General features: G+C 66.0%; 54 protein-coding genes and 3 pseudogenes. 25 read left to right on the top strand and 32 right to left on the bottom strand.

Annotated elements, in window-relative coordinates:
- Nucleotides 1–359 precede the first annotated feature (359 nt).
- The 11 genes from ACFXKA_RS38400 to ACFXKA_RS38350 all read right to left on the bottom strand — a co-directional run bounded on the left by ACFXKA_RS38400 (nucleotide 360) and on the right by ACFXKA_RS38350 (nucleotide 8,706).
- Nucleotides 360–500 carry a hypothetical protein gene (locus ACFXKA_RS38400; RefSeq protein WP_379431180.1) on the bottom strand — a complete coding sequence of 47 codons (141 nt, stop codon included), beginning with the start codon at nucleotides 498–500 and terminating at the stop codon, nucleotides 360–362.
- A gap of 257 nt (nucleotides 501–757) precedes the next feature.
- Nucleotides 758–1,078, bottom strand: a complete 321-nt coding sequence (locus ACFXKA_RS38395; protein WP_379431182.1) for a YbjQ family protein — start codon at nucleotides 1,076–1,078, stop codon at nucleotides 758–760.
- A 641-nt stretch (nucleotides 1,079–1,719) separates the two neighbouring features.
- The gene (locus tag ACFXKA_RS38390; protein ID WP_379431179.1) at nucleotides 1,720–1,983 is read right to left on the bottom strand and encodes a hypothetical protein; all 264 of its coding nucleotides are present in this window, start codon (nucleotides 1,981–1,983) and stop codon (nucleotides 1,720–1,722) included.
- A 121-nt stretch (nucleotides 1,984–2,104) separates the two neighbouring features.
- The gene (locus ACFXKA_RS38385) at nucleotides 2,105–2,452 is read right to left on the bottom strand and encodes a hypothetical protein (RefSeq protein WP_379431178.1); all 348 of its coding nucleotides are present in this window, start codon (nucleotides 2,450–2,452) and stop codon (nucleotides 2,105–2,107) included.
- Nucleotides 2,418–3,209: a hypothetical protein gene (locus tag ACFXKA_RS38380; protein ID WP_379431177.1), complete on the bottom strand. Its 792-nt coding sequence runs from the start codon at nucleotides 3,207–3,209 to the stop codon at nucleotides 2,418–2,420. Before ACFXKA_RS38380 ends, ACFXKA_RS38385 begins: the two co-directional genes overlap by 35 nt.
- 190 nt (nucleotides 3,210–3,399) lie before the next feature.
- On the bottom strand, nucleotides 3,400–3,822 hold the full coding sequence (locus ACFXKA_RS38375) for a hypothetical protein (RefSeq protein WP_379431176.1): 423 nt from the start codon (nucleotides 3,820–3,822) through the stop codon (nucleotides 3,400–3,402).
- Nucleotides 3,819–4,985: an LLM class flavin-dependent oxidoreductase gene (locus ACFXKA_RS38370; RefSeq protein ID WP_379431175.1), complete on the bottom strand. Its 1,167-nt coding sequence runs from the start codon at nucleotides 4,983–4,985 to the stop codon at nucleotides 3,819–3,821. The genes ACFXKA_RS38375 and ACFXKA_RS38370 overlap by 4 nt, the downstream gene beginning before the upstream one ends.
- A 5-nt stretch (nucleotides 4,986–4,990) precedes the next feature.
- A complete protein-coding gene (locus tag ACFXKA_RS38365; protein WP_379431174.1) occupies nucleotides 4,991–5,560 on the bottom strand; it encodes a DsbA family protein in 570 nt (189 codons plus the stop codon).
- The gene (locus tag ACFXKA_RS38360; protein WP_379431173.1) at nucleotides 5,518–6,285 is read right to left on the bottom strand and encodes a maleylpyruvate isomerase N-terminal domain-containing protein; all 768 of its coding nucleotides are present in this window, start codon (nucleotides 6,283–6,285) and stop codon (nucleotides 5,518–5,520) included. The genes ACFXKA_RS38365 and ACFXKA_RS38360 overlap by 43 nt, the downstream gene beginning before the upstream one ends.
- Nucleotides 6,282–7,628 carry an NAD(P)/FAD-dependent oxidoreductase gene (locus ACFXKA_RS38355; protein ID WP_379431172.1) on the bottom strand — a complete coding sequence of 449 codons (1,347 nt, stop codon included), beginning with the start codon at nucleotides 7,626–7,628 and terminating at the stop codon, nucleotides 6,282–6,284. The genes ACFXKA_RS38360 and ACFXKA_RS38355 overlap by 4 nt, the downstream gene beginning before the upstream one ends.
- A 28-nt stretch (nucleotides 7,629–7,656) precedes the next feature.
- Entirely contained in the window at nucleotides 7,657–8,706 is a 1,050-nt protein-coding gene (locus tag ACFXKA_RS38350) for a polyprenyl synthetase family protein (RefSeq protein ID WP_379431171.1), read from the bottom strand.
- Between the two features lie 133 nt (nucleotides 8,707–8,839).
- Here ACFXKA_RS38350 and ACFXKA_RS38345 point away from each other — a divergent pair, with 133 nt between their 5' ends.
- The 4 genes from ACFXKA_RS38345 to ACFXKA_RS38330 all read left to right on the top strand — a co-directional run bounded on the left by ACFXKA_RS38345 (nucleotide 8,840) and on the right by ACFXKA_RS38330 (nucleotide 14,643).
- On the top strand, nucleotides 8,840–10,063 hold the full coding sequence (locus ACFXKA_RS38345; protein ID WP_379431170.1) for a geranylgeranyl reductase family protein: 1,224 nt from the start codon (nucleotides 8,840–8,842) through the stop codon (nucleotides 10,061–10,063).
- 47 nt (nucleotides 10,064–10,110) lie between these two features.
- On the top strand, nucleotides 10,111–10,812 hold the full coding sequence (locus ACFXKA_RS38340; protein WP_379431169.1) for an ABC transporter ATP-binding protein: 702 nt from the start codon (nucleotides 10,111–10,113) through the stop codon (nucleotides 10,810–10,812).
- Nucleotides 10,809–13,310: an ABC transporter permease gene (locus tag ACFXKA_RS38335; RefSeq protein ID WP_379431168.1), complete on the top strand. Its 2,502-nt coding sequence runs from the start codon at nucleotides 10,809–10,811 to the stop codon at nucleotides 13,308–13,310. Before ACFXKA_RS38340 ends, ACFXKA_RS38335 begins: the two co-directional genes overlap by 4 nt.
- Before the next feature lie 172 nt (nucleotides 13,311–13,482).
- Nucleotides 13,483–14,643 (top strand): ABC1 kinase family protein, encoded by a 1,161-nt coding sequence (locus tag ACFXKA_RS38330; RefSeq protein ID WP_379431167.1) that lies wholly within the window; start codon nucleotides 13,483–13,485, stop codon nucleotides 14,641–14,643.
- On the opposite strand, the gene ACFXKA_RS38325 is transcribed toward ACFXKA_RS38330, so the two are convergent.
- Nucleotides 14,624–15,481: an SAM-dependent methyltransferase gene (locus tag ACFXKA_RS38325; RefSeq protein ID WP_379431166.1), complete on the bottom strand. Its 858-nt coding sequence runs from the start codon at nucleotides 15,479–15,481 to the stop codon at nucleotides 14,624–14,626. The two genes, ACFXKA_RS38330 and ACFXKA_RS38325, sit on opposite strands and share 20 nt — an antisense overlap.
- A gap of 206 nt (nucleotides 15,482–15,687) precedes the next feature.
- On the opposite strand from ACFXKA_RS38325, the gene ACFXKA_RS38320 reads away from it, so the two are divergent.
- Nucleotides 15,688–15,963, top strand: coding sequence for a transposase (locus ACFXKA_RS38320; protein ID WP_379431165.1), 276 nt, complete (start codon nucleotides 15,688–15,690; stop codon nucleotides 15,961–15,963).
- A 565-nt stretch (nucleotides 15,964–16,528) separates the two neighbouring features.
- Here ACFXKA_RS38320 and ACFXKA_RS38315 read toward each other — a convergent pair.
- The 6 genes and pseudogenes from ACFXKA_RS38315 to ACFXKA_RS38290 all read right to left on the bottom strand — a co-directional run bounded on the left by ACFXKA_RS38315 (nucleotide 16,529) and on the right by ACFXKA_RS38290 (nucleotide 18,209).
- Nucleotides 16,529–16,732: a hypothetical protein gene (locus ACFXKA_RS38315; protein WP_379431164.1), complete on the bottom strand. Its 204-nt coding sequence runs from the start codon at nucleotides 16,730–16,732 to the stop codon at nucleotides 16,529–16,531.
- Nucleotides 16,733–16,755: 23 nt separating this feature from the next.
- Entirely contained in the window at nucleotides 16,756–16,974 is a 219-nt protein-coding gene (locus ACFXKA_RS38310; RefSeq protein WP_379431163.1) for a hypothetical protein, read from the bottom strand.
- Nucleotides 16,975–17,307: 333 nt separating this feature from the next.
- Nucleotides 17,308–17,565: a hypothetical protein gene (locus ACFXKA_RS38305; RefSeq protein WP_379431183.1), complete on the bottom strand. Its 258-nt coding sequence runs from the start codon at nucleotides 17,563–17,565 to the stop codon at nucleotides 17,308–17,310.
- 42 nt (nucleotides 17,566–17,607) lie between these two features.
- A pseudogene (locus ACFXKA_RS38300) lies at nucleotides 17,608–17,763 on the bottom strand (transposase family protein); the annotation flags it as partial.
- An 8-nt stretch (nucleotides 17,764–17,771) separates the two neighbouring features.
- Nucleotides 17,772–18,017, bottom strand: coding sequence for a hypothetical protein (locus ACFXKA_RS38295; protein ID WP_379431162.1), 246 nt, complete (start codon nucleotides 18,015–18,017; stop codon nucleotides 17,772–17,774).
- Nucleotides 18,018–18,032: 15 nt separating this feature from the next.
- Nucleotides 18,033–18,209, bottom strand: coding sequence for a hypothetical protein (locus ACFXKA_RS38290; RefSeq protein ID WP_379431161.1), 177 nt, complete (start codon nucleotides 18,207–18,209; stop codon nucleotides 18,033–18,035).
- 549 nt (nucleotides 18,210–18,758) lie between these two features.
- Between ACFXKA_RS38290 and ACFXKA_RS38285 the strand changes: the two genes are divergently transcribed.
- Nucleotides 18,759–19,382 carry a PAS and ANTAR domain-containing protein gene (locus ACFXKA_RS38285; protein ID WP_379431160.1) on the top strand — a complete coding sequence of 208 codons (624 nt, stop codon included), beginning with the start codon at nucleotides 18,759–18,761 and terminating at the stop codon, nucleotides 19,380–19,382.
- Between the two features lie 765 nt (nucleotides 19,383–20,147).
- Here ACFXKA_RS38285 and ACFXKA_RS38280 read toward each other — a convergent pair.
- On the bottom strand, nucleotides 20,148–20,369 hold the full coding sequence (locus ACFXKA_RS38280; protein WP_379431159.1) for a hypothetical protein: 222 nt from the start codon (nucleotides 20,367–20,369) through the stop codon (nucleotides 20,148–20,150).
- A 269-nt stretch (nucleotides 20,370–20,638) separates the two neighbouring features.
- On the opposite strand from ACFXKA_RS38280, the gene ACFXKA_RS38275 reads away from it, so the two are divergent.
- Complete coding sequence (locus ACFXKA_RS38275) at nucleotides 20,639–21,094, top strand: hypothetical protein (RefSeq protein WP_379431158.1); 456 nt, start codon at nucleotides 20,639–20,641, stop codon at nucleotides 21,092–21,094.
- Nucleotides 21,095–21,134: 40 nt separating this feature from the next.
- Here the strand turns inward: ACFXKA_RS38275 and ACFXKA_RS38270 are convergent, their stop codons facing one another.
- Nucleotides 21,135–21,572, bottom strand: a complete 438-nt coding sequence (locus tag ACFXKA_RS38270) for an EF-hand domain-containing protein (RefSeq protein ID WP_379431157.1) — start codon at nucleotides 21,570–21,572, stop codon at nucleotides 21,135–21,137.
- A gap of 327 nt (nucleotides 21,573–21,899) precedes the next feature.
- The gene (locus tag ACFXKA_RS38265; protein ID WP_379431156.1) at nucleotides 21,900–22,091 is read right to left on the bottom strand and encodes a hypothetical protein; all 192 of its coding nucleotides are present in this window, start codon (nucleotides 22,089–22,091) and stop codon (nucleotides 21,900–21,902) included.
- 125 nt (nucleotides 22,092–22,216) lie between these two features.
- Between ACFXKA_RS38265 and ACFXKA_RS38260 the strand changes: the two genes are divergently transcribed.
- The 3 genes from ACFXKA_RS38260 to ACFXKA_RS38250 are packed head-to-tail and all read left to right on the top strand — an operon-like array spanning nucleotide 22,217 to nucleotide 24,015.
- A complete protein-coding gene (locus tag ACFXKA_RS38260) occupies nucleotides 22,217–22,813 on the top strand; it encodes a PadR family transcriptional regulator (RefSeq protein ID WP_379431155.1) in 597 nt (198 codons plus the stop codon).
- A gap of 15 nt (nucleotides 22,814–22,828) precedes the next feature.
- Nucleotides 22,829–23,548 (top strand): DUF998 domain-containing protein, encoded by a 720-nt coding sequence (locus ACFXKA_RS38255; RefSeq protein WP_379431154.1) that lies wholly within the window; start codon nucleotides 22,829–22,831, stop codon nucleotides 23,546–23,548.
- A complete protein-coding gene (locus tag ACFXKA_RS38250) occupies nucleotides 23,545–24,015 on the top strand; it encodes a hypothetical protein (RefSeq protein ID WP_379431153.1) in 471 nt (156 codons plus the stop codon). Before ACFXKA_RS38255 ends, ACFXKA_RS38250 begins: the two co-directional genes overlap by 4 nt.
- Nucleotides 24,016–24,049: 34 nt before the next feature.
- Here the strand turns inward: ACFXKA_RS38250 and ACFXKA_RS38245 are convergent, their stop codons facing one another.
- Nucleotides 24,050–24,508 (bottom strand): MarR family winged helix-turn-helix transcriptional regulator, encoded by a 459-nt coding sequence (locus ACFXKA_RS38245; RefSeq protein WP_379431152.1) that lies wholly within the window; start codon nucleotides 24,506–24,508, stop codon nucleotides 24,050–24,052.
- A 91-nt stretch (nucleotides 24,509–24,599) separates the two neighbouring features.
- Here ACFXKA_RS38245 and ACFXKA_RS38240 point away from each other — a divergent pair, with 91 nt between their 5' ends.
- Nucleotides 24,600–25,391 (top strand): hypothetical protein, encoded by a 792-nt coding sequence (locus ACFXKA_RS38240; protein WP_379431151.1) that lies wholly within the window; start codon nucleotides 24,600–24,602, stop codon nucleotides 25,389–25,391.
- Nucleotides 25,392–25,428: 37 nt separating this feature from the next.
- Here ACFXKA_RS38240 and ACFXKA_RS38235 read toward each other — a convergent pair whose 3' ends face one another.
- Complete coding sequence (locus ACFXKA_RS38235; RefSeq protein ID WP_379431150.1) at nucleotides 25,429–25,776, bottom strand: MerR family transcriptional regulator; 348 nt, start codon at nucleotides 25,774–25,776, stop codon at nucleotides 25,429–25,431.
- A gap of 131 nt (nucleotides 25,777–25,907) precedes the next feature.
- Here ACFXKA_RS38235 and ACFXKA_RS38230 point away from each other — a divergent pair, with 131 nt between their 5' ends.
- From ACFXKA_RS38230 to ACFXKA_RS38220, 3 genes are all read left to right on the top strand, one after another.
- On the top strand, nucleotides 25,908–26,357 hold the full coding sequence (locus ACFXKA_RS38230; RefSeq protein WP_379431181.1) for an Hsp20/alpha crystallin family protein: 450 nt from the start codon (nucleotides 25,908–25,910) through the stop codon (nucleotides 26,355–26,357).
- Nucleotides 26,358–26,393: 36 nt separating this feature from the next.
- Nucleotides 26,394–26,723, top strand: a complete 330-nt coding sequence (locus ACFXKA_RS38225) for a hypothetical protein (RefSeq protein WP_379431149.1) — start codon at nucleotides 26,394–26,396, stop codon at nucleotides 26,721–26,723.
- A 318-nt stretch (nucleotides 26,724–27,041) separates the two neighbouring features.
- The gene (locus tag ACFXKA_RS38220; protein ID WP_379431148.1) at nucleotides 27,042–27,347 is read left to right on the top strand and encodes a hypothetical protein; all 306 of its coding nucleotides are present in this window, start codon (nucleotides 27,042–27,044) and stop codon (nucleotides 27,345–27,347) included.
- Nucleotides 27,348–27,504: 157 nt separating this feature from the next.
- Here ACFXKA_RS38220 and ACFXKA_RS38215 read toward each other — a convergent pair whose 3' ends face one another.
- The 3 genes from ACFXKA_RS38215 to ACFXKA_RS38205 form a co-directional block, all read right to left on the bottom strand.
- Nucleotides 27,505–27,960, bottom strand: a complete 456-nt coding sequence (locus ACFXKA_RS38215) for a hypothetical protein (protein WP_379431147.1) — start codon at nucleotides 27,958–27,960, stop codon at nucleotides 27,505–27,507.
- A gap of 68 nt (nucleotides 27,961–28,028) precedes the next feature.
- Nucleotides 28,029–28,220: a hypothetical protein gene (locus ACFXKA_RS38210; protein ID WP_379431146.1), complete on the bottom strand. Its 192-nt coding sequence runs from the start codon at nucleotides 28,218–28,220 to the stop codon at nucleotides 28,029–28,031.
- A 746-nt stretch (nucleotides 28,221–28,966) separates the two neighbouring features.
- The gene (locus ACFXKA_RS38205; protein WP_379431145.1) at nucleotides 28,967–29,296 is read right to left on the bottom strand and encodes a hypothetical protein; all 330 of its coding nucleotides are present in this window, start codon (nucleotides 29,294–29,296) and stop codon (nucleotides 28,967–28,969) included.
- A 132-nt stretch (nucleotides 29,297–29,428) separates the two neighbouring features.
- On the opposite strand from ACFXKA_RS38205, the gene ACFXKA_RS38200 reads away from it, so the two are divergent.
- A complete protein-coding gene (locus ACFXKA_RS38200) occupies nucleotides 29,429–29,734 on the top strand; it encodes an NAD(P)H-binding protein (protein ID WP_379431144.1) in 306 nt (101 codons plus the stop codon).
- Between the two features lie 254 nt (nucleotides 29,735–29,988).
- On the opposite strand, the gene ACFXKA_RS38195 is transcribed toward ACFXKA_RS38200, so the two are convergent.
- Both ACFXKA_RS38195 and ACFXKA_RS38190 read right to left on the bottom strand, forming a co-directional pair.
- On the bottom strand, nucleotides 29,989–30,210 hold the full coding sequence (locus tag ACFXKA_RS38195) for a hypothetical protein (RefSeq protein WP_379431143.1): 222 nt from the start codon (nucleotides 30,208–30,210) through the stop codon (nucleotides 29,989–29,991).
- 473 nt (nucleotides 30,211–30,683) lie between these two features.
- The gene (locus ACFXKA_RS38190; RefSeq protein WP_379431142.1) at nucleotides 30,684–30,923 is read right to left on the bottom strand and encodes a hypothetical protein; all 240 of its coding nucleotides are present in this window, start codon (nucleotides 30,921–30,923) and stop codon (nucleotides 30,684–30,686) included.
- Between the two features lie 476 nt (nucleotides 30,924–31,399).
- On the opposite strand from ACFXKA_RS38190, the gene ACFXKA_RS38185 reads away from it, so the two are divergent.
- Complete coding sequence (locus tag ACFXKA_RS38185) at nucleotides 31,400–31,993, top strand: hypothetical protein (protein ID WP_379431141.1); 594 nt, start codon at nucleotides 31,400–31,402, stop codon at nucleotides 31,991–31,993.
- 84 nt (nucleotides 31,994–32,077) lie between these two features.
- Here the strand turns inward: ACFXKA_RS38185 and ACFXKA_RS38180 are convergent, their stop codons facing one another.
- The 3 genes from ACFXKA_RS38180 to ACFXKA_RS38170 form a co-directional block, all read right to left on the bottom strand.
- Nucleotides 32,078–32,461: a cold-shock protein gene (locus ACFXKA_RS38180; RefSeq protein WP_379431140.1), complete on the bottom strand. Its 384-nt coding sequence runs from the start codon at nucleotides 32,459–32,461 to the stop codon at nucleotides 32,078–32,080.
- On the bottom strand, nucleotides 32,451–32,687 hold the full coding sequence (locus ACFXKA_RS38175) for a hypothetical protein (protein ID WP_379431139.1): 237 nt from the start codon (nucleotides 32,685–32,687) through the stop codon (nucleotides 32,451–32,453). Before ACFXKA_RS38175 ends, ACFXKA_RS38180 begins: the two co-directional genes overlap by 11 nt.
- Before the next feature lie 691 nt (nucleotides 32,688–33,378).
- Nucleotides 33,379–33,801 carry an Hsp20/alpha crystallin family protein gene (locus tag ACFXKA_RS38170; protein WP_379431138.1) on the bottom strand — a complete coding sequence of 141 codons (423 nt, stop codon included), beginning with the start codon at nucleotides 33,799–33,801 and terminating at the stop codon, nucleotides 33,379–33,381.
- A 145-nt stretch (nucleotides 33,802–33,946) separates the two neighbouring features.
- Between ACFXKA_RS38170 and ACFXKA_RS38165 the strand changes: the two genes are divergently transcribed.
- The 4 genes and pseudogenes from ACFXKA_RS38165 to ACFXKA_RS38150 all read left to right on the top strand — a co-directional run bounded on the left by ACFXKA_RS38165 (nucleotide 33,947) and on the right by ACFXKA_RS38150 (nucleotide 36,928).
- The gene (locus ACFXKA_RS38165; protein WP_379431137.1) at nucleotides 33,947–34,297 is read left to right on the top strand and encodes a MerR family transcriptional regulator; all 351 of its coding nucleotides are present in this window, start codon (nucleotides 33,947–33,949) and stop codon (nucleotides 34,295–34,297) included.
- The gene (locus tag ACFXKA_RS38160) at nucleotides 34,294–34,695 is read left to right on the top strand and encodes a hypothetical protein (RefSeq protein WP_379431136.1); all 402 of its coding nucleotides are present in this window, start codon (nucleotides 34,294–34,296) and stop codon (nucleotides 34,693–34,695) included. The genes ACFXKA_RS38165 and ACFXKA_RS38160 overlap by 4 nt, the downstream gene beginning before the upstream one ends.
- A 360-nt stretch (nucleotides 34,696–35,055) precedes the next feature.
- Complete coding sequence (locus ACFXKA_RS38155) at nucleotides 35,056–35,451, top strand: VOC family protein (RefSeq protein WP_379431135.1); 396 nt, start codon at nucleotides 35,056–35,058, stop codon at nucleotides 35,449–35,451.
- Nucleotides 35,452–35,666: 215 nt separating this feature from the next.
- Nucleotides 35,667–36,928, top strand: a pseudogene (locus tag ACFXKA_RS38150) (lipase family protein).
- Between the two features lie 43 nt (nucleotides 36,929–36,971).
- Here ACFXKA_RS38150 and ACFXKA_RS38145 read toward each other — a convergent pair.
- The gene (locus tag ACFXKA_RS38145; RefSeq protein WP_379431134.1) at nucleotides 36,972–37,472 is read right to left on the bottom strand and encodes a hypothetical protein; all 501 of its coding nucleotides are present in this window, start codon (nucleotides 37,470–37,472) and stop codon (nucleotides 36,972–36,974) included.
- A 583-nt stretch (nucleotides 37,473–38,055) separates the two neighbouring features.
- On the opposite strand from ACFXKA_RS38145, the gene ACFXKA_RS38140 reads away from it, so the two are divergent.
- From ACFXKA_RS38140 to ACFXKA_RS38120, 5 genes and pseudogenes are all read left to right on the top strand, one after another.
- The gene (locus ACFXKA_RS38140; RefSeq protein WP_379431133.1) at nucleotides 38,056–39,105 is read left to right on the top strand and encodes a hypothetical protein; all 1,050 of its coding nucleotides are present in this window, start codon (nucleotides 38,056–38,058) and stop codon (nucleotides 39,103–39,105) included.
- 831 nt (nucleotides 39,106–39,936) lie between these two features.
- Nucleotides 39,937–40,155, top strand: coding sequence for a ferredoxin (locus tag ACFXKA_RS38135; RefSeq protein WP_379431132.1), 219 nt, complete (start codon nucleotides 39,937–39,939; stop codon nucleotides 40,153–40,155).
- Complete coding sequence (locus ACFXKA_RS38130; protein WP_379431131.1) at nucleotides 40,152–41,543, top strand: NAD(P)/FAD-dependent oxidoreductase; 1,392 nt, start codon at nucleotides 40,152–40,154, stop codon at nucleotides 41,541–41,543. Before ACFXKA_RS38135 ends, ACFXKA_RS38130 begins: the two co-directional genes overlap by 4 nt.
- Before the next feature lie 14 nt (nucleotides 41,544–41,557).
- Nucleotides 41,558–42,829, top strand: coding sequence for a cytochrome P450 (locus tag ACFXKA_RS38125; protein ID WP_379431130.1), 1,272 nt, complete (start codon nucleotides 41,558–41,560; stop codon nucleotides 42,827–42,829).
- A gap of 222 nt (nucleotides 42,830–43,051) precedes the next feature.
- Nucleotides 43,052–43,240 (top strand): annotated as a pseudogene (locus ACFXKA_RS38120) (IS5/IS1182 family transposase); the annotation flags it as partial.

The following is a 43,240-nucleotide window of genomic DNA, read 5'->3' as shown; positions in this document are numbered from 1 at the left end:
GAACGACCGGCGCTTGCGAGGAGGCATGTGGACATCCTTCCAGCAGGATCATTAGTCCTGCGAATCAGGTGTCCACTATCCGGGGGGAGCCTCAGCCGACCACTTCCGGTCTTCTGGCTGGATCTGCATCTGTACATCCTTCGACACGCCCCACCCCACCATCGCAGTCCGGTCTGAACAACGCGACCCATTTATCTGCTGCCGAGAAGGACTCTCGACCTCGGTTCTTCGTTCAGCCGCCGAACGCACTCAACTGCCGCATAGCGCTCGGTTCTAAACGGCCACGGCTTGCATGTCGTGCAGGACCGTGACCGGTCTGATATCAGAACGGTGTGTCGCGCATTCGTAGGGGCCGGCCGCTAGCCGGTCGGCCCGAGTGCGGCGAGCTCGACGTTGATGTCGACCCCGATGGCGCCGAAGTTGATGTTCTCCGAGTGGTGTTCATTACCTTGGGCTCCGGCGACCCTCGCGCCGCATCCCGCCGCGACACGCTCAGCCACACCGCACCGGGATCAACAGTGCTGCGGTAACTCGACGCCCCACGGTCGGTCTGACCATCTTCAGAACAGGGCATCGCGCATCCCCAGCGGCCGGATGCCCGTAGGAACAGACACCGGCCTCAGCTACCAGATCCCGCCATTGCCCCTTCTTGGCGTATTCGGGTCACACCTCTAGAACGCGCGCGTGTCGCCGTCGGCCTGCACGATCAGCGCGCGGACCGCATTGGTTACCGCCGTGGCCCATTGGAGGTGGCCAGTTATCGCTTCTGGATCTTGACCGCGGTGCCGTACGCGCAGATCTCCTGACCGCCGTCGCCGAAGTCATTGGCGTCGAAGCGCATTGCGAGAACGGCGTGTGCACCGCGTTGCTGAGCGCTGTCGACCAGCCGGTCCCTGGCTTCGATCCGGCTGTCGTAGAGCATCTTCGTCATGCCTTTGAGCTCGCCACCGAACATCGACTTGATGCCGGCTCCAATCTGCGACCCCAGGTGCCGACTGCGCACCGTCAGGCCGACGACATCACCGAGCACCTCGACCACCTCATAGCCCGGAAGATCGTTCATCGTGCTGATGATCATGCCGTTTGTGCCGGTGCTTGCATGGTTATCAACCTCATTGATGGACACGGACATCCCTTCATCGGTGTGCTTGCCCCTTCGATCCTCACCGATCCGGACCGGCTTCCACATCACTCACGGGTCGCGAAACAAGTCGTCCTACGGTCGCGATCCCCCTACGACTCCGGACTCACATCCGACCCTGAGATTCACCCATACCGTTCGGTGCCAATGTGGCACTGCGTCGGAAGGCGAGAAAACCCTCTGGTCAACGGAACCGGTCGGCTCCGAACCGATCGCGCCTGTGTTGCGCAGCAAACACGCCGAACGACCCCTGCGCAAACACGGCAACCCACCACAGTGAGTACGTGTGAAAAACTGCTCATTTCCACGGTTGGGTGCGGGCGAGGCGTCGGGACATGAGCATGATCATCGACCAAGTCACCCATGCTTCGTAGTGGCCTGGCAGGCGTTCGTAGTCGCGAATACATCTGCGGCGCAGGCAGATCCATGCCAGGGAGCGTTCGACGAGCCAGCGGCGTGGTAGGACCACGAAGCCTGTCGTGTTGTTGCTTCGGCGGACGATTTCACGATTTCCAGTGTGATCTGGAGTTTGTGCCGTGCCCAGGTGACCGGGTGGCCGCTGTAGGCGCGCCGTCGGCCTAGACCAGGACGATCACGGAGAACAGTTCCCACAGCGTCTGCAGAGCGGTGCGGGCGCCATCGTCGGTCTTGGACGCTGGCGGCGGTGACGCGACGACCAGCAGCAGCCCGAGGGTGTCGACGATGATGTGGCGTTTGCGCCCGTTGAGCTTCTTGGGCCGCGTCCCAGCCGCGTATGGCGGCGCTGACGGTTTCGGCCGCGCGCAGGGTCTGGGAATCGACGACTGCCGCGGTCGGATCGAAGTCGCGGACTGCGGAGACACGCACCTTGTCGCGCAGGTCGTTGTGCACAGCGGTGACCTCGAGGCCACCTGGGAAACGCCCCCTTGGCGCCGCCACCCGACGCATCGGACCACGACTGCCCTCGCGTATCCGGGTACGGAGCTACTCGTCGGTGATCACGGTGGCGCCGACGAAAACGGCGGCCAGGCGGAGGAGGCGGTATTGCATACCAGGCGCGGCTATCACGCGGTACCTGGCGATATGAGGAAGGCGGCGCAGACGGGACAGATAGACGATATTGAGGGGGTTCGGCAGGGTTACAGCCCGAACATCGACCGTATACGTCCAAGGGCCGGTGCGGTTTCGGGCGTATCGTTTGGCGGCGGCATAGTCGGCGCGAATCAAGCGCAGCCCCACATAGCCCTGCGCACGTACGGAGAATTCCGCCGGGTCGTCGGATTCGGTGATAGTGGCGCTACCCCAGCGCCGGGTGAGGGTCGTCGTGGTCATGATCGGTGATCGTCCTTCTGTGCCAGGTGATTCCGAATTCGGACGCGTGCGCGAGCAAGTGTGGGCCGACCACTTGGGTGGGAGTGTGCACGCCAGGTGGGATCGGTAAGGTCAGAGCATCGGCTACCAGCCGAGCGGTCAACCCGTAGGGATCGGTTCCCGCAGCTACCGCCACGCCCGATCCGGCAGACGTCGACGCCAACGCCTCGATCGTGAACGAACAGCGCCGACGTATGAAGCTCGGTGGGCCGGAAGGTATTCGAGGCAGCGTGAGAAGCGCCCGGAGAAAATCGGTGTCACGGGGGCCAACCAGGCCCAGAAGACAGGAAGCCCAGCCACGGGCCCCGATGGAGAACCGGATGCCGACATTCGCCTCGGGGTAGCGACGCGCAGCCACGACACTCTCGCCACCTGGCCAGTCCTGGTAGTACCGGCCGGCCACAGGCAGGAATGCGGCACCGCCGAGTTCATCGGCCAAGGTCAGGCCGGACAGGGCGGAACCGTTGCTGGGCCAGAAGTTCCGCATGTGATAGTCCACGGTGATGGTCTCCGGACAGCCGGAACTCGCGCGGATGGCTTCCTCCATCACCGTTTCACCCACCGCGAACTCGAATCCGCAGCCCGCCACCACCGGAACCGATGCGGTCGGAAATGCCTTGTACACCGCGGCGATCGAGGAGGGCTCACCGCTCACGTCGAGATAGCCGCAGCCCGCGGCCACAGCGGCCCGCAGGACAGGCACCGCCGTGCCGATCATCCGGGAGGTGGCATTCACCACCCAGCGCGGGCGATGACGCCCCAGCGCTGCCGACACCGACTCCGTCGCGCCGGCATCGACACAGTCATCAGCGACCGATCGGAGGTCCGCGGTCACGACCCCGATTCCGCGGCGGATCAGTTCCGCACGGATCAACCTGCCGGTATAACCGTGGCCCAGAAGCAATACCTCACAACGGGGCGTCATCGCCGGGTTCCGCGGTGAGCGCGACGATCTGGTCGTGGAAGGCGGCCTGGTTCGCAGTCAGCACCGCCACCGTCTGCTGCATCTCCACCAGCGGCGCGATCTCGCCCTCCACATCCATGTCGCCGATCATGAACGCTTCCAGCGCGGCAGCGATGTCGGCATTCACGAACAACTCGCGTGCCGCGGCGTATGTCATGGTCACCACGGTCCGAGGCTGGTCGAGGGTGCCAGGCCGGAGATCGACCGTACCGTCCAGGTGCAACCGTCGCACACCCCAGCGACAGCCGGTGATCTCGAAGTTCACCGCCAACTGCCGGACCTGGTCGGGGATCTCCACCTCAGGGGAACGAGCGTGCAGTGCTGTCACCGCGCTCAGCCATTCGTCGGAGAGGAATTCGTGTTTCACTGTGGCGCACCTCCATTGCGCTGAGCGGCCTTGGCCCGATAGCCCCGGATCGCCGCCGTCACCGCACCGCCTGCCGCGTTGATCAGGGCGGAACGGTTGCCCACCAGGACGTTCTTGGACTCCTCCTGCGCGGTCGTCGCCGCGAAAGCCGGGGCAACCTTGCGGACGAGCAATTCGTACGAGTGCAGCGTCGCCCACTCATCGGCCCAATCATGACCGAGCACCAAAAACGTGCCGAATCCTCCAGAGCTGTGCTGAATTCGATCCAGGAAGGCGGTGACATCGGCGACGTCACCGATCATGCCCAGCCCCGACTCGTTGATCGCGTCGATCATGTCCTCGTCCGCACCGACACTCAGGCCCACCGGCAGGGCCGCCACCCGCTGGAAGTAGTCCAGCCATTCGGCCAACCCGAACGCGACCTCCCGGCGTGCCTCCTCACGCGTGCTGCCGATGTGTATCGGCGCGACACACCGCCATCCGGAGCGGTCGGCAGCGCGCCCCGCCGCGCCCGCTTCGGCCTCGTACACCTTCCAGTGGTTGGCCAGGAACGACGAGCCGGCCTTGGAGGCCACGCTCAGCGACAACAGACCCAGACCCAACTCCCCTGCCAACGCGGGCCCCGATGGGGACAGCATCGAAGCGACCGCCAGTTCCGGCCCGCCGCTGGTATAGGGATGCAGTTGCAGCCGCGCCGAATCCAGCCGGAACCACTCGGTTTCCGCGCTCACAGGCCCGCCCCCGCGGATCAACTCCAATACGTACGGCAGCGCCTCGGTCATCCGAGGCCGCAGGAATGCCGGATCAATTCCCATCATGAGCGCATCGGAGGGCAGTGCCCCGGGCCCGAACCCGAAGAGGGCACGCCCCCGAGTCAGATGGTCGAGTTGCACGATACGGTCGGCCACCAGGAGTGGATGGTGGTAGGGCAGCGATATGACACCCGTCCCGAGCCGGATACTCCGCGTGCGCGCGGCAGCAGCAGCAATCATGATCTCTGGGCTGCCCACGATCTCACTACCGCCGGAATGATGTTCGCCGAACCACACCTCGTCGAAGCCGAGCCCATCGAGGGCCTCGACCAGCCGCAGGTCCCGTTCGAACGCGAAGGCCGCTGTCTCGGAGGTGCTGTGGAACGGCGCGATGAAACTGCCGAACTTCAAAAGCCTCACCTGCTTTCGTAGGACGTCGGGAGGTCGGTGCCGGTCTCGATGCGCCGGCCACGGCGAAACCAGGCCGGGACACCGGTGACCGCGCGGTCCAGTTGCCGACGAAAATCCACGGCCAGCCGACGGTCCACCTCGGCGGCCAGATTGCTGTCTCGCAGCAGGGCCGGATCAAATCCGCATGCCGCCAGGACGGATTCGATCGTCTGCGGACGGTGCAGACTGCGCCCGTCGCGATGAAAGGAATCGAACATGCCCGCGTGGACAGTCTCGGCGAGTACCGGGTTCGCCAAGGCGCACGCCAGCACCGCGCGCATGGCCAGTAGTGCTCGATGATGCCGCGGGTCGATCAACAATTGGCCCGGGTCAGGGCAGAGACCGAGATTCAAGTTGTAGAACGAGATTCCGAGCTGCTCGCCTGTCGACCGCACGGAGTGCTGGTGCGCGAGGTATGCGAACGGGCACCGGTAGTCCACCACCAACTCCAGCTCCGGCGGCGGGCGATCATCCGCAGCGATCAACATGATGCTCATGTGGTGGGCCGCATCCGCCTCAACGACAAGGCCGTCCAAGGTCGCAGACCGTAGGCCAACGGCAAGCCGGTCAGCATCGCACGTGCCAATCCGTAACGGCCGTAGGAGAACATCAACGCCGCGAGCGGTTCGATGATCAACACGCAGTCGGGTGGACCCGCCCACCGCTGAGTGCCGACAATCAGTCGGCCGTTCGCCCGGTGCAGGAATACCGAACCGTGGCGGCGCAGCCGCAGCTCGACACGCGGAACCTGCGCCTCGGGCTGCAGCAGGGCTGCGACCGGGACCACCGCGAGCAGGACCGCGGCGGCCAGCGCATCGGAAGGACGGTAGACGCTGCCGGCGGCGGAGTGGATGTCGAAGCCATGCAGCACCACCTCGGCCACGGCCAATGCGATCAGGGTGTGGGCTCCGATGGGCTTGCCACTGTGCCAGGGCAATTCATCGTTCTCGGGATGGGATTCGGCTTCGTCGCGGAAGCTCCGCCAACTGCCGCCGATCTCGGCGCCGATTTCGGTCAGTGACATGCCCGTGCAGGCAGCGATGCCTTTGGTCGCGTAGTCGTCCGGCGCGTCCAGATCCACGGGGGACGGAGTACCGCGCAGAATATCGGCGTGCAGCCGCAGGCCGTCGAGCAGATGTGCGGCAGTGTCGTGAACTGTCCAGTGACCAACGCATTTTCGGTCCGGATCCTGTCCCGGCAGCAGTGCTTCCAGTCTGTTGATGGCGTCGTCCAGTTCGCGCCACAGCGCCGGGGTCATCATGCGTTCGCCGACGTCTGCAGTCGTGGGCGCATCACGGCCGAGGCCTGCAATCGGAACCACCACTGCATCTCGTTCAACGACAACCGGGCGGCGTCCGCGGAAAGCGGGATGGCCTGTTTCGGGTCGGCCATCGAGGCAGCGCACAGCGTCAGCCCGGCCCGCAGCGTGAATTGATAGACCGGAACCGCTCGGTGAGCGAACACGTTCGCGAACGCCTCGCGTTTCCTGGCATTACGGGACAGCCGCTCGAGCAACAACCGTTCGAACGGCGTTACATCGCCGGTGCGGCCCTGATAGCTCATGAACCCGTAGGTGCGGGACTCATCGCGGTCGCGCCGAATCCACCAGCGGCGTAGTTCCCGATCGAGCGCGCCGGAGACGAAGCCGCGGGTAATACTCTCGCAGAGCTGCTCCGCGTGTCGGAAGGCGTCGGACATGCCCTGTCCGGTGCACGGATCCTTGTACATGGAGGCATCGCCGACCAGCACCCAGCCGGGCCCGGCAGCCTCTCGGAAATACGAGGTGGAACGGCCGACCATCCGCACCCGCGGCCGATACCGGTCCAGAGCGTCCGCGTCGGGAATCGTCTGCGGAGCGGCCCGCAAGGTGGTGTACAGCAGCTTATGCGGGTCGCGTTTGGCCTCGGGCAGCATCTCGAGCGGTGGATTGATGGCCGCCATGTGGCACTCGCCGTTCGACGGCGCCTTGAGAATGATGTCTTCGCCGTTGCGTATGAACGAGATCCGGTCCTCGGGCGGCAGTTCTGTGTTGGGCACATATGCCCACACCACGAACCGGTCGCCGGTCACGGTGTTGTATCGGCGCGCGCCCACAGCGCGTGCCACCGTGGAATTGCGGCCGTCCGCGCCGACCACCAGCGACGCGCGCACCGATCGGGTCGCCCCATCCGGAGTGGTGATGGATACCCCGGTCACGACGCGCCCTGTGGTGGTCAATTCCTGCACCGCGGTGCCGAGTTCGATGTCCGCGCCCGCGGCCTGGGCATAGCGCAGCAGCACCTCGTCGAGCAGGTCACGACGGATGCAGAACGCACCCGGACCATCCCCCGGCCGCAGCGGGAAGTCGCACGATAGGTCGATCCCATTGATACTGACGTTCATTCCGCGCAGCGCCGGCGCGGCGGCTCGCAGCTGAGGTGTCAGACCTTGGCGTGCGAGGATGGCCGCGCCATTGAGCTGCATGATGTGGGTGGACACACTGTCGCTGGGGAATTCGGCCCGGTCCACGAGCAGCACGCTCACCCCGCGTTTGGCGAGGAGCCCGGCCAGCAATGATCCCGCGCATCGAGCGCCGACCACCACCACGTCGTATCCAGAACGCATGGAATTCCCCCATTCTCGGGCTACATAGTCAGGCCGCGCGATCGATGGTGTAGTCGACGAGCCGCCGCAGCGCCTTGTTCGCGGGGCAATCTGGCAGTCGACTCAGCTGCGCCCGAGCCGAGTCGGCGAATTCGGCCAGTCGTCGTCTGGCCATCTCCAGTCCGGCCGAATCGCTCAGCAACGCCAGCGCTTCCGAGACGTCGCTGTCGGACTCGACAGGGCCCGCGAGCAGTTCACGTAGCCGGTCTCGTTCGGGACTGTCGGCGCTGAGCGCATAGAGCACCGGCAGCGTGCGCACTCCCTCACGCAGATCGGTTCCAGGAGTCTTCCCGGATTCGTCTGCGGCGGAGGTGATGTCGATGATGTCATCCGCAATCTGAAATGCGGTGCCCACAGCCGCGCCGAGCCGGTACAGCCGTTCGGTGTCCTCCGCGGATGCACCCGAGTACAGGCCGCCGTAACGGGCAGCGGTAGCGATGAGCGAGCCGGTCTTGTCGTGTACCACCCGCAGGTAGTGTCCGATCGGATCGGAATCCGAGGCCGCACCTGCGGCTTCGCGGGCCTGTCCGTCCACCAGTTCGCCGAAGACACGGGCCATAGCCGCTACTCCGTCCGGACCCAGTCGCGCGCCGAGCCGGGAGGCGCGGGCGAAGAGGTAGTCACCGCCGAATACCGCGATTCGGTTGTCCCATCGGGCATTCGCGCTCGGAGCACCACGCCGGACGGCCGCGCAGTCCATCACATCGTCGTGATAGAGGGTCGCCAGATGCACCAGCTCGACAACGGCCGCGGAGACCACCACCAGGGGGTCCTCCGGATTCGGTCCCAATTGCGCCGCCAACAGAGTGAACAGCGGCCGGAAGCGCTTCCCTCCGGCTCGAATCAGGTGCAATGCCACCTCGGAGAGTATCGGATCATCGTGCACCAGTTCGGTTTCCAGCGCCTGCTCCACGGCGATCAAGCCTGCACGCACGGCTTCCGCGACGCCCAGATCGCCGAGATCTACACCGGCAACGCTGGTTTCGTCATCGAGAGAAAGGTCTTCAGATGCTTGAATGAGTCCCCGCCCGTCCCGCATACAGGATCATGGTAGTGGCTCACAGCACATTTGGTATCCAGAACAAATCAATCGCGATCTCTGCCAGGATGTGTGACACGGCGCGATCGGCTGATCTCGGCGCAGGGGTGTCGTTGTTTCAGGGGAGGGCGAAATGGCCAGTAACACAGAGGTTCTCGTAGTCGGCGCGGGACCGGCGGGAGCCTCGGCGGCCGCCTGGGCAGCGCGGCAAGGCCGGTCGGTGATACTGGCCGACGCGGCACGCTTCCCGCGCGACAAGGCTTGTGGCGACGGTCTGACTCCTCGAGCCATAGCAGAACTCGATCGACTCGGACTCGGTGATTGGCTACGATCGCGCACCCTCAACAAGGGCGTGCGCATCCGCGGGTTCGGACGGGAAAGGCTCGCTCCCTGGCCGTCCGGGGTGTACCCGGCCTTCGGGAGCGCCGTGCCCCGCACTGAACTCGACAACCGCGTGCGCCTCGCCGCCGTAGCGTCAGGAGCCGAGATGATCGAGGGCACGCCAGCGGTCGACGCCACCATCGACGAGGGTCGCGTCACCTCTGTCACGTTCGACACCGATGACGGGCCACGCCGAATCGGGTGCCGCACGCTGATCGTCGCGGATGGTGTGCGCTCACCTCTGGGCAGGCGGCTCGGGCGCGTCTGGCATCGTACGACTGTTTACGGCGTCGCGGCCCGCGCCTACATGAAAACGCCGCGCAGCGAAGACCCTTGGATCACTGTCCAATTCGAGATGCGCGATCAGAATCGCAGCCTGTTGCCCGGCTACGGCTGGGTCTTCCCGCTCGGCACCGGCGAGGTGAACGTGGGAGTGGGCTCGCTGGCCACCGCGAAGCGCCCCTCCCGTATGGCCCTTCGGCCGCTGCTGGAACGCTACGCTGAAGACTTACGCCCGGAATGGGATTTCGACGGTGGCGTGCGGGCACTCACCTCTGCGTTGATTCCCATGGGCGGGGCCGTATCCGGCATAGCCGGACGTAATTGGGCGCTGATCGGCGACGCCGCCGGATGTGTGAACCCACTCGACGGCGAAGGCATCGACTACGGTCTTGAAAGCGGACGACTGGCCGCCGAGCTGCTCGACGAACCGGACCTCACCGATACCTGGCCCGCGATCCTGCGCGCTCGGTACGGCCTGGCGTTCTCGCTGGCACGCCGGGTCGCGGGGATCGCGACCGCGCCTGGCGTGTGGCACGCCGGGCGACCCACGATCCACTTCCAGCGGATGGTAGACGTCATGCTGCGACTCATGGGCAATCTGGTCACCGACGAGGACCGCGATGTGGTGGCACGGCTATGGCGGGCAGGTGGACGAGCGTCGATACGCCTGGATTCCCGGCCGCCGTTCAGCTGAGCAACATCGCGAACTCCCACACCGTCCCCGCGCGAAAGGAGGATCCAATGAATGCTCCCCTATTGGAACTACGCTCCATCCATAAGACATATCAACTGGGCACTCAGGAGATACCCGCGCTCACCGATGTGACGCTCATCGTCACCGCGGGTGAGATGGTGACGATCGAAGCCCCCTCGGGCTCGGGAAAAACCAGCTTGCTCAATATTGTCGGGGCGCTCGACCGTCCGACCTCGGGCGAAGTCCTGTTCCAGGGTCGCCCCGTGCAACGGCTGCGTGACAAGGAACAAGCACTGTTCCGCAGGCGCAGCATCGGATTCGTCTTCCAAGCGTTCAACCTCATTCCCACCTTGTCCGCGTGGGAAAACGTTGCGGTGCCACGCCTGCTGGATGGCGGCTCGTACGCGCAGGCGCGTACCGACGCCGTGGCCCTCTTGGAGCGGGTCGGTCTCGCGGCCCGAGTCGCGCACCGCCCGGCCGAGCTGTCCGGCGGGCAGATTCAACGCGTAGCTGTGGCACGAGCGCTGTCGATGGACCCGCCGCTGGTCATCGCCGACGAGCCCACCGGCAATCTGGACTCCCATTCCGGCCGCGATGTCGTCGCGCTGCTACGCGAAATCGCCACTGATCCAGGCCGGGCGGTGATCATGGCCACCCATGATCCTCGCGCAGCGCAGGCCGCCACACGGCGAATCAGCCTGCTCGACGGGCAGATTCAGCAGGATGAGGTGGCGGAGACGCGCCCGTGACGCTACTGCCCTCGCCGATCCTGCGATTCCACCTCTTGGCCCTGCGCGACAGTCTCACTCACTGGACCCGCACAATAATCCTGGTCGGCATCGTCACCGTCTCGACCACACTGCTGGTCGCGGTGCTCAGCACCTACGGCTCGATCACGACTTCCGTGGCGCAGCTGTCGAGCGCCATCGCCGGGCGCGCCGCCTTCACCGTGCACGCCACCACCGATATCGGTGTCGAGCAATCGATCTCCACCGATATCGCGCGCATACCCGGCGTGTCGGCGGCCGTGCCCATACTGCAGCGGCCAGTGAAATTCGACCGGAACGGGAGCACCTCCTCGGCCCTGCTGCTCGGTTCGAATGCGTCGATCACCGCGCTCGGTTCACGTCTGACAGACTCGATCCTTCCCGTCGCCGCGTACCCACAGTTCCTGAGCAACCCGAAGGCCGTGCTGGCCGGCTCGGCCACCGAACTCGCCGCCGGCGATCGAATAACGGTGGGCGGCACCGATATCGAAGTCGTCGGCATCGTGCACAACGACGGCCTCGACGCCGGCAAGTTCCTGCTGGCCCAACTGCCGACTGCACAGAAGCTCATCGGAGCCGCCGACAAAGTGAGCGGAGTGCAGGTCGTGCTCACCGCTGGGGCCGATCACGACGCCGTCCAACGCACTCTGCGAAACCTGGTCGCCGACCGATATCTGGTGTCGAGTCCGGACTACGAGGTCGCGGCAGCAGCCGGGTCCACCAGCCTGATCAGCACCTCGTCACTGATGGTGGTCCTGGTGGCATTCGTCGTGGCGATCTTCCTGATGTTCAACACCATGCACATGTCCGTCGGACAGCGCAGCCGGCTGCTGTCGGTCCTGCGCGCGATCGGTGCGAATCCGACACTGCTGTACGCGCATCTACTCGCCGAAGCGGCATTGTGGGGGCTGGTCGGCGGCGGGTTCGGCATCGCACTGGGCATTCTGGTCGGCCGGACGACCATTGGCTACTTGCCGGCTTTCGCCGTTCAGTCCATCAGCGCCTCGATCCAGTACAGCATCGCCTGGTATGTCCCACTGTTGGCGCTGATCGCGGCTCTGCTGTGCTGTCTCGCCGCTGCGGCGGGCGCCGGGTTGCAGATCTATCGCATGTCACCGGTCGGCGCGCTCAGCGATTCGATCACCGCCGGGCAGACCAACTCACGGCTGAGCCGGACGATCGGCGCAATCGGTGTCGTGTTCCTGGCCATCACCGCGGCGGTCGTCTCCTTCGCGCACGGGCAAGCCGTGCTCGTGGCCGCTGCCACGCTTCCGCTGGGAGTGCTCGCGGTCATGTTCGCGGCAACAGGACCTCTGGTGGCGTGGTGCGCGCGCATCACCACCCCGTTCGGGGCCGTCGGCCTGCTGGCCGCATCCACCCTCACCCGGGTACCCCGCCGCACATGGACCAATGTCGCCACCATCGTTGTCACCATCACCGTAGCCGTCGGCGTGTCGGGAGCGTTGACCGCCATGGCGAATTCCGCGACCCGCTCCTATGCCTCATTGGCCGACACCGATATCTATGTCACCCGCACCCCCGCCGATGTGCTGCCAGCCGGCGACCTCATCGATCCAGCGGCGGTCGAGGCGATCGGCAAGGTACCGGACGCGGTGACCGTCATACCCGGCCAATGGACCTATGCGGACTTCGGCGGCAGTCAGGTGACCGTGCAGGGCCTCATGCCAGGCAGCCACGCGGTCACGCTCGCGGCCATGTCCGAGCAGACGCGCCAGCGGATACTCGCCGGGGACGGCATCGTGATCTCCGAACAGCTCGCCCGCGCACGCGGCTGGAACGAGGGGTCCGAAATCACCCTCACCACGCCATCGGGCACGCACAAGGTCGATGTCCTCCAGGTGATCTCGACGATCAGCGTCGCGGGCGGCACGGCCGCGATGAGCCTGCCACAGCTGCAGTCCTGGTACGACCGTCCCGGTGCCACCTATTACGAAGTCTCTATCCGCCAAGGCGCGGACCGCGCCACCGTCATGAAGCAATTGCAAGCCGTACTGCCCCGGGACATGTACGTCTACAGCGGCGATGAGGCGGTGAGAGGCACGACCTCGGCCATCGGCCAGGCCGGAATCATCGCGGTCGCGCTGGAGTGGATCATCGCCGCCGTAGCCGCCATCGGCCTGCTCAACACCTTCACACTGTCCGTGATGGAACGACGCCAGCAGATCGGCGTGTTACGGGCGATCGGGGCGTTACGCCGCCAAACCACCTTCATGATCCTCGTCGAGGGTTTGGCCGTCGGGGCAGTCGGCGGAGCCATCGGCTTTGCGTCGGGCATCGCCCTGCAATATCTGAGCTGCAAGATACTCGGCATCGTCACCGGATTCCCGGTGCCTTTCACCGTCTCCCCCCTCGCGGCACTGGTAGCGGCGGGCGCAGTGGCGATCTGTCTGTGCGGGGCATTCGTTCCGGCGTTGGCGGCTGGGCGCGCAACCGTGGTCGAAGCCCTGGCGAATCGCTGATCGAGAGGACGTCATGACCACCGTGATCCACCGATTCGGTACAGCCGCACGCGGTTTCACCCGGCTCGCGCGCGTCGGCGCGGTGCTCACACCAGTCCTGGCGCGGGCGGCAGTACTGCGAGCGCGGAGCGGCCGATCCCAAGTCTCCGCCGAGCTGCCCGGCGCATTCATCATGCTCGGGCCGGTCTATGTGAAGTTTGGGCAACTCATCGCCTCCACACCCAGCGTATTCGGCGAGGACATCTCGCGCCGTTTCTCGCCGCTGCTCGACCGAGTGCCGTCGGTCGGCGGTCAGGAGATCCGCCGTGTGCTGGCCGAGACCGGATTCGCCGACGCATTCGACCGATTCGACGAAGTACCGATCGCGTCCGGCTCCATCGCCCAGGTACACCGAGCACTCACCCGGAATGGACGGGAGGTGGCGGTCAAGATCAAACGACCGGACGTGGAGCACCACCTTCACATCGACGTCGGACTGCTGCGCACCGCGGGCGCTCTACTTGACCGCACTCCGGCAGGTCGCGCGTGGGGATTACGAGGTGTAGTCGACGAGTTCGCCGACCTGACTGTGCGCGAACTCGATTTCCGGGCCGAGGCGCACGCCATGCGACGCTGCGCCGAGGACCTCACCGCTTCCGGATTCCAGGGCAAAGTGCGTGTGCCCGAGGTATTCCCCCAGTGGTGCACACCTTCGGTGCTGACCATGGAGTACATAGATGGGCTCTCGATCACCGACGACGCGTCCGGTGAAACTGTGAGCACTCGAGGGAAGGAGATCATGAGTGGGCTCGCCCTCGCGTTGTTCCACACCGCCCTGAAACGAGGCTTTTTCCATGGAGATCTGCACGCTGGGAACATCATGATCGATCGCGACGGCTGGGTCGTGCTCGTGGACTTCGGTATCGTCGGCGAACTCGACGACGAAGTACGGCATGAGCTCAAGCGCTGCATCGCGGCACTACTTCTCTTCGGCGACTTCGTCACGGCCACAGAGGCTTTGGTAGCCCTGGGCGTGCTGAGCCCGCGCATCCCTGTCGAAGAGTTGGCCGCCGAACTGCGCGCCGTAGCGGTCTACGCCGACGCCCCCGTGGGTGACCTCCGCCTCGGCGACGTCGGCCGACAGATCCGCACCCTCGCAGACACACATGGCATGACCATCCCACGCAATCTGGCCCTGGCCGGCAAACAGGTGATGTACCTCGAGCGGTACATGAAGGAACTTGCCCCCGACTGGAACCCTGTATCGGACAAGGCTTTGAGCCGGTTCTTCGCAGGACTGATGGCGGAGGCACTCCGAGCCGGCACGGCCGGACCTACGGCTTCCGCGCGGTAACCAGACCCAACTCCCACAGCCGCCTGGCGAACGCCAGCCACTGCAGTCGCGCGCCGAGAAAATTGCGGTGAGCGATGTGCGAACGCATCCGCAACCGGTAGGCAATCCACGCCGGAATGCCGAAGACCGTAAACGCGCGCGCTAGCCGGTGTGCCGAGGTCATACCGTGCGCCGAGACATCGCGATGCGCGAAATCCATGAAGCCCACCACGTCCGCCTGCGCCGCGAACTCGGCAACGGTGTCGATATCCTCGATGGCCCAGCAGTCCAGCCAGTCCAATAGCAACGCTTCGCCTTCGGCGGACAGATCGCGCGCGGTCCGGAAGCCGTCCTCTATCGCGATCCGGCCGCCGGACCGCAGCAGGCGATACGCCTCGCGCAGGAATGCTGCTTTGGGTTGCGCATAGCACAGGCTCTCCTGCGCCCACACCAGATCGAACGATTCCGATTCGAATCCCGTATCGCAGTAGTCGGCGACATGAAATTCGATACAATGCTGCAGTTTTCGCCTTCGCGCCAGCCGCTGCGCGGTCGCAGCCTGCTGTGGACTGAGTGTGATACCGACGACCTGGACATCGAAGTTCTCGGCCAACCACAGCGCGGACCCGCCGATTCCGCAGCCAGCGTCCAGAATACGCATCCCATCACGCACTCCCGCGAATGCCGCGAGCTCACGATTCATGTCAGATAACGACTGTGAATGGTTCCGGGTCGTGGCATCCCAGTAGCCATAGTGCATGGACCGGTTACGGCCTCGCATCCATACGAACCAGTAGTCGAACCGGCTGCGCTTGTAGTACTCGACAATCCGCGCCCGCTGTCGCATCGCCGCCGTCATCGACCTACCCCCATCCTCGACTGTGGACGGCTATACCCTACCCAGGGCAAGATCATCCAGTCGCGCTTTCACAACGATGAATAGGGTTGCGTTACAGCCGATCCACAGCACCACCGCCTCACACGTGGCCTGTCCCCAATGATGGAGCCCACTCGATATTGGAGTCCTGTTGGCCCTGGTCGGGGCTGGAAGGGACGATAGGGATCATGGCTGGACGTAAGCGGCATTCCGCGGAGGGGATCGTGCGGAAGCTGCGCCGCGCCGACGAGTTGGCGACGGCGGGTATGTCCGGGGAGGAGATCGCCGCGAAGCTGGGGATCTCGGCTGCGACGATGTACAACTGGCGCCGCCAGTACGGCGGTGTGGACACCGACGCAGCGAAAGAACTCGAGGAGCTGCGCGAGCAGAACGCCCGGCTCGAGCGGCTTTTGGCCGATGCCGAGCTGGAGAAGGACGCGCTACGGGAGATCGCGACGGGATAATTCTGAGCCCAGCGGCCAAGCGCCGCGCCGTCGACATGCTCAAAGACGTCAAGAGCATGTCGGAACGGTTGGCGTGCAAGGTTGTTGGGCTCCACCGGTCCACGTATCGGCGGCTGCCGGCCGAGGCGACCCCGGCCGATCCGGACGCCGGTGTGCGGGCCTGGCTGCGTTTACCCCTCGAACGAGTAGACCACCTGCCCACACCCGTGTGTACCCGTGTATGGGCAGGTATGGACAGTCGGGCTACCCGTAGTTGGGGTCGTTGCCGAACAGCGGAAGTTGCCGCGAGGTGGAGGGTGCGCCGGCATCGGGCGCAGGTGACTTCCGCCCGCGCCGGTTCCAGCACGGTCGGGGACCAGCCCGCGACGCCGGTGTGGCACAACGACTCTGGGACTTCCTCGCCCTCGACCCACTGGCCGAGGCTGACCGCGTGCACGGTGCGCCCACGCCGGACGACCGCGTGCACGCCCGGATCGCCGAACACCGCCCGGGCAGCGGAAGCCAGCGGCGCGATATCGGTCATAGGCCCCACGATAGGGACGCCCGCCGACACAGTGTGCTGGGGCTACTCGCCGGGAAGATCTGGGCGTGAACCGGCGGGGTGGTCGCGGTAGTGGACTTCCTGCCATTGGCCGGGCGAGTAGTAGCGGACACCGAGCTGGCTCTGTACGAGCAGGAGGCCGCCGGGCTCGAACCAGAAGCGAGCTTCGTCCTCGAACACCAGACCACGGTGAGCATCGGTGTCGGTGTTGAAGAGCGTAAAACCCATGAGCGCCAGGCTATCTCTAGAAATCAGCAGGACGTCTGGAACGGAAAGCACGGCTGCGGCGGGGTAGTCGGCTGTGCGGGCACGCCGGTCGAGGTGACCACCGTCGTGTCGGCCGGCCGGGCGGCGGATCCCATGTGGGTGAGGGTCAGCACGACCAGCAGCAATGCCACACCACCCACGATCACCCCGAATGCCCACAGGATCGGGATGGGCGAGGCACTGCGGCAGCCGTGGAAATACATCGACGTGTAGCACCCCCGCCTGGGCGCGCGTCGATCGGTGAAGCGGCCGTACCCGGTTCGTCACACCTGTTGGGCGGTGGCGACCAATCGCGGCGGCGGACGGGACCGAGTTGTTCGACCTGAACAGCGTGACAGTCAGTCGTTATCGCTGGCGCGGCAACAAGATCCCGAACCGATGGGCGACCCTTCAAACAGCCTGACGGCAGAAACCGTGGAGAGCCGTTGCGTCGAGAGGCGCACGGCGGGTTCGGCGAGAGGTCCAGGGAAACGGAGCAGGAGCAATCCCGCCACCGCGCCCCGGGCCTACTCAGCGATTCGGTTGGTCCGGGTTGCTCAGTCGCTCAACAGGATTCGCTTCCGAAGGTGCCCGCGACGCAGGGCGAAGTCGTCGACGCCGATCACACGCGGGGCCCCCCGATCCGGATCGGGCAGCGCCCGGATCTGCCGCAGCAGCGTCATCCGGCTGGCCGTGGCTGCCAGGTGCCGTGTCACCCGGGCGCCCGGACGACCACCCAAGGCCAGCGCGACCGCACACAGCAGGCGTTGCAAGATCGCGGTGCGCCGGGCATGCCGCGCCGCCAGCAGTGGCACCTGTTCAGCGAAAGTCCTTCTCCCACAGTCGCAGTTGTCGCAGAACAACCGCCTTACCCGCAACCGGATCACCACCGCCCTGCAGGTGATCGCGGTATCAGACAATCGGCGTCCGTAGCGACTGTGGACTCGGCCAGACAACGTGCCGCACCCTGGGCACGCGGCTGGTTCGCCACCCGTCCTCGCGTCGATTCGCACCCCGATCCCTATCGCGTCCACCCGTCGATCCTCAGCCCATCCAGATGCGGGAACAGGACCACTCGCAGGTCACGGCCGCCGAAACCGAGCAGATCGAACACATACAGGCACACCGGCACCGCCCGCACCAGCGCCGGGCTCGGCCGCGTCACGCCCAGGCGGCGCCCGATGCGGGAGAACCGCGGCACCCCGTCGCGGTCCGGAGCCACGAGTTCACCGTCGAGGGTCATCTCCCGCCCCGCCGCCAGCGACACCAAGGCGTCCGAGATCTAGGGGAAGGCCGCGTTGAGGGAGTTGCCGTTGCGGCTGATCATGTGGCACACGCCGTCGGAAATCCATGCCAGGCAGCGGATTCCGTTGTAGGTCCATTCGTAGGCGTACCGGGTGTCGTCGTCGGCGGGAGCGGGCCCTGGCGTGGCGAGCATCGGCGCCGGAAGGCGCACCATACGCAGAACGCTACCCCCAGAAGAAACCGGGCGGTCGCATCATCGTGATGCTCTGGAATCCAGCACCCCCTGGTCGTACTGTCCGCGCCGATCGAGCCGGTGCTGGTTATGTGGGCGTGGGTGGCTCGGCGCCGGGGTGCATGACGGCGTGCCACCACGATTCGAGCCGACTCGGCTCGGGCCAGTGCACCATGGGCACATCGTCATCGGAATCGCTGGTGATGGCGGGCGGGGTCGTAGCCCGTTTTCCCGGCCGGCGAGCGGGTCTGTCACTGCGTGGTTCGTGTGGGGTTGCTGTCATGGCGCACCTCCGAATCCCTGCCCGACGCCGGTCTCACCGGGCGGGCTGGATTCTCAACTCGCGGCGGCGGTGTACGCCGAGGTCGACCACGCGCGAGAATGCCACGAAGGCCCAGGGCAATGCCGAGGGGTCTACGCCACCGCAGAGGGGGCCGACGTGGGCCAGGGTAGGCGTTCAAGGTCAACGGCAGGCTACGTCCGAGCCGATTCCCGTGGAGCGCATCAGCATCCCGGCGCGATAATCCGGTCATGGGTCCTGATGCCGAGCTGCCTGCGGAATCGCTGGTGTGGGCTGCGGGGACGTATCCGGGGCCGCGGACGGGCAGTTTCCGGTTCTGGTTCGCCGCTGGCCGCTGGGAGTGGTCGCCGGAGCTGTATCGCATGCACGGCTACACCCCCGGCGAGGTCGAGCCGACCACTGAAATGCTTCTGGCACACAAACATCCCGACGACCGCGACAAGGTCGCCGAGACGATCGCCCGCTCGGTGGAGTTGGGTGAGCCGTTCTCGAGCCGTCACCGGTTCATCGACACCCGCGGTGTCGAGCATCAGGTGATGGTGGTCGCCGACCGCATCCTCGACCAGGGGCGCGCGGTCGGCACCGCAGGCTTCTACGTCGACCTGGCCGACACCCTCATCCGCGCCGAGCACGACGCCATCGTCGAGCAGCTACCGGAGATGATGGAAGCACGGGCGGCGATCGAGCAGGCCTTCAAGCTGCTGGTGTGGCGGTCCCAGGAAACCAACACCAAGCTCCGCGCCCTGGCCGAGCAACTGCTGCACGAGCTGCCCACCGTGCCACCGGCCGAGCCCGCCACGGTGTCGGCGTTCGATCACATCCTGCTGACCCTGCACGAACGCATACCCCGCTGACCACATCGGAGGGGAAAAAGGTCCGGTCGCGGTAGTGCATGTGGGGTGCGATTCCTCGTCGTCTGCACCGTCGGTGGCGAGATCGATGCCCTGACTGCCCCCTGCATTCCGCAAGGCGCTGTCGGACAGTCTCGACATCGACGCATCGACCCTCGTCCACATGACGGTGGTCACCTTCTTCGGCGTGGTCGGCCTCTGCGCCCTGCTCGCGGCTCGCGACTTCGCCAACCGGCGACACTCCGGATGGGCAAGTCAACGCACCAAGGTTGACCGCGCCCGGACCCTCGCACACGTGGCCCCGCCCGGCCTACGGGATGGGAGGCAGAACCGGGCGGGGTGTGCAGCACATCTCACGGTCCCCCGCCACGCCGCGACACAAACCTCCCGCCGCTACAGCCACACCTCGGTGTCGGGGGGATGCCGGTCGGCGCGATCGGACAGCCGCTGCGCGAAGCTTTCCGTCCACGCGGCCGTCTCCGATTCCTCGGCGGCCCCGGACGCGCGTCGTACCGTCCTCGGACCACCGGTGCGGCTGTCGTGCCTCGCGCCGGGACGGTCCTGCAATACGAACAGCCGCGCTCCTCACGACAGGTAGGCCTCCACGCTCATTCCCGCGCATTCGGCGGCATCGTTGAGCGTGAGCCAGTCGTCCTCGCTCACCGTGACCACAATGTCCCTGCTCGCCATGCCAATCCACGCTAGACCCCGTCCCGGATGTGGCCCACAACCCTCACGGCAGCCGCGGGGCGTTACACACGCGGGCTGTCAGTGGTCGGTCAGTTGCTTGTAGCGCAGGAACTCCACGAAGGAGACCTGCCCCTCGCTCCAGATGTGGTCTTGCTTGATGCGGCGCCCGACGATGTCGCGCACGTGCGGGTCCTGGGCCGCACCCCAGATGAGCGCGTCGTCGAAGGTGATGAAACCGTCGCCGTCGGTATCGATCTCGTCGAACTCCCGCCGGGTGGCGATGAACTGCTGCTGATCCATACCCTTTCTCCTCTTGCCGGTTGGTTACTCCCCGAACAGCAACGTCTCCGTTCGTCATCGATCCAGCACAAGCGTACGCGGAAAGTTTGCTGCCACCTGGATTGGCGGGGAATCGAAACGGGCCCGAGCACCGGTCTCGACTCGGGGCCGCCCAGCGTATCGGCGTCCAGGCGGCGGCGATCGCGATGGGGTTTCGGGGCCGCTGGTGGTTTTGTCGCAATAGTGTCGCACAGCTTCGAGCACGCAATGGCTGCCTATAGTCGTTCGCTATGAAATGGAGGAGACGCAAGCAGGCAACCATGGACCGTGCCGCAGTCGCCGGGGCCCGAGAGGCCGCGCGACAGCAGCCGGGTGGTCTGACGCCACACCGCGGGTTTGCTGAACGGATACTGTCGACGCCGGCGGTCCCGGCGTGGATCCACTGGGTCTATGACCGCGACCCCGAGATCGCGCGCTTCTACTACCAGCTGCACTATCCCCTCGACGACGGCCACGGCGATGAGCAGCGCACCCTCAAGCGGGCCTATCAGGCCGAGCAAGCCGCACGGTGTGTGGAACGCGCTCGCCGCTTCCACAGCGACCGGCCGGTGGTGAGCGCGTACTTTCCCGAGCTGCCCGACGACGAGGACTTTCACGCCGCCTGCGATGCGGGCCGGGAATGGGACGGGCACTGGTACTCCCGCGACCCGCTGCGAGCCTGGCCCGACGTCCACGGCCTCCGATAGCCCACCAGGGCTCGCCCCCGGGGATTCGTGCAGGTCAGCCTCAGCCGAAAAGCGCGGAGAAATCCTCAAAGGAGAGCTTGCCGTCCCCGTCGCTGTCGAAGGATTCGATCAGAGCCGACGCATCGGCGGGATCGAGACCGATGGACACGGCGGCCTTTTCCACCTCGCCGACCGAGATGAAGCCGTCGCCATCGGCATCGAAGGCGGCGAAAGCATCTTCGACAGAAGCAACGCCCTCGAGCAGCGCTTGCCGTGCTCGCACCGCATCGAACTCCGACTCCGAGATCAACCCGTCCCCGTCGGTGTCTGCGGCGGCCACGATCGCGGCTGCGTCTTCATCGCGGATCTCCAGGCCAATGCCGTGTACCGCGGCGGCGATGTCGGTGGCCGAGATCAGTCCGTCTCCGTCGGTGTCGATCAACCCGAACGCCGACGCCTCGATATCGGCGGCGTCTTCATTGATGGGTTCTCGTGTCATAGCTGTCACCACCCTTCTGCTCGATTGCATTGGGCCAACACAACCTCCGGCATGGACCCCCATGACAAGAGAGGCAACTGTCCGAACCGGCAGCCGCGGAGAAGCCCTGCAGGTCGAGGGTCGATTCGACCGCAGTCCCCTCGGTATCCGGGTTCGCCGAGACGCTCTGGTGGTCGACCGGGGGTCAACCGATGAGGTCGGACCATCACAGCGCACACCAACAGCTCGGCCTTCTCAACCGGCCGCTGCCCGATCGTGGCCGACCGATGACGAGGTCGTTACCGGCTCCACCCCGTCCGCCACGTCGCTCGAGTGTTCGGAAAACGATCAGTGGTGGCCTGTGGCGTCGTCAGTGGCTGCTGCCCGGGCCTGGTCGGTGTCGTGGAACTTGCCGACGTACTTCTGCTGGTCGGCGATCTTGCGCTTGTACCCGTCGAGCGCGCCCTGCTTGCTCATGTCGAGCGCGCCGCCGATGGCGGCCCAGCTCTCGCCGGCCTCCCGCGCGTCGCGCATGACCATCCAGCGGCGTCCGGTCAGCAGGGCGATCGACGGCCTGCGACTGCTGGTGGAATATAGTTGATCCTGACTATTTGCGCCCGTATAGTTGGTGTCAACTATAGGGGGTCGGGTTGGCGGTACGTCCGGTGCGGAATCTGTTGGGGTTGGCGGTGCTGAGCTATCTGACCGAGCGCCCGATGCATCCGTATGAGATCGGGGAGTTGCTGGTTGCTCGCGATCATGCGCGGAGCATCAAGTACAACCGGGGCTCGCTGTACATGGTGGTCAACCAGCTGGTCAAGGCCGGGCTGATCGAGGCGACGGCGACGATTCGCGACACGCAGCGTCCCGAGCGCACCGTCTATGCGCTCACCGATGCCGGGCGTGGCGAGATGTTGGACTGGCTGCGGGAGCTGATCGGGCAGCCCGTGCACGAGTACCCGCAGTTCGTGGCCGCATTGTCGCTGATCGGGGCGTTGCATCCGGATGAGGTGGTGGCGTTGCTGCGGCAGCGCCAGACCGGGCTCGAGCAGCAACGCGTCGGCATCTCGCAGTCGGTCGAGGCATGCCTGGCGCGGGGGATGCATCCGCTGTTCCAGGTGGAGGAGACCTACCGGCTGGCCGTTCTCGAGGCCGAATTGGCGTTCGTGGCGCGCTTCATCACCGACATCACCGATCCGGAGACCGGCTGGGGGCCCGGCTGGGCCGCCCATCATGCCGACCGCGACGAATCACCGCACTGATCGAGGAGCTGATCCATGCCCGAATCCAGCGCCGGGCGCGAGCTCGCAATCTCCACCCCGCCCGTCCCGCCGGCCGCCTGGTCGCGGTTGCTGCCCTGGGCGCTGGTTGTCGCGCCGGTCGGCTTCACCGCCCTCTGGCTGGTGCTGGGTTTCCTCAGTCCGGGCTACACCCTCTTCGGCCACGAGTTCCACCATTACTCCGCGCTCAGCCAGCCGATCAGCGGTCTCGGTATCGGCGCGACCGCCCCCGCAATGAACACCGCCTTCATCGTCGCGGGCGCGCTCCTGATCATCGGGGTACCCGCGGCATTCGCCGGGGTCGACCACGCCCCACACCGCCGGCGGCGCTGGTCGATCGTGCTGCTGTGCGCGACCGGCTGCGGCATGATCATCGACGGAATATTCACCCTCGCTCAGCCGATCCCGCACCTGCTCGGATTTGTGATCGGACTGGTCGTCCCCGTTGTCGCGTTCCCGGTCGCCGGCGGCTATCTGCGCGAGGCGCCGGGGTGGCGACGATTCGGCCGCCGCCTGCGCTACGCGGGACCGATCACCCTGCTGCTGGTGGTGTTGTTCCTCCTCACCTTCCGCCCGACCCCCGACGCCGCCGAGCACGGTGTCGCCGGCATCACCGAGCGCGTCATGGTGACCGAGGTTCTCGCCTGTTTCGCCGCGCTCGGCTGGCACGCCACCCACGCGACCGTCCAACCCGACACCGAGGAGACTGCGCAATGAACACCGTCGGCAAACACAACCACGGCAAACCCAACCCCACGTTGGCCGATCTCGCTGTCCTGGAAGGGGAATGGATCATTGAACTGTCCAACACCACGTTCCTGCCCACTCCCCAATCCCGGGCCCAGGGCCGGGTCGTAGCCGAATGGCTGGACAACACCGCCCTGGTCATGCGGCAATTCGGCGACGAGGATGCGGCGACGTGGATCGTCGGACGTGATCAAGCCGAGCCCGAGTACACCGTCCTCTACTGCGACTCACGCGGATCCTCTCGCGTCTACCGGATGACCTTCACCGACGGCGACTGGCACATGTGGCGCACCACAACACAATTCACCCAACGCTTCCGAGGCCGCGTCAGCGCCGACGGCAATACCATCACCGGCGAGTGGGAGGACTCCCACGACGACGGCACCACGTGGGCCCGCGACTTCACCCTCGAATACCGCCGCGCCCCAGGCCGTTGAGCCGTTCGCTGGTCACCGAACCCGCGATACCCGCTCAGTTTGCCTGCGGGCCGAGTTCTTTGTCGAAGCCTTGCTCGACGCGGGCGAGGAAGTCGGTGATCACAGTGAGTTCCTCGACCGTGTAGGCGGACAGAGCGCGCCGCCAGGTACCGAGCAGAGGCCCGTAGAGGGGGGCGATGTCGGCGCGGGCGCGGGCATCGTCGAGGTGGACCAGCACACGCCGCCGATCGGTGAGATCGCGGACGCGCGTGACGAATCCCGCCTTCTCGAGCCGATCGATCAGACCGGTCATGGACGCGGTGGTCAGACCGGTGAGTTTCGCCAGTTCACCGGACGTGCGCGGGCCCGACTGCAGCAGCTGCAGTACCTGCATGTCGGTGGCGTTGATGCCCAGGCGCGCGGCGGCGCTCTGATTCATTCGCATGCTGCGTTCGGCCGTGCGGCCGATTCCGGCCAGGGCGGCGTCGATCAAATCCGTTTTCCTCGTTGACATCTCACTATTCTCTCGCCATCCTGATTACTAGGTAACCTAGCGATCAGGTTTCCGTTCATTCAGGATAGTCAATCGAAGGACCGTGCGCGTCATGTCCCGATCACCGTTCCCTGCCCTTGCCCTCCTGGGCGTCACATTCGTCGTCGTCACCGCACCCGCCGCCGTGGCCGAGCCCGACTCCGGCGCGGCCTATCTCGGGCGCTGGAACTACGACTTCCCCGACCACTCGACCATGCTCAACTACGCGACCGAGAACATCCCCGGCGCCCCGGACGCGCCCCAGATCGGCGACATCATCTTCACCTCGTCCGCGCCCGGACGCGTCACCGGGCGCACCGACGTCGGCTGTACCTGGGAATTCAAGTCCAGCACCGACGGACTGACCCTCGACCCGCCCAACCAGACCTGCCACAACCCCACCTTCGGCTACTCCTACACCACCACCGCCTGGACCGTACGGGTCCACGGCGACAAGGAAACCGAATCCATTACCGCCCTCAGTCATCACCAGGACACCGACTACACCTTCACCCTGAAACACGGGGCGCGGACCAGGGTCGGTGAAGACGACCCGGACGCCGCGAAAGCCTTCGAGGGAAACTGGTCGGCCAACAACGCGCCCCAGGGAAACGTCACGCTCACAAGAAATTACGGCGACCGGCTGATCGCCCGCACCAGCGACGGCTGTACCTGGACGCTCGTCTCCCGCGGCGACACCGCCAAACTCGATCCCCCCGCCCAAACCTGCACTCAGGGCGATTCCGCCGTGACACTGCGCTTCTGGACCATTGCCGACTCAGGCGATCACCAGATCTCGACCATGACCGGCACCGACGCCAAGGGCGAACCCATCATGCTCAACAGCGAACTCACCCGGCACTGAGGGATCGCCACGCTTGGCCAGGGGAGTCGGGAGCTGGTCAGTGCTGGTCGCGGAGTTGGTCGCGTTCGGCGGTCAGGGCGGTGTTGGATTCGCGCAGGACGGTGTTGGCGTCTTCGAGGTCGAGGATGCGTGCGATGCCGGCGAGGTTGACTCCTTGGCCGGTCAGTGCGGTGATGCGCGCGAGGCGGGCGAGGTCGGCGCCGCTGTAGCGGCGGGTGCCGCCACTGCTGCGGTGCGGGGTGATCAGGCCGTGCTGCTCGTAGAGGCGCAGGGTCTGCACACCCAGGCCGGACAACTCGGCGGCCACCGAGATCGCATACACCGCCCGCTCCGCGCCGGGCAGGTGACCGACTTGCTGTTGCGATGCCTGCTGCTGGGGATCCATGGCGCTCCTGTTCCTCGTCGCAATCAGATTACCTGTTCCAGGTACTTGCACTCACCTAGAGAGAGTGCTAAATATTATCTCTGTCAGATGACAGAGGTTATCTGAGTTCCTTCGATCGAGAATGGAGTGAGCTGGAGGTGGCGACCATGTTGATGCGCACCGATCCCTTTGGTGATCCCTTCCGTGACCTGGATCGTTTGACCCGCGCCGTGCTCGGGACCCCGGCACAGCCGGTCGTGATGCCGATGGACGCCTGGCGCGACGGGGACGAGTTCTTCGTCGAGTTCGACCTGCCCGGCATCGACCCCGACTCGCTGGATCTGGATGTCGAACGCAATGTGGTGACGGTGAAGGCCTCGCGCCCGCAGCTGGATCCGGGGCGGTCGATGATCGCCGCGGAACGCACCCGCGGCGTGTTCTCCCGTCAGCTGTTCCTGGGTGAGAACCTCGACACCGCCCAGATCCGCGCCGACTACCGCGACGGGGTGCTGCGGTTGTCGATCCCGGTCGCCGAGCAGGCCAAGCCCCGCAAGATCGAGATCACCCGCGCCGACCACGAGCGTCAGGCCATCAACGCCTGACCCGGCCCGCCTCCTGCCGAGTAGAGAGGTGCGGTGATGACCATGTCGGCTGCCACGGGTGCCGGGCTGGACCGGCTCGATGCGCGGCTGCTGGCGCTGGATCCCGACCTCGAGGACTTGTTCGCCGAGGTCGAGGACATCCTGTGTGCGGCCGCGGTGCCGCGAGTCCCGCGGCCGGGTCCGGGTCCGAGCCCGGCCCGAAGACCCCGGTCGCGTCGGTCCGGTCGGCGGCCGGGGCCGCCCGCACTGTGGCGGGGCCGTCGCCCCGCCGGCGTGATGCCGGGCATCGGGCGCGGTCCTCCGCACCTTATGCGCCCGCACCGACCGGCCGCGGCGGTGACCGCGGATCGTGAGGCCCGAAAGTGAGGTGATGCCCGTTCCGACACACAGCAACAAGAGCGTGGTTCTCGCGGGAGGCGGGGACGTGCCGACCCCGAGCCTGCACGACCGGCACCATCCCCTGTCCGAGGCGTTTCGGACGGTGCGTGCACAGCCACCCGAAGTGGCAGCCGCAGGCAGGCATCGTTCCCGCTCCCCCGCGAGACCCCGACACACATTCGTCACGTATTCGTTCCGTCGACGGGTGAGCCCGGTCGCCAGCGCTTCCGGGCTCACCCGGCCCCCTTTTCCTACTCGAAGACCGTGGCCTGTGATGGCCCTGTGATGACCGTTGGGAGGCAGAAGATGAAGACCCACACCCGCACCGTGTTCCCGAACGGCAGCGACGGCGACCGCGCCGAGCAAAGCTTCTGCGTCCGCGACACCGACCGCGATATCGGCCTGGACACCACCGCGCTGCATCCCCTGGCCGAACGCGTGCGCGCCGCCTTCGACACCGCCGCGATCGCCGACCGTTGCGACCAAGCCTGGATCACCCCCCGCGACCTCGACGACGACCACACCCTCAGTACGCGCAGATACCGGAGCTCGGCGACCGGCTGGATCACCCGACGCGATCTCGCCGACGACTACGACCGCGTCGCCTACTGACTCCGACCCTACCCACCCCGACGCCGGCCTTCCCCGGTGGCGCACGGGGGCGCGTGACCTGGTTCGACACCGCTAAGGCCGGTGTCCGAGCGGCGCATCGTGCTCGGCAGCCGGGTGGATCGGCCCGCAGACTCTTCCTATCCACCCGGCCCGTGGCCTATGGGTCGACGGTCTCTTTGATGATGTTGGTGCCCAGTTCCTCGGTGAACAGCGGGTCCCGGTCGGCTGCCGCGCCGGTGAGGAGGCCGTCGAAGTCTCTGTTCTCGAAGTCGAAGCTCTCCGCGGTGACGCCCGGGCCTGCGACCTCGAGTCTGCGGGGTCGAACCGGCCAGGAACCGACCCTGTTGAGCGCGTCGGCCTCTGCCGCGGTCGGGGTAGGGCTGGCGTAGGACACGAACTCCCCGGTCCGGTCGTCGATGCGGTCGCATTCGCACCTGGCCAGGGTGTAGCGCAGTTGCAGGGCTCCGCGCCCGATCCCGCAGACCGTGAACGGAGTCGAGCCCTGGCTCTCGCCGATCGCGCGGAACAAGACCTCGAGCAGCGTGCCGTCTGCTTCGATGCGCACCCACTCGTGCTCGTCGGTGTACCGGAGGCCGGCAGGAACATTCCACATGGCAAACCCCCCTCAGATGTGGGATGGGATCACTCGGTGACACCATGTCATGTCGGAGGATCCGAGCGTCAGGGCCAGTGGATCCGCAGCCGCGCCGGCACGTCCTGGATCCGGATGAAGTTCACCGATGTGGACGCGCTCAGCGGTGTTGCCCGGCGGCGGCTTTCCCACCAGTAGATGGCCGCGACCGTCGCGTAGGCGGCGGCCACCGCCACCACGGGTGCGAGGATCGCGATCGTCACCAACAGGGTCATCGACATGAGCTGCTCCCACCGCAGAAGGATCCCCGCCACACTGCGGCCGAAATCGCACCCGCGTTACCCCGAATAGCCTGTGCCCCAAACCATCTCGAGCCACCGAGCATGTGGCTCGTCCCACACGATCAGCGGTCCAGGCCACACCAGCCCCTCGGATGCGTGCCTGCCCTGGTGCGCCGCGGCGCGCCCGCTCGCCGGTGCCGGTCACCGGTCGGGTTTGCGTGTCGCCGCCGGTGACAAGGGGTGTAGCAGTTCCGCGCGGCAGCCGAGCCCTGGCCTGCACCACACGAGCCGGGCTGACAGACGCCGGAGAAAACGCCGGTAAGCAAGATTGTGAAACACCGCTCGCCGAAACGCATCCCGAACGGTGCCGACAAGCATGGACGGTCATCGATCCGGCAGACCCGGTCTGTGGCCCCGCCCGGCCTCCGGGAGAAGAACCGGGCGGGCGGGTATCCCACTCCACAGATGGCCACCGGAGGGGAGGTGACCACGACAAATCGTAGGCACGTCGGCCCCGATCAGGCCTTTCACCACGCCGCTGCGGAAGTGGTGGCCTACCTCGAACCGGGTTGGGACAATGTTGGCCGACCGTCCGCGGCGGAAGGTCAGTTGTGCTCGGGAACCGAGATTTCCGCCCCCAGAAGTCGGACAAGAAACCCGAGGAGCTGGCGGGTGTGCCATGCTCCTCGGGTGTGCGTCACCGAGCGGATTTGGTGAGCATGGACCGCCGGAGCCGACCGGCGCGACTATTTGCTGAAGTAGTCATGAAGGATCAGGACTACCCGTAGCCCGCAGAACGCGGCGATCGCCAACAGCAGGATGCTGATCACGTAGTTTCCGAAATCGTGCACAAGACCGTACGTGAGCGGCCAGCCACCTAGGCTTCCCAAAGACACCAGAAGGAAAAGCCAGGAGAAGAGTGCGTCGCCGTCGAGCTTGCCGCCTCGTGCCGCGGATCGTTCCTCTCGTTTCTGCCTGACCCGCGCCGCGGCGACTACCGCGCGCAGACGGGCAACACGCGCATTGCGACCAAACATCCGCGAAACCCCCTTGCTCGCAGCGCTTTCCGAAGGCATTGCTCGGCCAAGGATACGCACCACCTCCCCTGCGGCTGCTACGAATCCGGGGGGTGGCAGTCGGCAACGGCATGCTGCTGCTGTTCGGCGGGATCGGCATCGCGATGTGTGCTCGTCATCTCCTCAGCGGCAGTGAGCATTCCCCCCGACGCAGGCTTCGTCACCAGGCTCCTCACCCGACTGCTACACCGGATCATGCGCGAGGTGTATACCGACATGGAACGAATGGAACAGCAACTCGCACACAGTCGGTTGCGCTGGACCGCCGTTCGACCGACCCGCCTGACCGATGATCCCGCGACGGGGCTCGGGCGAATCTCCCTCGGCGCGAAAGCGAAAGTCGGCCCGCGAACCTCGAGAGCCGACCTTGCCAACTACCTACTCGACGCCATCGACGACCCACGCACCCACCGCGTACCCGTCGCCATCTCGTCGTGAATCCAGCCCCCGCAACGCCTCGACCACGGCGAGCCACTACGACTCGAAAAGATCTTCGAGGGCGCGACCTTCTCCGACCGCGCCGACCTCGAAGTCAGGTGCCGGTTACACGGTCAACCGGCCTGCCGCCTGCTCAGCGGTCACGAGGTCGAGGACAGCACACCCGACAGCGACCAGCCCACGGCACTCGGACAATCGCATCAGACGACGATGACCGAGCAGGGGAACAGGCAGCACCGTCCTTGCCCTGTGGCCTAGGCGGTGGGCAGGTGACACCGAGGCGGGGTCGTCTCGGTCGAGGCGGTGACACCACCTTGCAGCGCACACAACAGCACATTCAGCGCGGGTCCAGCAGAGCCCGAGCTGGACCCGCTCGTCTGCGCCACCAGCGCGGCCTCGCCGGGCCGATCGACGACCACGGCCGTCGCCGGAGCGCCCACGCCCACCAGCATCCCCGCTGAAATCGCAGTCAGCACAGCAACATTCGCAGTGATTCGCACTACCTCACAGATCCTCTCCGCACACAGATGTCCATGGCCGCGCCTGCATGTCGCACACGCGGCCCTGTCCGGTCCAGCGCCAAGCACGGAATCGAGACCCGGCAGACGGTAGCCGCGATCGACCGGATCGAAACGCCATCATTTCCAACGCCCCCATTTTCGTGGGATCCCGCGACATCGAACTCTGCTCGTTCGTCGCCATTCGAAGCCCATCCAGAGGTGCTCGTCTCCGCCAGGAACACCGCGCCGGCGCGAGCATCGCCGTCCTCGCCCGACAGGGGTCCCGGTAGTCATTGCGCCGCAGACGGGTCCTCTCTCGCCGTTCGGAAAACGATCGATGCGAGCAATCCGCTGACGCGGCGGCGTCCAGGGGTCCCGGTAGTTTTCGCCCGAGTGACAAGAGACTTTGAGATTCGGTGCATGTCGGCGGTGTTCTTCGGCATGCCTCGTCAGCAGGGTTTCCTGACAGGTTTCAGCCAGGTAGGCATTCCGGTAGTCATGGGCACTGTGCCCGTGGGCTCTGCGAGCCGGTGCCGGCCACCGGCCGAGGATGCCATTGCGTCAGGGCGCACGGCTGTGGGCGTGTCCAGCAGGGAGTGCAGACGGGCGATGAAGACGTCGATGCTGCCGTAGCGCGCGAGGATCTGCGCGAGCAGCTCGTGCACGGTCGATCCCATCAGAGCGGTCATTTCACCCCATTAAGGTTCACCGACCGGTCGGGCCCGGTTCTACCGGCATTCTGCACGACAATCACGATCACTTAGCTAATTCGGAGATATCTGCGACCTTCCGTGCCTGAGCACTCTCGCTTCGTGCCACCAGCTTGGCATTCGGGCCGCTCCAACACGGTATCTCGGTACCGTGCAGTACGGGTGAGCTGATCGTGGAGCGCGGCAGGAATCAGGGTGCGGTTATCGCGCCGCACTCTCACGTCGGATCATCCGGCCGGGGTCACAAGTGGACGACTCCGGAACCGTGCCCCGCTTCGCTGACTCCGAGCGGTGCATCGTGCTCGGCAGCCGGGTGGATCGGCCCGCAGACTCTTCTGATCCACCCGGCCCGAGCAGCAATCGGACCGTCACGGTGGAAATGGTCGTGTGCCATGAGCAGTACGGATGCGCGCCGCCACCGGCCGAGGGCGCCGGGCTCTGGTGGTGGTGAAGGAATGTGCCGCCTGGCAGACCTGCACGTGCTGTGCGCCCAGATCCACCGGTGGCAGTCGATGATCGCCATCGGTGATGAGCTGCACGACCGCTACCCGCAACTGTCGCCGGCGCTGACCGGTCTGGATGGTGGCGCCGATCTCATCCAGGCCGACATCCGGATCCGCCGCCAACTCCTCGACGCCGACATCTACCGTCGCACTGCCGATTTCACCGCCATCCCCGACCGGATCCGCCGGCGCTGGCGCGCCACCACCGACGACCTGCTCCCGGCCGCCTATCTGTCAGTGACCGGTGGTTGTGCTTGCGGCGGGTCTGGTGCGGCGTGGGTAGGGGTTGCGGGCGTGGGGGTGACGGGGGTCAGGGGATCGAGGTGCGGCCGGATCGGCGGGCATGGCGGGTTGCATGATGGTGTCCCACCAAGGGCGCAGGGGGCTGGGTTCGGGCCAGTGCACCATGCAGGAGTCGTCGGGATCGGTTGCGGCGGCGGTTATCCGGTGCCCGGCGGCGCGAGGGTGCGGGTGGCCGGTGGCCTGGGTCGGATGTGTGGAAGTCATGGCGATTACCGGAGTCGGGCTGTGCTGGGGAGGAACTGATGATGCGGTCGGGTCTCGCGCCGCTACGGTGGGGTGGTCCATACGAGCGGTAGCGGGGTTGGCCACCGCCCGCTGGTGTCCGGCTCACGCGGCGCGCGCACGGCAGCGGGACCGATACGGACGATCGGGTCGGGTTCGTGGGTGCGGCCGGCCGGTGCCCGGCGCGGGTATGGGCCCGACGCTGGTGGTGCGGGTGTAGGGCACGAGGCGGGTGGCTTCGGGGCCGCGAGCGGTGTCGGTGGCGGTGAACACCACCGGTTGCCCGGCGGTGAGGGTTTTGAGTCCGGGGACGTCGATCACCTGGTAGTCGACGAACACCGCGGGACCGGCATCGGGTGTCAGGAACCCGAAACCCTTCTCGGTGTTGAACCAGGCGACATGGCCGTGCTGCCAGCGAGGCAGCTGTTGCGCGTCGTGGGTGTGGGGTTCGCACCGGCAGGTAGCGATGTTGGGGCTGTCAGTCGGCATTGGGGTGGTCGTAGTCGTCGTCATCGCAGTCCAGTGGGGTGATCCAGGCTTGGTCGATACGGTCGGTGTGTGCGGTGTGCTCGAGTGCGGCGCGCACGGTTTCCGGCGGCGGTGCCAGCGTGGTCGGATCCGGTCCGGCCTCGCGGTCGCTGTCGCCGAGGAAGAGGTTCTGTTCGGCGCGGTCGAAGTCGCTGCCTGCCGGGACGAAGGCCGCGGTGCTGCTCATTGCTCTTGCCTCCTCGTGTCGATCGTGGTCGATGCAGCGAAAGGGCCGGGTGAGCCCGGAAGTACCACAGCTGACCGGGCTCACCCGTCGACGGAAGGAATCTGAACAGGACTTCCCTGTGAGGTGTTCTCGCGCGGGCCGACGGACCCGTGCCCTGCCTGCCGGGTGCCACACGAGGTGGCTGTGCACGCGCCGAACCGAGAGTGTCCGGTGAGGCGCTGGTGCCGATGTGCAGGCCGGGAAACGGCCGTCGGCCCTTGGTCGCGAGAACAGGTGTGTAGGAGAACGTTCCGTTTGGTCTGCGTTGTTTGTCGATACGTCTGACAGGCATCACCTCGCTCTCACTGGTCGTCGAATACCGCGTCGAGCCGGGCTCGGGTGTGCTGTGGGCGGGTCGCGTCCTCGACCCTGCGCCGAGCCGGGCCGGTGACCGTGGTACCGCGCAGGTGACGACCGGCGCCCCAGCCGCAGCCGGGGTGGGCGGGGCTCGCGTCGCGGCGCGCAGTCCCAGCGGTCGCGGGCGCGGCACAGGATGTCGTCGATCTCGGCGAACAATCCCTCGAGATCAGGATCCAAGCCCAGCAGCCGCGAATCCAGCCACGACAACTCCTCGGCGGTCTCGCTCGGTGCGGGACCGGTCCCGACATTCGTCACGAGGATCATCACAGGACCTCCCGTGATGCCGCCGCGCTCAGGCGCTGATGGCCTGATGGTCGCCGGTGTGGTGGGTGATCTCGATCTTGCGGGGTTTGGCCTTCTCCGCGACCGGGATCACCAGGCGCAGCACCCCGTCGCGGTAGTCGGCGCGGATGGCGTCGGTGTCGAGGTTCTCCCCGAGGAACAGCTGGCGGGAGAACACGCCGCGGGTGCGTTCGGCGGCGAGCATGGACCGGTCGGGGTCCAGTTGCGGGCGTGACGCTTTGACGGTCACCACGTTGCGTTCGATATCCAGATCGAGGGATTCGGGGTCGATGCCGGGCAGGTCGAGTTCGACGTAGAAGTCGTCGCCCTCGCGCCAGGCGTCCATCGGCATGACTGCTGGGCGGGCCGATGTGCCGAACATCTGCTGGGTCAGGCGATCCAGATCTCGGAACGGATCGGTGCGCATCAGCATGGTCGCCACCTCTACTCACTCCATTCTCACTCGGTGGTGCTCAGATAACCTCTGTCATCTGGCTGAGATTTGTTTTAACACTCTAGCGAGGAGAGTGCAAGTGGCTTGCTGAGGTAATCTGGTGGTATCGAGAAAGAGGAGCAAGATGCTGGATAGAAACGACCCCCTGTCCGGCCCGGGTGGCGATCACCGGCCCGGCCCGGGACGAGCGGTGTACGGGATTTCGGTGGCCGCCGAACTCGCCGGGATGGGGGCGCATTCGCTGCGCCTGTACGAGCAGCACGGGCTGGTCACCCCGGCCCGCAGCGCGGGAGGCACCCGCCGCTACAGCGACGACGATCTCGCCCGGTTGGCGCGCATCGCCGCGTTGGCCGGCCAAGGGATCAACCTCGCCGCCATCGCGCGCATCCTCGACCTCGAAGACACCAACACGGCACTACGCCACTCCAACGCCGCGCTCACCGCCGAACGCGACCGGCTCCGCGACACACCATGACCGGCACACCCCGGCGGATCGGCCCGCACGCCACCGATACCGCAGTGCTCGAGCGGATCGGCCCGGTGCTCCACGACATCGCCCGCGACCTGGCCACCTTGCGCCAGCTCGAACACATCCAGCGCCAGCACCAGATCACACTCGCCTGCACCGAGACCATCGCCACCGACCTGCGCACCGAGATCGCCACGCTGGCACAAGGTCTCGCTCATGCCCATGCACTCCCCGAACCCGTGCACCCGCATACTCTCCCCACGTCACCTCGTCCGCCGGGATCAGAACAGGGTGTCGCGCACCCTCAGCGGTCGGTAGCCGGTCGGTCCGAGGGCGGCGAGTCCGGCGTCGATGTCGACCTCGATGGCGCCGAGGAAGCTGGTGTTCTCGCTGTGCGCGGGTGAGATGTGGGCCAGCACATCGTCGTCGACTCGCCGTCCCGCCCGCCGCATCTGACCGCAAACAGATGGTCGTGATCACCGATCATGATTCGAAAGTGCTGGCCCGCAGAATATTCCGATGCAGAGCGTGGGACCTGGGCGCGGCGCTGGATTGGGCGGGCGACCGGGCCGCCGCGGCCGGGTTCGAGGCAGTGACGGTGGCGTGTGAGCCGACCGGACATCGATGGCGAGTGCTGGGCCAACTCGCTGCCTACCGCGGCACGTCGTTTGTGTGTGTAACGATTCCTCGCGCGACGGCTGGCCGTCGTCTGGTTCCCATTCTTACAAGCGGTTCCGGCCCTCGGCTGACTACCGTGCGAAGTCATGGGTAACCGATCCGCGTCCTCGACGCGCCCGCAACCGATGATCTCCGTCTGCGACGTGCGAAAAGCCAGTCGGTGGTACCAGCAGGTGTTGGGCGCAATCAGCGGGCATGGCGGCCCTGAGTACGAGCAGCTAATCGTCGACGGGCAGATGATCATGCAGTTGCATCAGTTCGAATGCGGGCACCATCACGGCACAATCGGCGATCCGGATCTACCGGTCGGCAACGGAGTTGCACTGTGGTTCGAAGTCGACGACTTCGAAGGCACGGTACGCCGCATTCAGGAGGCCAGCGCCCAGATCGTGACCGGTGTACATACCAATCCCAACTCTGGACGTCGCGAAGTCTGGCTGCGCGACCTCGATTCCTACCTGGTCGTCGTGGCCGAACGGTGAGCCCGGATCACACCGATCGAGTAGCTACCGTTGCCGACAACGCATCACATAATCGGCGCTAGTTCGCCTGATCGCTGCGTGGAATCTGTGGTCGTCATGAGGTCGAATTCTCATGGCAAAGCACCGATCGACTGGCCGACTAACTGTTCAGTCAGTTACTATCCCGACAGCCGTTCGCCGTTGAGCGGCGGACGACCACCGAATAGGAGCGGAACATGCGTCGGACAGCGGGAATTGCCGCGGTCGCATTCGGAATGACCTTGTTGTCGATCACTTCGGCGACCGCCGAGCCGGGCAACGATCAACACGACGGGTCGCTCTCGGCGAGCGCACCGGCCCTGGCCGAGGACCTCCCCCCGGCCGCCGGTTCGGTGGTGCCCGACGCCGATCCGTTCTACACAGCGCCTCCGAACCTCGAGTCCTACCGCAACGGGCAACTCGTCGACCACCGCGAAGTCACCGTCGACCTGGCCACACCGGTCCGCGCCTGGCAATTGTCGTTCCGCACCAACGACTCTCGTGACCGAGCCGAACTGGGCGTGACGACCGTGCTGGTCCCGACCGCACCGTGGACCGGTCCCGGGCCTCGGCCGGTGGTCTCCGAACAGCTCCCCGAGGACGCGACCGGCACCCGCTGCGCACCGTCGTACACCCTCGTGAAGGGCACCGTGCAGTCGGCCGAACCGGTGATGCAGATGCTCTCAAAGGGCTGGATCGTGGCGGTGCCCGACCACGAAGGACCGAAGTCGGGCTTCTTGACCGGGCCGCGGACCGGTCACACGATTCTCGACGGCATCCGGGCGGCCGGCCAGTTCGAGCCCGCCGAGATCGGGCCCGACGCGGTCTGGGCGCTCGACGGCTACTCCGGCGGCGGGGCCGCGACCGCGTGGGCCGCTCAGATCCAGCCCTCCTACGCCCCCGAACTGTCCTTCGCCGGCGCCGCGATCGGCGGGGTCCCCGCCGACCTGACAACCCTGACCGCCCGATTCGATGGAAGCATCTTCTCCGGCTACAACTTCGGAATCCTGGTCGCCTACGACCGCGAGTACCCCGAAGCCCACCTCGGTGACCTGTTCGACGAGCGCGGTCACTCCGCGATCGCCGCAGCCGGCGACGCCTGCGTCGACGATTTGCTCTTCAACTTCGCGCTCCGCCGTTGGGCGACCTCGCCCACGGCGCCGACCCGCTACAGGCACCCCGGTTCGCGCAACTCCTGCGCGACAACTCCCTGGGAGCCGCGGCCCCGACCATGCCGATCTTCAACTACCACACCGCCACCGACGAGATCGTGCCGGTCGACCAAGCCGACCACCTCGTGGCTCTCTGGCGCGCCGCCGGAGCCACGATCGTGACCGTGCGCGACCCCCTCGATGAGCACGGTCTGGAGGCGTTGCACCGCACACCCGATGCCCAAGCATTCCTCGCCGACCGGGTAGCCGCCAGCACAACGTCGGCCGACCGGCGAGGACCGCGCTGAGCAACATAGGTCAGCGCGGTATGCGGCAGAAGAGGATGTTGGGCTATCGCCCGGGTAGCCACCGGCGCCAGCCAACTCGAGGCTCCGGCTCAATCATCTTGAACTGGACCGTCGCGCCTTCCGGCACATGACGCAACTGTTGGTGGATCTGACCGGCCATACCCACTCCGGTCACAAAATCCATGACGTGAACGTTGTCCACGCTCAGCTCGCCACCGATCTTCGGAGGAACGGCAAAGTCCAGGATTTCCGACCGCTTCGGCCTCAGGCCACGCTCGAAGGCCGCTTGGGCGAGATCAGCCCACAACCAATCCTCTTGCCCCTCAGCAGTCTCCAACTCCGAACGGCATTCCTCGAGATCATCCCACCGCCACTCCAGTGCCCCTTCGACAAGGTCGAGTACCCAGATACCGTCCTGGGAGTCGAAGAAGATGTCTCCGAACAGTGACGCGAAAGCCGGTTCTTTGCCCTCCAACCCGATCCACGCCCAGGACTCCAAGGCATACCGATACTGCTTAGAGGTGAACCGCCGCAACAACTCCACGTCGCGCACGCTACCCGAATCGATCCCCCGATCTCCCGATGACCGAGCTAGCCACTGAATGCACTGCATTCGGCAGTAGCGGACGTTCCGCTGGCGTCGGATCGGCACGGCCAGTTGATCTTCCGATGCCCGGCGATGGCCGGTTCGGTCAGCGCGGTATGCGGCATTACAGGGCGTCGGCCTTGATCATTTCTTCTGATCGACGGAGCGCACCCACAGCCAGATACCAGCCGGGCCGGGACATCCAGCATCAGGACGAACTCATCGACGAGGGAACCCGATGCGCGGAGGAAGGTCCAAGCCGTTCCCGCGAAGACGAGCTAGTGCGGCCGCGGAGATGCGGATGAACACTCAAATCAGTATCTCCCCAAGGAAATTGGACCGAGCGATGGCAGTTTGCAAATAGCTGAGGAGGGCGGCGAGGCGTGGCGATCGTCGGGTCGGGCCGTCCATTCCATCGCTCGCCCCCGTCCATTACGCCACCGCAGTTCCCCAGCTGCGTCGAAACGCTCGCAATCCGGCTGCAGAACTGGGGCGCGTCGGCGGCAGCGCTGTGACGCCAATTGCTGGCAAGATCAACGCTATGCGCTCTACCGTGCCTACCCTCGTGTTGCTGATGGCGGCTGTCCTGCTGACTGGATGCGGCTATTTCGGACATGGACGCGACCAGGCCGAGCGTGACAGCTGGTCGCGCAAAATCGAGACGGCCATCCGGGCCCTTCCAGGGGTGACAGACGCGTCACACCGGTTCGAGCACTACAAGGGCAGACACTTCAACGCCAAACTCGACGTGCGGCTTCGCGACGACGCCACACCGGCCGACGCCGCGTCTGTGGTGAGTGCCATGGGCGCTCAACAGCTTCCGCGCCGTTTCCATGGCGACCCGACAGCGGTCACCATCGACCGGATGGCGGACTCCTATTACGCGTACTGGCTTTTCGGCCGTGACGTGAGCACGGAAGCGAACGCCGCAAACAACTGGGCGCGACTATGGGCCGCTGGTACCGAAGTGCACTGGGACTCGAGCGGCGGCGACGCGAGCCGCATAACCAACACCATCGACATCCGGGCAGGCTCCGAGAGCGAACCTCACCGCGCCATCGCGGCGATGCGCCGAATCATCCGGGACTTCCCCGAACTGGCGTCCAACCAGTGGATCGTATCCACCGTTCATGAGCGGGGGCGTGGGTTCCCCAATCATTCGGCACGGTTCCCCGGGTCGTATCCATGGCCCCATGATCGCGTCACCCCCCACCAAGAGCCCACCCCTCGCTTCCCGTCCAATGACGAACTCGACCTGTGGCAGTGGTTCATGACCGATCAACCCATCCCGTTCTTCGCTCAAGTGTCGGTCTACGACCCGCCCTTGGAAGGCCGGACACTGGGCGTCACCGTATTCCCTCCCGTGGGTACGGAATTCAGCGCCGCGCAGACCACGCAACTCGCCGATCTGCATCTTCCCTACCTGGCAGGCTCCGGCGCGGTGGTCGACTACACGATCCACACGCCCAACGGCCCCGTCTACTACTCCAGGGGCCCCTTTTTCGAGGTCGTGGTCGGCGGCTGCCAGACACCCGGATACAACGTCTTACCGGAGTCGCAGCCCTACGTACGTCAATACGAACACTGCTGATCCGCGTCCCACAACCACCGTGTCGAGATGATCGGTAGAGCCGACGCCGAAGGCCGGCACAAGACATCGCGGCGAGATCATCCGGCCTGATCTCGCATTACTGCGCTGATATTGGCCTTCTAACGCCGTACGAGGGAGTTTCGGATTAACGGTGGATCCGACCTCGGTCGAGGCTGGCTCAGGCCAGCCAACGCCCTCGATGTGTTCCACCGATTGCTGATCCGCTGCGTTGTCAGGGATTTGGCCACCGTAACCAACGCCAGCACGTCTGCGTTCTGCACACGGTCATCGGCATTTCCGGATGTTCTGCAGCGCACCAGGTTCCAGCCGCAGGCAGCCGCTGGACGGATCCAACTAGCCGCAGCATGACACAGACCAATCCAGAAGTGCGATCCTGGCGTCCACGTGACATGAGGTGGCGTCTTTCACCAAGCTAAGGCATACCTCACAACATTCCGGATGGCCTATACCACAACTCATGTCACGTCAGCATGAGTGAGCACTGCCGCCGGCCATACGACACTCTGCCCGTCGATCGTCCGATGCCCCGGGCTGGCGGTTCGGTCAGCGCGGTATGCGACAGAAGCGGACGTTTCGGCTGGCATGAGCGTGTACCGCCAGCGAATGACTGGATCGTCGACGTCGGGGGCTACGAATCCTTTGTATCGGGGGCTACGAATCCTTTGTGAGGTGCCCGCCCGGCACCGGTACTTCGGGCGTGATCGTCTCTGGGAGTTCACGTCGGCCCTTGCGGGCGTGCGCCGTTTCCGGGGCCGCAGCGGTTTCACGGGGTGGCCACATCGGGACATGGTTCGGGTGAGGAGCTGAGGTATGCGCATCGTGGTTGATCTGAATCGGTGTCAGGGATATGCGCAGTGTGTTCCGCTGGCGCCGGATGTGCTCGAAATGCTGGGTGAGGAGGCGCTGGCGTATGACCCCAACCCTGATGACGCGCAGCGTCAGCGCGTGTTGCGGGCGGCGGCGGCGTGCCCGGTCCAGGCGATCGTGGTGGAGACCTATACCCCTGACGGGCCGGAGCCTGTGGAATGAGCACCGCGTCGTTGGCCGCTGACCTGGTCAGGATGTTTCGGGCCGAGGGTCGGATCGTGATCGTGGGGGCGTCGCTGGCCGGGCTTCGTGCCGCGGAAGCTTTGCGGGACAAGGGCTTCTGTGGGCCTTTGACCCTCATCGGTGACGAGACGCACGAACCCTACGACCGCCCGCCGTTGTCCAAGCAGGTCCTCAAGGGCTGGGTTCGCGCCGATCACACCAAGCTTCCCCGCATGCGGGACATCGACGCGCAGTGGCGGCTGGGTGTGGCCGCAACCGGTTTGGACCGGGTGAACAAACAGGTTTTGCTGGCCACCGGGGACGCGGTGCCCTACGACCGGCTGCTCATCGCCACCGGCGTTCGGGCACGGCCGTGGTTCAACCCGGCCGAGGCCGCCCTGCAGGGGGTGTTCACGGTGCGCACCTGCGATGACGCGGCCCGGCTGCAGGCGGCATTGCATTCGAGCCCGAAGCGGGTTCTCGTCGTCGGCTCGGGGTTTGTCGGCTCCGAGATGGCTTCGGTGTGCTGCGAGCTGGGGTTGCCGGTGACCGTCGCCGAGCGCGGCGGCGGGCCGCTGGTGGGGCCGCTGGGCGGGGTGATCGGCGACATCGCGGCCCGGATGCAGCGCGGCGCCGGAGTCGACCTGCGCACCGGCGTGTCGGTGGAAGGCCTCGACGGCGATGCCGGCGGGCATGTGCGCCGGGCCCGGCTCTCGGATGGGACCACCCTCGATGTCGATGTGGTGGTGGCGTCGTTGGGATCGATCCGCAACGTCGAGTGGCTGCACGGTGCCGGGCTGGCCGCCGGTTTCTGGGGAGTCGGTTGCGATGCGGGCTGCCGGGCGTTCGACATCAACGGGGTGGTGACCGACAACATTTTCGTGGCCGGGGATGTCGCACGTCAGCCACACGTGCTGTACGGGTATCAGTTCATTTCGATGGAGCACTGGGACAACGCGGTGTTCGGGGCGCAGGTCGCCGCGAACAACATGATCAACCTGGAGACCCAGCGGCGACCGCACTTGCCGCTGCCCTCATTCTGGTCGGGCCAATTCGGGGTGAACATCAAGGGTGTGGGGGTGTGCTCGTTCGGTGATGAGATCGTGTTCACCCAGGGGTCTCCCGGGGACTATCGCTTCGCCGCGGCTTACGGCCACCGCGGCCGCATCGTCGGGGCGGTGACGTTCAACCATGGCAAGTGGCTGCCGTACTACGCGGCGATGATCGAGCGCTCGGCGCCGTTCCCGCCACCGCCGCCCGGCTATGACCAAGCGCCCGACCCGGCACCGATGCCGGCGCGCTTCCCCGATCCACGAGTGCCGACCGAGATTCCCGATGTGGTGCTGACCGGTCACGATCCGACCTCGAGGGGCGCCGAGTTCCACTGACCAAGGGAGCCAGCATGACTGCAGCGAGCGCCTGGGCGGAGGCGATGAAATACGAACACCGCGCCGACCCGTACCCGTTCTTCGACCAACTGCGCCAGACCCCCGTGGCGCGAGTTGCCGACGACCTGTACGTGGTGACCGGCTATCAGGAACTGTTGACATTGGCGCACGATCCCCGGGTCAGCTCCGATATCAGCCGCAGCCCGCTGGGAGCAACCCTGACGTCGGGCGCCCACTCGGAGCCCGGCGCCGAGGACATGCAGGCCTACGGTCGCCGGCCGAGCATCATCGTCTCCGATCCCCCCGAGCACGATCGGGCGCGCCGGCAGGTGATGCGCCACTTCATCTCACCGCATTCACCCGATGTCATCCCCGGCATGGAGCCCGACATCGTGCGGTTGTGCAACCAGCTGCTCGACGGTGTCGAGGCCAGCGGCAGGACCAGGCTGGATGTGGTCGACGATTACGCCTACCCGGTGCCGGTGATGGTGATCTGCAAGATCCTCGGGGTCCCGCTCGCAGACGAACCCATGTTCCATGCCTGGATCCGCGACATGCTGACCGGCATGGATCTGGGCCCCGATGCGACCACCGAGCAGGGTAAGGCCCGCGCCGAGAAGTCCCGCGCAAGCCGTGACGCACTGATGCGCTATCTGGCCGGCTTGATCGAGCAACTCCAGCGCGAGCCCGGGCAGGGCTTGCTGTCCAAACTGATTCACGACCACGGTCCCGATGGTCCGATGTCGGCCGAACAGGTGTTGTCCAATGCGGTGCTGCTGCTGGTCGCCGGTCATGACTCGACGGTCAACACCATCGCCAACTGTGTGATGACGCTGCTGCGTAACCCCGGGTCCTACGACCTGGTCCGCAGCCGACCGGAGCTGGTCCCGCGTGCGATCGAAGAGGTCCAGCGGCTGCAGGCGGCGGTGCAGTTCTTCCCCAGCCGCAGCGCCACCGCCGATATCGACATCGCCGGCACCGTCATCCCGAAAGGGGCCGCGGTGCACCTGGTCTACGCCGCCGCCAACCGCGACCCGAACCGCTTTGCCAACCCGGACCGCTTCGACGTCCACCGCCCCGACAACGAACACTTCGGCTGGGGCAGCGGCATCCACACCTGCCTGGGCGGCCCGCTCGCACGACTGGAAGTCAACCTGGCGCTGGAAACCTTCCTACGCCGCGTCGCCACACCCCGCCTGGTCGTCGACCCACCACCCTATCGGCGAAGCCAGATCTTCCGCGGCCCCCAACACCTGCTCATCGACTTCGACCACATCACCGACTGAGCAGCCAAATGACCGCACAACGTTCAGGCGATTCCATCGACGGCATCGGCATGTTGGCATCGCTGCATGCAGGTCGGCCGACACCAGATCAGCCCCGCTGAACCAGAACCGCGGAACCGACCAACGGTACGCGGCATTCGGCATTTCCGGATGTTCTGCGGCGCACCAGGTTCCGGCCGCAGGCAGCCGCTGGACGGATCCAACTAGCCGCACGGATCCGGGATGACCTGTTGGCGCAGGTTGCGGGGCTGGCAAGCCGCCGGAGCGTTCGAGCAGATCCATCAAGCCGTGCTCGCCCGTGCCCATGCCGCCTGGATGATCGACTTCGACCGGGTCATGGTCGACGGCTCGCACGTGCGGGCGAAAAAAGGGGCGCCGCAACAGGTCCGAGCCCGGTCGACCGCGCCAAGA

Origin of the sequence: Nocardia sp. NPDC059228, assembly GCF_042754245.1 — a bacterium.
Taxonomy (GTDB): Bacteria; Actinomycetota; Actinomycetes; order Mycobacteriales; family Mycobacteriaceae; genus Nocardia.
The sequence above is the reverse complement of the archived record's forward strand: the minus strand, read 5'-3'. Positions and strand labels throughout refer to the sequence as shown.

Bases quoted from the DNA above. Each gene is read 5' to 3' on its own strand.
- ACFXKA_RS38395 (WP_379431182.1), bottom strand. From the start codon at position 1,078: ATGATCATCAGCACGATGAACGATCTTCCGGGCTATGAGGTGGTCGAG.
- ACFXKA_RS38385 (WP_379431178.1), bottom strand. From the start codon at position 2,452: ATGACCACGACGACCCTCACCCGGCGCTGGGGTAGCGCCACTATCACC.
- ACFXKA_RS38380 (WP_379431177.1), bottom strand. From the start codon at position 3,209: ATGATCGGCACGGCGGTGCCTGTCCTGCGGGCCGCTGTGGCCGCGGGC.
- ACFXKA_RS38360 (WP_379431173.1), bottom strand. From the start codon at position 6,285: ATGATGACCCCGGCGCTGTGGCGCGAACTGGACGACGCCATCAACAGA.
- ACFXKA_RS38355 (WP_379431172.1), bottom strand. From the start codon at position 7,628: ATGCGTTCTGGATACGACGTGGTGGTGGTCGGCGCTCGATGCGCGGGA.
- ACFXKA_RS38350 (WP_379431171.1), bottom strand. From the start codon at position 8,706: ATGCGGGACGGGCGGGGACTCATTCAAGCATCTGAAGACCTTTCTCTC.
- ACFXKA_RS38345 (WP_379431170.1), top strand. From the start codon at position 8,840: ATGGCCAGTAACACAGAGGTTCTCGTAGTCGGCGCGGGACCGGCGGGA.
- ACFXKA_RS38340 (WP_379431169.1), top strand. From the start codon at position 10,111: ATGAATGCTCCCCTATTGGAACTACGCTCCATCCATAAGACATATCAA.
- ACFXKA_RS38330 (WP_379431167.1), top strand. From the start codon at position 13,483: ATGCTCGGGCCGGTCTATGTGAAGTTTGGGCAACTCATCGCCTCCACA.
- ACFXKA_RS38325 (WP_379431166.1), bottom strand. From the start codon at position 15,481: ATGACGGCGGCGATGCGACAGCGGGCGCGGATTGTCGAGTACTACAAG.
- ACFXKA_RS38320 (WP_379431165.1), top strand. From the start codon at position 15,688: ATGGCTGGACGTAAGCGGCATTCCGCGGAGGGGATCGTGCGGAAGCTG.
- ACFXKA_RS38315 (WP_379431164.1), bottom strand. From the start codon at position 16,732: ATGGGTTTTACGCTCTTCAACACCGACACCGATGCTCACCGTGGTCTG.
- ACFXKA_RS38310 (WP_379431163.1), bottom strand. From the start codon at position 16,974: ATGTATTTCCACGGCTGCCGCAGTGCCTCGCCCATCCCGATCCTGTGG.
- ACFXKA_RS38290 (WP_379431161.1), bottom strand. From the start codon at position 18,209: ATGGTGCGCCTTCCGGCGCCGATGCTCGCCACGCCAGGGCCCGCTCCC.
- ACFXKA_RS38285 (WP_379431160.1), top strand. From the start codon at position 18,759: ATGGGTCCTGATGCCGAGCTGCCTGCGGAATCGCTGGTGTGGGCTGCG.
- ACFXKA_RS38280 (WP_379431159.1), bottom strand. From the start codon at position 20,369: ATGGATCAGCAGCAGTTCATCGCCACCCGGCGGGAGTTCGACGAGATC.
- ACFXKA_RS38275 (WP_379431158.1), top strand. From the start codon at position 20,639: ATGAAATGGAGGAGACGCAAGCAGGCAACCATGGACCGTGCCGCAGTC.
- ACFXKA_RS38270 (WP_379431157.1), bottom strand. From the start codon at position 21,572: ATGACACGAGAACCCATCAATGAAGACGCCGCCGATATCGAGGCGTCG.
- ACFXKA_RS38265 (WP_379431156.1), bottom strand. From the start codon at position 22,091: ATGGTCATGCGCGACGCGCGGGAGGCCGGCGAGAGCTGGGCCGCCATC.
- ACFXKA_RS38255 (WP_379431154.1), top strand. From the start codon at position 22,829: ATGCCCGAATCCAGCGCCGGGCGCGAGCTCGCAATCTCCACCCCGCCC.
- ACFXKA_RS38250 (WP_379431153.1), top strand. From the start codon at position 23,545: ATGAACACCGTCGGCAAACACAACCACGGCAAACCCAACCCCACGTTG.
- ACFXKA_RS38245 (WP_379431152.1), bottom strand. From the start codon at position 24,508: ATGTCAACGAGGAAAACGGATTTGATCGACGCCGCCCTGGCCGGAATC.
- ACFXKA_RS38240 (WP_379431151.1), top strand. From the start codon at position 24,600: ATGTCCCGATCACCGTTCCCTGCCCTTGCCCTCCTGGGCGTCACATTC.
- ACFXKA_RS38235 (WP_379431150.1), bottom strand. From the start codon at position 25,776: ATGGATCCCCAGCAGCAGGCATCGCAACAGCAAGTCGGTCACCTGCCC.
- ACFXKA_RS38225 (WP_379431149.1), top strand. From the start codon at position 26,394: ATGACCATGTCGGCTGCCACGGGTGCCGGGCTGGACCGGCTCGATGCG.
- ACFXKA_RS38220 (WP_379431148.1), top strand. From the start codon at position 27,042: ATGAAGACCCACACCCGCACCGTGTTCCCGAACGGCAGCGACGGCGAC.
- ACFXKA_RS38215 (WP_379431147.1), bottom strand. From the start codon at position 27,960: ATGTGGAATGTTCCTGCCGGCCTCCGGTACACCGACGAGCACGAGTGG.
- ACFXKA_RS38210 (WP_379431146.1), bottom strand. From the start codon at position 28,220: ATGTCGATGACCCTGTTGGTGACGATCGCGATCCTCGCACCCGTGGTG.
- ACFXKA_RS38205 (WP_379431145.1), bottom strand. From the start codon at position 29,296: ATGCCTTCGGAAAGCGCTGCGAGCAAGGGGGTTTCGCGGATGTTTGGT.
- ACFXKA_RS38190 (WP_379431142.1), bottom strand. From the start codon at position 30,923: ATGACCGCTCTGATGGGATCGACCGTGCACGAGCTGCTCGCGCAGATC.
- ACFXKA_RS38185 (WP_379431141.1), top strand. From the start codon at position 31,400: ATGTGCCGCCTGGCAGACCTGCACGTGCTGTGCGCCCAGATCCACCGG.
- ACFXKA_RS38180 (WP_379431140.1), bottom strand. From the start codon at position 32,461: ATGCCGACTGACAGCCCCAACATCGCTACCTGCCGGTGCGAACCCCAC.
- ACFXKA_RS38175 (WP_379431139.1), bottom strand. From the start codon at position 32,687: ATGAGCAGCACCGCGGCCTTCGTCCCGGCAGGCAGCGACTTCGACCGC.
- ACFXKA_RS38170 (WP_379431138.1), bottom strand. From the start codon at position 33,801: ATGCTGATGCGCACCGATCCGTTCCGAGATCTGGATCGCCTGACCCAG.
- ACFXKA_RS38165 (WP_379431137.1), top strand. From the start codon at position 33,947: ATGCTGGATAGAAACGACCCCCTGTCCGGCCCGGGTGGCGATCACCGG.
- ACFXKA_RS38160 (WP_379431136.1), top strand. From the start codon at position 34,294: ATGACCGGCACACCCCGGCGGATCGGCCCGCACGCCACCGATACCGCA.
- ACFXKA_RS38155 (WP_379431135.1), top strand. From the start codon at position 35,056: ATGGGTAACCGATCCGCGTCCTCGACGCGCCCGCAACCGATGATCTCC.
- ACFXKA_RS38140 (WP_379431133.1), top strand. From the start codon at position 38,056: ATGCGCTCTACCGTGCCTACCCTCGTGTTGCTGATGGCGGCTGTCCTG.
- ACFXKA_RS38135 (WP_379431132.1), top strand. From the start codon at position 39,937: ATGCGCATCGTGGTTGATCTGAATCGGTGTCAGGGATATGCGCAGTGT.
- ACFXKA_RS38130 (WP_379431131.1), top strand. From the start codon at position 40,152: ATGAGCACCGCGTCGTTGGCCGCTGACCTGGTCAGGATGTTTCGGGCC.
- ACFXKA_RS38125 (WP_379431130.1), top strand. From the start codon at position 41,558: ATGACTGCAGCGAGCGCCTGGGCGGAGGCGATGAAATACGAACACCGC.